Genomic DNA, 57,671 nt, shown 5'->3' on the forward strand with positions numbered 1-57,671 from the left:
GCCAAGATAAGCGGTGGAATCCACTAACCGGCTGCTGATGAGCTGTTCGCCCTGGAGCAGTTCAACGGAGGTGACTTTGGTGCCAATGTCGCTCAGGCTGGTCAGAGTCTCAGCTGCTACGGCGGACTTAGGGAGCGACTTGCTCTCTAGGTACTCAGAGAGTTTACTGGCGGGAGTTCCGGCCGGAATGTCGGTCTTGACCACCAGAACTTCTTCGGTCTCCGTGTTACCGAGGGCACGCTTGTCAGCGCCCTGGACGTAATTGAAGAGAATGATGGTTCCAATGATTGCCACAACAAGTGCGGCGATGCCTCCCAGTAGGCGTGTTTTCACGAGATTCCCCTTAGAAAATCCTTATATTTTGTTGATGAGGCGAAGGGCTAGTGCCGTCCGCTATTTGATGAGTTTCACTTCTGTGGTGCCAAAGTCCTGGCCGGGCGCCGGGTTACTTGAGGGGGCGTCATCGGTGGTGACGTATTTGATGAACTGTCCGATGATGCAGCGATCGCCACCACCCGAACACGAGAGGTTGGAATTGCCGGTGGCTGCGGTAGTGTTCCGGAATTCGTAAACATCGTTGTTACCGAATTTCCAGCCCAGAATCCTAAAGGTGGCGTAGCCGAGGACGTGAAAGACTGCGCCACTTCCGCTACCCGATGCAGTGTCGTAAACGGGAAACGTAACTTTGACGTCTTGACCTGCGTTAAGCGTGTTGATCCAGCCTTGGAGGATGGTTGCGCATTGGGCGGGTTTGTCGTTACCAGGATCGGTCCTGGCAATGTTGCCCGTAGTGGTGACCGCGTAGCAGTCCGCATCAGGGTCACTGAGCCAGCCCCAACCGCCGGGCACTACATGCCCCGAAGCATTGGTGCAGGTGGTCCCAGGTTTCCATGAGATTTTCTGTACTACTCCTGCGGCCACAGCGGAGCTGAGATCCCAGCACTTATTTGAGAAAGCGAGTGGGAAGGCGCCACCACCACTTGGTGGAAAAAGGCCTGCGCTGGCACTCGCACCTACTGAGACAGCTGGCACGTTGAGCGCGCTAGCAAAGAGTTTGGTGAGGGTTGAGCCGTTGTCGGCGCCGTTTTTGGTGGTTGTTTTCACGGTGACTTGGCCAGCGACGCTGGTGGTGTCCACTGAGCTGACGGTGCTCTTTCCGTCGAGTGAATTGGCATCTGCAAGCGGATCTGCGAGGGAAGTGTCGCACGCTGAGGCTGCACAACTTTGGGCAACGGCTAGCGCGCCGGAGTCTGCGGCGTTCTGGAGTTGGGCACGTTCCGAATAAATCTGGCCTACGTCAACGGCAATGGCTCCAACCCCGATCAGAACGAGCATCATCAATGCAACGAGGACACCTGAGACGCCTTGTTCGCCGCGCTCGCGTAATACCCAGGAGACTCGTTTGATTAGCCGCCGCATCGCATGGCTCCTACTCCGGTAGCTGTGAAGGTACTTGCGAAGGAGATGTTTCCGCCCTGGATGTTGAGCGAGAAGCCGGTGGGGGAGTTTGCTACATGTTGCACCGTGACCTTCACGGTTTTATTGCTGGCGGAACAGGCCCCAGAGGTGAGTGTAAAGTCGCCAGCTGTCAGTCCTGCCCCCGGTGCGCCGTTGATGCCAGCCGTGGTGGCTTTGCCCCAGTCCTTGGAGATGGAGTACTCGCGGGCTGCTTCCCGTGCGGCCTGTGTGGTGGAGATCTGTGCGTTGTATTGGTAAGCGAATTCCACAATGCCGGCGATCAAAGCAAGCAGTAGCGGCGCTACTAGCGCAAACTCGACTGCGACAGCACCAAGTTCTTTATGACTGTGGTGTTTGTGCCGGAGTTCTTTGTGCCGGGAAGGCTGGGTTTTGAGCTTCAACGAATCCCCCAGGGATAGTGATAGCCGGATAAAAAGAAGGTGTGCCGCTCCCGCACGTGGCGGGTGCGGCACACCGAGAAGGGTTTAGGGCGAAGAATCAGGGCGTGGTCGTGGGCGTCTTCCAACCTGTAACTATGCCGCCGAGGGCTTTGAACCAGTCGTTTAAGGCTCCGCCGAAGGCGCCAACGCCAATAACGAGAACGAGTGCAATCAATCCAACCAGCAGCGAGTATTCCGTGGCGGTCGCGCCCTTTTCGGAAGAAACCTTTTCCTTCACGCCGGCAACAAAAGCGAGCATGGAGACCATAAGAGTGTTCATTGGAGTGTCCTTAAAAGATGTGAATGAAAGAAGAACGAAACAAGGAGGATGACATTCACGAATTCCCCAGGGCCCCCATTCGAAGCCGCTGGAACTTCGTTGAGATAAGGAATACACGCCAATTTGGTTGGTTAACAACGCGTAGTTGTACTCGTTTTTTGCCCCTCAAAACTGGTTAACTACTTGTTTTGAGGATTTAAGTACTTAGTTTTGTGGCAGCTCAACCTAGACGGCAGCTGACCCGGGGAGAAAAAACACCAGCAAAAGGGTTGCTGCAAACATGGCCGGCCCAAACGGTAGCTCGCTCGTTTTTTCCACCTTTTTCGCTGCCACAAGGACCACAGATACCAGCGCGTGCAGCACAAAAGCTAAGGCTGCGCCAAGAAATAGCTGGCTCCAACCCACGTAGCCCAGTACCAAACCCAAAGGTGCCGCGAGCTTTACATCCCCCATACCCAGTCCGGCGGGAGTAATAAGCGCCAGTAGTAGGTAGACCCCAAAAAACACCAGACCACCGAGCATCATCCGAAGCATGGTGCCACCGCCTGGGCCGGCGATTGGCGCAAAAGCCAAGGTCAACGCCAGCGCCGGGATGAGTGGCAACACCAGAACGTTGGGCAGTAACTGGTATTGCAGGTCTATCCGGGAGAGTAGTACGGCGGCGAAAGCCAACAATAGAACTGGTGCCAGAAACCAGGTCCCACCCACGCGGAGGGTCAGGGCGCCGAAGAGCAGCGCGGTGAGTATCGCCGTCGTACTTTGAAGAATGCGCTGCGAGAAGCCTTGCCAAGCTACCAATCTCACGCGCGGCATAAAACGGGCCACGAGGATCTCGGCTGCCCAGTTCAAACCACCACCGAGTACCACTAGAAGTAAGAGGCGCATGGTGGCTCCGATGTCTCAGGCGGTGCTAAAAAAGTGCACAGAGCATTCGCCTCAGGCGGCTGCCAGCGGCGTGTATCTTCGCATACTACTTCCTGCTTTTGACCGATGGCCTCTTGGCGCGCTATTCTAGATAGTCGTTGTGCGTGTCCTAACTCGTTGATGCGCGCCCGCTCGGAGACCCGGTTGCAGGGTCATATATTCGAAGGGCGTTTTCGAGACTGGGGATTACTGGTTACATAGAGCCCTCACCTCTGTTCCGGTCGCGCATAGAAACATTGGTGCATGCTATTGCTTGCCGCCGAACACAAGAACGCCAGAACAAGAACGAGGCAAAAACCGTGCGTACGTACACCCCGAAGCCCGGCGACATCAATCGCCAGTGGCACGTCATTGACGCCACAGACGTTGTCCTTGGTCGTCTTGCCAGCCAGACCGCAACACTGCTGCGCGGAAAGCACAAGCCGACCTTTGCGTCCCACATGGACATGGGCGACTTCGTCATCATCATCAACGCTGAAAAGGTCGCTTTGACCGGCGCCAAGCTGGAGCAGAAGCGCGCATACCGCCACTCCGGTTTCCCGGGCGGTCTGACCAGCGTTAACTACGCAGAGCTGCTGGAACAGAACCCGGTACGCGCTGTTGAGAAGGCAATCAAAGGCATGCTGCCCAAGAACTCCTTGGCTGCACAGCAGTTGACCAAGCTGAAGGTATACCGGGGTGCAGAGCACCCCCACGCCGCTCAGCAGCCTAAGACTTTTGAAATCACCCAGGTCGCCCAGTAGTCCTGGCCACCAACAAACTTTTTATTACAAGGAGAATCGTGGCTCAGAACGAAGAACTGACCACCGAGGCCGTTGAGGCCGAGGAAAACCTGACCAGCTACACCTCTGAAAGCTCTGCCGTAGACGCAGCGCCGAAGAAGGAGCGTCCGGCTTTGACTGTTGCAGGCGCAGCAGTTGGCCGCCGCAAGCAGGCCATTGCACGTGTTCGCGTTGTACCGGGTTCCGGTAAGTGGATTGTCAACGGCCGCGAGCTGGACAACTACTTCCCGAACAAGCTGCACCAGCAGGAAGTCAACGAGCCTTTCCGCATCCTGGATCTCGAAGGCGCCTACGACGTCATCGCACGCATCCACGGTGGTGGCCCTTCCGGCCAGGCTGGCGCATTGCGCTTGGGTGTTGCTCGCTCCCTCAACGGGATCGACGAAGAGAACAACCGCGCAACGCTCAAGAAGGCTGGCTTCTTGACCCGCGACGCTCGTGTTATCGAGCGTAAGAAGGCTGGTCTCAAGAAGGCACGTAAGGCTCAGCAGTACTCCAAGCGTTAATTTCGCTTTAGAACGATCCATTCGTTCTTCAATAGGTTCCTCTTACCAACTGGTAGGGGGAGCCTATTGGCGTTTAAGGGCATGAGGTTTTCCGTCCAGCGCTGGCCAATGCGTCGTCTAGACTAGATCCGATGTCTAGATTATTTGGAACAGACGGGGTCCGGGGCCTGGCCAATGGACTATTAACCGCAGAGCTATCCATGCAGCTTGCCCAGGCCGCCGCCGTTGTACTGGGGCACGAACGGAGTAACGGAACGCGTCCGCGCGCCGTGGTTGCCCGTGACCCACGCGCGAGTGGTGAGTTCATCTCAGCTGCCGTCGAAGCAGGACTTGCAAGTTCTGGCATTGACGTGTTTGACGCTGGCGTTCTGCCTACGCCAGCCGCGGCCTACCTGATTGCAGATCTGGAAGCTGACTTTGGTGTGATGATTTCCGCTTCACACAACCCTGCACCGGATAACGGAATTAAGTTCTTTGCCCGTGGTGGTCAGAAACTCCCCGATGAGGTGGAAGACGCTATTGAGGCTCAAATGAAGCTGGGACCACAGCGTCCCATCGGCGGTGAAGTAGGCCGTATCCAGCGCTTTGCTGATGCCGAAGACCGTTACATTGTTCATTTGCTGAGCACCCTCCCGCACCGTTTGGACGGACTGAAAGTAGTTCTGGACTGCGCCCACGGTGCTGCCAGCGGTTGTTCACCGCAGCTTTTCACCAACGCTGGTGCTGAGGTTGTGGTGATTGGCGCTGAGCCCGACGGCCTGAACATAAACGACGGCGTGGGCTCCACTCACTTGGGCCCGCTGAAGGAAGCCGTGCTGGCGCATGGTGCAGATTTGGGCATTGCGCACGACGGCGATGCTGACCGCTGCCTGGCAGTGGACCACGAGGGCAATGAGATTGATGGCGACCAGATTATGGCCATCCTCGCTGTTGCGCTCAAGGATGCTGGCCTGTTGCGCGACAACGTCCTCGTAGCCACAGTGATGTCCAACTTGGGCCTTAAGCTTGCCCTGCGCGACGCCGGCATCAGCGTTCGTGAAACCGGGGTGGGGGACCGCTACGTTCTTGAAGGTATGCGCGAGGGCAACTACAGCTTGGGTGGTGAGCAGTCCGGCCACGTTATCTTCGCCGACTACGCCACCACCGGCGACGGCCTGTTGACCGGCCTGCAGTTGGCCGCACAGGTTGCCAAAACCGGACGCACCCTCAAGCAGCTTGGCACCGTGATGAACAAGCTCCCGCAGTTGATGATCAACGTCAAGGGCGTGGACAAGGCACGTGCTGGCAAGGATGAGGGCGTAGCTGAGGCTGTAAGGCTCGCAGAGCAAGAGCTTGGTGAGACTGGCCGCGTTCTGTTGCGTCCGTCCGGTACAGAGGCTCTGGTGCGCGTGATGGTTGAGGCCGCAGACATGGAAACTGCTGAGCGTGTGTGCAAGCGCCTAGCCGCAGTGGTTGAAGAGCGCTTGGCTTTTGAACCTGAGACTGCCGCTTAGATTGGTTTTCCCCGTGAGGGGGAAGCAGTAGAGAAAAAACTAGGGCCCCACCAGTTGGTGGGGCCCTAGTTGCTGTGCTGTGAAATCGATTAGCGCTTCAGGGAATCGCGGATTTCGGTCAGCAGTGCGATCTGAGGATCGACCTCTGCTTCTGCTTCCGTGATACCGAGCTTGCGGTTGCGACGCTCGATCATCTTGTTCATCGGCAAAACAACGGCGAAGTAGATCGCTGCAGCAACCAAGAGGAAGCTAACAATTGCGGTCAACAGAACACCGAACTTGATCTGGTTACCGTTGATGGTGACCAGTGCGAAGCTGTCGAAGTTGGGGGACCCAACCAAGGCAGCGATAAGCGGCATAAGTACGTTTTCAACCAAGGAAGTAATTACTTTTCCGAAGGCTGCACCCATGACGACGGCTACGGCAAGGTCTACGACGTTGCCCTTCAATATGAAATCTTTGAATCCACTCAACATGTTGACCAAATTACCCCAGCACAGTGAACAATCAAGGACATTGGGCCACTTCAACGTGAACGTGTCGGGAACAAGTTGTCACCGTCAACCGTTGAGGCACAGCACCATCATGGGATGAACCGCGTCCCCGATGCGGATTTAGAGGTACCCGGGGGCCGCAGGCAATCCCAGATATTGCTCGAAAGTTTCTATTTTGTGTGACGCCATATAGCTGGCAGCTTCCACACCGATAAACCGTAGGTGCCACGGTTCGTAGTAGTACCCGGTGATGGGGTGCAGCATCCAGGGATACCGGACAATAAAGCCGAATCGGTGGGCGTTGGCCTTGGCCCAGATGGCGGCTGGTTGGTATTGGAAGTCAGGAGTAAAGGACGCCGCACCGCTGCCGTCGGTGATGTCAAAGGACCAGCCCGACTGGTGCTCTGAATATCCAGGCCGCGCAGATGCAGTGTCCGCGTCCGCCTGGCCGCGAGAGGAAACGTAACCGCCGTAGAGGCTCTGTTGCGAAGCATAGGAACGGTAACCGCTGGCCAAAACCATGGTTACACCCTCGGCCGCAGCGGCGCCGAACATGGCTTCGGCAGCACTTGCCGTCGTCGAATTGATCATTCCCAGCTCGCCGCTGGCAACGGGCTGGACATTTGGACGTACTAGATCAGCCGGAGCGAAAGTGAGCGGTTTAAGCGGGCGCTGTTTATTGACCACTACCCATTGGCTCGTGGGATCGGTGAGCGAAAACTTTCGACGCGCGGACGCCGCTGGCGCGGCGGCCGGCAAGTCTGACGCTGAGGTGGGTGCCGCCGTCGTAGTTTCTGAAGCTTGAGTAGCTGCAGCATCCGGCGCGGTAGCTCTGGAAGCCGCGCTAGGTGAGGCGGGCACAGGTGAGCTTGGTGCAGGCGATTGGGCAGTAGGGGAACCCGGTGTGCACGCGGCCAATAGTCCGGCGCTCGTTGCCGCTAAGGAAGCGTGAATGAGCGCGCGTCGTGTGAGGCTGTCCACGATGAAAATTAGACCTTCCGCAACAACATACGCCGAATGGAGTGGTCAGAATCTTTGGTAAGCACCAATTGCGCGCGGCCACGAGTGGGCCGGACGTTTTCTTCGAGGTTGGGCTCGTTGATGGTTTTCCAAATATTTCGGGCCGTGGATTCGGCTTCTTCATCGTTCAATGACGCGTACTGATGGAAGTACGACTCCGGCTGAGCGAAAGCCGTGGACCGCAATTTACGGAAACGGTCCACATACCACTCTTCGATATACGACGTTTTTGCATCAACGTAAATGGAGAAATCGAAGAAGTCGCTCACCGCAAGACCCTGCCTACCGTCCGAACGCGGGCGTGCGGGCGCCAAAACATTAAGCCCCTCAACGATTAAAACGTCAGGACGGCGAACCACAACTTGGCGGTCCGGGACAATGTCATAGGTGACGTGTGAGTACCAGGGGGCCGTAACTTCCTCTGCGCCGCCTTTGATTTCGCTCACAAAGCGCAACAGCGCCCGGCGGTCATAGGACTCAGGAAAGCCCTTTCTGCTGAGTAAATTCCGGCGTCGCAACTCAGCAAGGGGGTAGAGGAAACCATCTGTGGTGACCAACTCAACGTTGGGTGTGCCGGGCCAACGCCGCAGCATTTCCCGCAGCACACGAGCGATGGTGGATTTACCTACGGCTACGGAACCGGCCACCCCAATCACAAAGGGGGTGCGCTCAGTCTGCTCACCCAAAAACGTTGTAGTTGCTGAGTGCAAACTGCCCGCAGCCTCTACATATAGGTGAAGTAGGCGTGAGAGAGGGAGGTAAACTTCGCGAACTTCTTTGAGATCCAGGGGGTCGCCAAGACCACGAAGCCGAACAATATCCTCTTGGTTAAGCGGTTGCTCCATTTGGGCCGCCAACCGGGACCAGGTTTGGCGATCTAGTTCGACGAAGGGGGAGGAACCCTCGCCATGGGCCTCGTTCCGGTGCAAAGTCACCTAAGAGATTCTGCCCTCCCGGGGCCTGAGAGCGAAATGTGATCCAGGCAATAGATCCCACGTCCCTTGACTAAGCATGCAGTTACTCTAGGTACATGTGCGGAATTGTGGGATACACCGGCCGAGTAGCCGGCATGGAAAACAAAAGTCATAAAGCCCTCGATGTAGTCCTCGAAGGACTGCGTAGGCTCGAATACCGCGGGTACGATTCCGCCGGTGTAGCAGTGATTGCCGATGGCACCATTGAGTCGCGTAAAAAGAGTGGCAAGCTCGCCAATCTTTTGGCAGAACTCGAAGCTGCTCCGATGCCCGAGGCTGTCACCGGCATTGGCCACACTCGCTGGGCGACTCACGGTGGACCCACAGATCAGAACGCCCACCCGCACCTGGCGGACGGCGGCAAGCTCGCTATGATCCACAACGGCATCATTGAAAACTTCGCCGAAATTAAGCTTGAGCTCACCCAAGCCGGAGCAACGTTCCTCTCCGAGACAGACACCGAAGTTGCAGCCGCGCTCCTTGGCAACATCTACCGTCAGATCGTTCAGCCCGGCAAAGAAGCAGAAGCCCTCACCGAGGCTATGCGCAAGGCCTGCCAGCGGCTTGAAGGAGCCTTTACACTCCTCGCCGTCCATGCCGACGCACCTGACCTGGTAGTCGCAGCACGTCGCAACTCACCTCTTGTGGTGGGACTTGGTGACGGCGAAAACTTCCTGGGCTCAGACGTCTCGGGCTTTATTGACTACACGCGCCGTGCAGTTGAACTGGGCCAGGACCAGATCGTCTCGATCACCCCTGACTCAGTAGAAATCACAGACTTCTTTGGCAACCCGGCTGAGGGCAAGGAATACACGGTCAACTGGGACCCGGCTTCCGCCGAGAAGGATGGCTTCCCGTCCTTTATGGAGAAGGAAATCCACGATCAGCCTGACGCCGTGGCTAAGACCCTTTTGGGCCGCTCGGACCTCGACGGCAACCTGATCTTGGACGAACTTCGTATTGACCCCGAAGAGCTCAAGAAGGTCAACAAGATCATCGTGTTGGCTTGTGGTACCTCCGCTTACGCCGGCCAGGTAGCCAAGTACGCCATCGAGCACTGGTGCCGGATCCCCACCGAAGTGGAGCTCTCCCACGAATTCCGGTACCGCGATCCGATCGTTGACGCGAACACTCTGATCGTTTCCATCAGCCAGTCCGGTGAGACCATGGATACCCTGATGGCAGTCCGTTACGCCCGCGAACAGGGCGCAAAAACGGTTTCCATCTGTAACACCAACGGCTCCACCATCCCGCGCGAATCTGACGCCGTGTTATACACACACGCCGGCCCGGAAATTGCTGTGGCTTCCACCAAGGCATTCTTGGCTCAAATCACGGCTGCTTACCTCTTGGGTCTGTACTTGGCTCAATTGCGTGGCAACAAGTTCAAGGGTGAAATCCGCGACATCCTCGCAGACCTGAACAAGATCCCGGCCAAGATTCAGAACATCTTGGACAACGAATCAGTGATCCAGGATCTGGGTCGCGAAATGGCCGAGGCCAAGTCGGTTCTGTTCTTGGGCCGCCACGTTGGGTTCCCGGTAGCTATGGAAGGCGCACTCAAGCTCAAGGAGCTCGCCTACATTCACGCTGAAGGCTTTGCTGCAGGCGAGCTCAAGCACGGTCCTATTGCCTTGATCGAAGAGGGCCAACCGGTCTTTGTGGTTGTTCCTTCACCGCGTGGACGTGACTCGCTGCACGCCAAGGTAGTTTCCAACATTCAGGAAGTCCGCGCTCGCGGTGCCAAGACCATCGTGATCGCTGAAGAAGGCGACGAAGCGGTCAAGGCCTACGCCGAGTACGTTTTCTACGTGCCGGAGACCCCCACCTTGTTGGCACCGTTGTTGACCACCGTTCCGTTGCAGATTTTCGCGGCAGCGTTGGCCACAGCGAAGGGCTACGACGTCGATCAGCCGCGTAACCTCGCCAAGAGCGTCACCGTAGAATAAGCCCATGATTGTTGGCGTTGGTGTAGACGTAGTAGACATTGAGCGGTTCGGCCGGCAGCTGGAGCGCACTCCAGGTCTGCGGGACAGACTTTTTGTTCCGGCAGAGCGAGAGCTCAACACACGATCTCTTGCGGCCCGGTTCGCTGCCAAAGAGGCAGTGGCCAAGGTCCTTGGCGCTCCAGCCGGTATGAACTGGCAGGACTGCTGGATTGGCCTCGACGAGCACGGTCCCACCGTTCAGGTCAAGGACACGGTGCTCGCAGTGGCTGACGCCAAGGGCATCAAACGCTGGCACTTATCCATGAGTCACGACGGCGGGATCGCCACAGCCATGGTGGTGGCCGAGTCCTAGGCTCGGCTTCCACAACAACGCCATGATTAGCGCCCATTCCGGAGCCCAGATTCGCGAGGCAGAACGCCCGCTACTGGACTCCGGGATGGGCGCTGTTCTTATGAGCCGGGCCTCCTATGGCCTAGCTTCCGCCATTGTGTCTGAGCTGCGTTCCCGCGGCGAACGGCTTTATGGCTGCTCGGTCACTGTTCTAGCTGGCAAGGGCAACAATGGCGGGGACGGGCTTTTCGCCGCCGCTCTGTTAGCGCGCCGGGGAATGCGTACGACGGCGGTACTCACCGCAGCTGTAGCTCACGCTGAGGCGCTGGGCGCCTTTGAACGGGCCGGCGGCAGAGTGCTCCGCCTAGCCGAGAACAACATGTCCGAAGCCGTCCACGCTGCCTGCTCCGCCGTCGTTCTAATCGACGCTGTGCTGGGCACCGGGGCTATTGGTGGGCTCCGCGGCTCTGCGGCGGAGCTGGTCCATCGCATCAGCGAGGGGCGCTGGACGGGGGAGCAGCGCCTAACTAGGGTGCGTCCCGGCTTAGTGGTGGCGTGCGACCTGCCCAGTGGTGTTGATGCGGACACCGGTCAGTTGCATTCGCCCGTGCTGGGTGCAGACCTCACTGTCACCTTTGGCGCCGCAAAAATCGGCCTATTGTGCGATCCCGGAGCCGGGGCCGCCGGGCATGTTGAAACAGTAAAAATTGGCATCGAACAAGGGTTACCCACTGCAGAACTGCGTCGGCTCGAAACTGCAGACCTCGCTGCGCTTTTGCCAGCTCCGTCCCGGCGGGCCCACAAATACAGCCGTGGCGTCCTTGGAATTGTGGCTGGCTCCGCCGAATACCCCGGTGCAGGAGTCTTAGCTTGCCAGGCTGCGCTCGCTGCGGGGGCGGGAATGATCCGATATCTCGGCCCGCCGGAGGTAGGTGCGTTAGTCCAACAATCCTGCCCTGAAGTGGTGCTTGGTCATCCGGACGTTGCGCAGAATCACGTACAGGCCTGGCTGGTAGGCCCCGGGGTCAGCGGGGACGAACAACTTGACCGTTGTGCCGCAGCCTTGGAGACTGACGTTCCAGTGGTGGTAGACGCTGCCGCCCTGCCCAAACTCCCCAAGGACCTGACACCAAATGTGGTTCTGACCCCACACGCCGGCGAACTAGCCGCCATTTTCACCCACCGTGGGCTGGAAATCAGCCGAGAACAAGTGGAAGCTGGAACCTTTGAAGCCGCACAGCACGCGGCTGGACTCTTTGGAGCAACGGTGTTGCTCAAAGGGGCAGCTACCGTTATTGCGACGCCCGCCGGAAGTAACTTCAGCCAGAGCGAAGGAACCTCCTGGCTGGGAACGGCGGGCAGCGGGGACGTGCTGGCCGGAATTCTGGGTGCCTTGTTGGCACAGTTGGGCCACAACAACGAACAGGTACTCGAAGACTTTGCAGGCCACGGGATCGAAGCTAGCGATACCTGGGCGGCGATTGCCTCCATGGCGGCCAGCCTTCATGGGCGCGCCGGACGTATTGCTGCAGGAGTCGGCGTCGGACGTTCTAGAAACTCTAGTGCGGGACCTGGACGCGTTGAACTCCACGGTGGTGCCCCGCTACACGCCACGGACATCGTCAAGGCCGTCCCAGAAGCATGGCGCGACATCCTCAACGAATCCACGCTGTAACGAACAAGAGCTAGTCACACAAATGTCACTTGCACTGGTTAGTGTGGAGGCAGAACCGCAGCCGCGCGGTGCTGCTGCGCACCGGGATGTGGTGGCGGGGTCATGATTTATCAACGCTGCGGTTAAACAACAAGGGAGCAAAAATGGAAATCTGGCCCGGAACGGCATATCCGCTGGGAGCCACCTTTGACGGAACCGGCACCAACTTTGCCTTGTTTAGTGAGCACGCCGAGAAAGTAGAGCTGTGCCTGATCGCGGCAGATGGGTCCGAAGAACGGATCGAATTGCGTGAAGTGGACGGCTACGTATGGCACTGCTACCTCCCGCAGGTCCAGCCCGGGCAACTGTACGGCTACCGCGTCCACGGCCCCTACGATCCCGCCTCGGGAAACCGGTTCAACGCCAACAAGCTGCTCCTGGACCCCTACGCGAAAGCCGTTCACGGTCAGATTGACTGGGACCCGGCACTGTTTTCTTACAACTTGGGAGACCCGAGTTCACGGAACGATGCCGACTCGGCACCGCACATGATGCTCGGTGTGGTGATCAACCCGTTCTTCGAATGGTCAGGGGACCAGCAGCTCCGCATTCCGTACCACAAGTCAGTAATTTACGAGGCTCATGTGAAGGGCCTCACCCAATTGCACCCTGAGGTTCCCGAGGATCAACGTGGAACCTACGCTGGTGTGGCTCACCCCTCGGTGATCGCGCACTTGCAGAAGCTGGGGATCACAGCAATTGAGCTGATGCCGGTTCACCAGTTCGTCAATGACGGCACCCTTCAGGACAAGGGGCTGAGTAACTACTGGGGGTACAACACCATCGGTTTCTTTGCCCCGCACAACAGCTACAGCTCCACGGGGGACACCGGCCAGCAGGTTCAGGACTTCAAAGCCATGGTGCGCTCCCTGCATAAGGCCGGCATCGAAGTCATCTTGGACGTGGTCTACAACCACACCGCCGAGGGAAACCACCTTGGCCCCACGCTGTCCTTCAAAGGCATCGATAACGCCGCGTACTACCGGCTGACCGATGAAGACAAGCAGTACTACATGGACTACACGGGCACCGGTAACTCCCTCAACGTCCGCCAGCCGCACTCCTTGCAACTCTTGATGGACTCGCTGCGCTACTGGGTCACCGAGATGCACGTGGACGGTTTCCGCTTTGACCTGGCCTCCACTTTGGCCCGCGAGTTCTACGATGTGGACAAACTCTCCACCTTCTTTGAACTCATCCAGCAGGACCCGGTAGTTTCTCAGGTCAAGCTCATTGCCGAACCGTGGGACGTTGGCCCCGGCGGTTACCAAGTGGGTAACTTCCCGCCGCAATGGACGGAATGGAACGGCAAATACCGCGACACTGTCCGCGACTTCTGGCGGGGAGAACCGTCCACACTGGGCGAATTTGCCTCCCGTATCACCGGTTCGGCTGACCTCTACGAGCACTCCGGCCGCCGTCCCGTCGCCTCGATCAACTTCGTCACCGCCCACGATGGGTTTACGCTTGCTGACCTAGTTTCCTATAACGAGAAACACAATGAAGCCAACGGCGAGGGAAATAACGACGGCGAATCCCACAACCGTTCGTGGAACTGCGGAGCGGAGGGGCCTACTGAGGACCCTGCCGTCCTTGCGCTGCGAGCTCGCCAACAACGCAACTTCTTAGCCACCACTTTGCTCTCGCAGGGTGTGCCCATGGTGTTGCACGGTGATGAGTTGGGCCGCACCCAACAGGGAAACAACAACGGTTACTGCCAAGACTCAGAACTGACCTGGATCAACTGGGAAACTCAGGACCAACCGCTCGTGGAATTTACCGCAGCAGTTACCACGCTCCGCGCTAAGCACCCCACATTCCGCCGTAGCCGCTTCTTTGATGGCCGGCCCGTGTCCCGTGGTGAAGGCGAACCTTTGCCGGACATTGTCTGGCTGGACGTTGATGCCAGTCCCATGAAACCCGAGGACTGGGATAGTGGCTTTGGCCGTTCCGTAGGCGTTTTCCTCAACGGGGACGGCATTCATGGCCGCGATTCACGGGGACGTCGAATTACGGACGTGAACTTCCTGCTCTTTTTCAACGCCCATGACGACACCGTTGAATTCACCATCCCTGCGGACGAATACGCATCAGAGTGGGACATGGTCATCGACACGGCGGGTGAGGGAGCTGACTCCGGGCCCGTTGCCGCCGGAGCTAAGGTCCCGGTTCATGCCAAAGCCATGGTGGTCCTTCGAGCTCACACCGAGCCCGTGTCCGAAGCCGGCCACACGGTGGCGGCATCACTAGCAGCACTGTCCAACGCCGCGGCGAACGACGAAGAAGGAGACACCGGGGCATGAGAGTTCCAGCCTCCACCTACCGGCTCCAGATCCGCCCAGGATTCACTCTGCAGAACGCTGCAGGAATTGTCCCGTATCTGGCTTCGTTGGGGGTGGACTGGCTGTACCTCTCGCCCCTGCTGACCGCTGAACGCGGATCGGACCACGGCTATGACGTCACTGATCCTTCCTCCGTGGACATCGCCCGCGGCGGCCCCGAAGGGTTGGCTGCAGTGGCGGCTGCCGCGCGCGACGCCGGCTTGGGGATCCTTGTGGACATTGTCCCTAACCACATGGGGGTGGCTTCTCCGGCGCAGAATCCGTGGTGGTATTCGCTCCTCAAGGAGGGCCAGCAGTCACGCTACGCCGAAGCGTTCGACGTCGACTGGGACTTTGCCGGCGGAAAAATTCGGATACCGGTCCTCGGTAGCGACGACGATCTGGACAAACTCGAGATCTATGCAGGGGAGCTCCACTACTACGGACACCGTTTCCCGCTTGCCGAGGGTAGCTGGCATGAAGGCGATGACCCGCAAAAGGTTCTCGGCCGCCAGCACTACGAGCTGGTGGACTGGCGCCGGGCGGACAATGAGCTGAATTACCGGCGCTTCTTCGCGGTGAACACCCTCGCCGGGATTCGGGTTGAAATTCCGTGGGTCTTTGACGAGTCCCACGCGGAGATTCTGCGTTGGGTTCGTGAAGGACTGGTTGACGGGTTGCGTATTGACCATCCGGATGGCCTGGCTGATCCGGTGGGGTACCTGCACCGTCTCAAAGAAGCCAGCGGAGGCGCGTACATTCTGGTGGAGAAAATCCTCGAACCCGGTGAGCACCTTCCCGCTGACTTTGAATGTGAGGGAACCACCGGATACGACGCCTTGGCGGACGTAGACAGGCTCTTTGTTGATCCAGCTGGGAAAACTCCGCTCTCACGGTTGGATACAAGGCTCCGCTCCGGCCGTGCAGCCGACTACGAAGACATGATCCACGGCACCAAACGAGACATGGAAGACGGGATCCTTCATTCGGAGATATTGCGTCTGGCGCGTTTGGTGCCCGAATCTGCTGGCCTAGCTAAGACACAAGCAAGCGAGGCGCTCGCCGAAATCATCGCTAACTTCCCTGTGTACCGTACGTACCTGCCCGAAGGCGCTGCCGTCCTCAAAGATGCAGTGGTTTCCGCAGCCGAAAACAAGCCAGAACTGGCAGACTCCATCACCTCGCTTCTGCCCCTCTTGGAGGATGTGGAATCGGAACTGGGGCGGCGTTTCCAGCAAACGTCCGGCATGGTGATGGCCAAGGGCGTCGAGGACACCGCGTTCTACCGTTACACCCGTCTAGGGACCCTTACGGAGGTTGGCGCAGACCCTACAGAGTTCGCCTTGGCCCCCGAGGAATTTCACTCGCGGATGGCAGCGCGCCAACAGCATATTCCCCTGTCCATGACCACGCTGACCACTCATGACACTAAACGCAGCGAAGACACTCGGGCACGTATTTCGGTGATTTCTGAGATGGTTCCTGAGTGGTCAGCCACGCTGACTCGTTTGCGCTCGCTGGCTCCGCTGCCTGACGGTCCACTCGCTGCACTGTTGTGGCAAGCCATTGCCGGTGCCTGGCCGGCAGGGCGCGAACGTCTGCGCGCGTACGCAGAAAAAGCTGCACGCGAAGCGGGCAGTTCCACCACGTGGACGGACCCAGATGAAGAGTTTGAAGCCAAGCTTCTCGCCGCCGTAGACGCTGTTTTTGACGATCCAGAAGTGCGGAGCGAACTGACTGGTTTTGTGGCGCGTATTCAGCCGCACGGGGCTTCGAACGCGCTCTCTGCCAAACTCGTGCAACTCACCATGCCGGGTGTTCCGGACGTGTACCAGGGCACCGAATTCTGGGACCGTTCACTCGCTGATCCGGACAACCGCCGCAGTGTGGACTTTGCACGCCGTGCTGCGCTATTGGCAGATCTCGACGACGGCGTGCTCCCGGCTTCGTTTGTGGAAGAGTCAGCAAAGCTCCTTGTCACTTCCCGTGCACTCCGCTTGCGCCGCGACCGGCCTGAGCTGTTCGCCGGGTACTGGCCGCTGACGGCTACTGGCCCGGCAGCGAAGCATCTGATCGCCTTCGGTCGGGGCAGTAGTGAGGAGAGTGTTGGCGCTATGACTCTCGCCACTCGCTTGCCGTACGGTTTGGAGGCCGACGGCGGTTGGCGAGACACCGCCGTCGAACTGCCGGTGGCGATGCGGGATGAACTGACCGGCGTGACGCACGGGCCAGGCAGCGTTGAAGTGGGGGGTATTTTGCGTATCTACCCGGTGGCACTGCTGATTCCTGCTGACGAATCATAGGAGGCACTATGACTGCAAGCACCGTGACTGGGAACACTACGACTGGAGCTGCTGTGACAGGCAACAAACGATTCGATCTTTGGGCACCGAAGCTTCAGGCACCGGTCCTGGTAGCCGACGGCGCCAAATACGCTATGACGGCGGCAGCGGGTGGATGGTGGACAGCGCCTGATGCACCTAAAGATGGCGAGGCTGATTACGGCTATCTGCCGGACGCAAACGCCCAGACGCCACTGCCAGACCCACGTTCTCGCCGCCAACCGGCAGGTGTACATAACCTGTCGCGCACCTTCGACTCGGGAGCGCACAACTGGCGAGACGCCGCTTGGCGTGGCAAGGCGCTCGCCGGCTCAGTGATTTACGAACTCCACGTGGGCACGTTTACCCCTGAAGGGACCCTCGAAGCAGCAGCCACGCGCCTCGATTACCTGGCCGGGCTCGGCATCGACTTCGTGGAACTCCTGCCCGTCAACGCGTTCAACGGAACCCACAATTGGGGTTATGACGGTGTGCTGTGGTTCGCCGTGCAGGAAGAATACGGCGGACCGGCTGCCTACCAACGCTTTGTGGACGCGGCCCATGCAGCCGGGGTGGGCGTCATTCAAGATGTGGTCTACAACCACCTCGGGCCCAGTGGCAACTATCTTCCCGTCTATGGCCCGTACCTGAAATCCGGCGAAGGCAACACCTGGGGCGACTCGGTTAATCTCGACGGGCCAGGTTCTGACGAGGTGCGCCGCTACATCCTGGACAACGCCGCAATGTGGCTGCGCGACTACCACGTGGACGGGCTCCGGCTCGATGCAGTCCACGCCTTCAAGGACGAACGTGCCATCACACTCCTCGAAGAATTCGGCGAACTTGGGGCCACCATTGCTGCCGAGACTGGGATCGAACGGACAATGATCGCCGAATCGGACCTCAACGACCCGCGCCTGCTCTACCCACGCGCCGCAAACGGCTTTGGACTCACGGGCCAATGGAGCGACGACTTCCACCACGCAGTCCACGTCACCGTCAGTGGAGAAACCACCGGCTACTACGCCGACTTCGACTCCGTCGAGGTGCTCGCCAAGGTTCTCAAGGGCGGCTTCTTTCATGACGGCAGCTACTCAAGCTTCCGCTTCCGGCACCATGGGCGGCCCATAAACCCAGCGCTGGCACACCCGGCAGCGCTGGTGGTCTGCAACCAGAACCATGACCAGATCGGCAACCGAGCTACGGGGGACAGGCTGGCGCAATCACTTGCCTACCCGCGGCTAGCCCTCGCCGCAGTGCTGACCCTCACCTCACCGTTTACACCCATGCTTTTTATGGGTGAAGAGTTCGGCGCCACCACCCCTTGGCAGTTCTTCACCTCCCACCCCGAACCGGAACTCGGCCGCGCAACGGCGGAAGGACGCATTCGCGAGTTTGAACGCATGGGCTGGGACCCCGCCGTCGTGCCCGATCCGCAAGACCCCCAAACCTTCCTCCGCTCCAAATTGGATTGGGCCCAAGCCATCGCCGACGGCGACCACGCGCGCCTCTCGGAGCTATATCGCGGACTCATTGCGCTCCGCCGTGAGAATCCTGAGCTGTGGCAACTAGGCTTCGAACACACCACAGTTGATTACGACGACGGCGCACGCTGGTTGTGGTTCGAACGCGGTCCGGTGCGGGTGGTGCTGAACTTTTCCGCGGAGACGCTGCGACTCCCCACAGACAACGAGTCAGACAAAGGGATCCTCTTGCTCGCGACCCAAGACGGTGTGGTGAGCGGAGAAAATGACGTTTCTGTGCCGCCGTTCACCGCGGCCGTGCTTCGACTGGCAGGATAGCTGTATGACTTATTCTGCAGCGGAAACCCGCTACGACTCCATGCCTTACCGTCGGCTAGGCCACAGCGGACTCAAATTGCCAGCAGTGTCGCTCGGCCTATGGCACAACTTCGGTGACGACAAACGCTTCGACGTCCAGCGCGACGTCTTGCGCCGTGCCTTCGACCTCGGCGTGACCCACTTTGACCTCGCCAACAACTACGGCCCGCCCGCTGGCTCAGCGGAAACAAACTTTGGGCGTCACCTTGCCGACGACTTCCGCCCGTACCGCGACGAGCTCATCATCTCCACCAAAGCCGGCTACCACATGTGGAACGGTCCGTACGGGGAGTGGGGATCCCGGAAGAACCTGCTCTCGAGCTTGGATCAGTCCTTGGGCCGTATGGGTTTGGACTACGTTGACGTCTTCTACAGCCATCGCTTTGACCCAGAGACCCCGCTCGAAGAAACCATGGGTGCCCTCGACTCGGCTGTCCGCTCCGGCAAGGCCCTCTACGTCGGAATCTCAAACTACTCGGCGGAACAGACAGTCCAGGCGGTCAAGATCCTTCGTGAATTGGGCACACCGTTGTTGATCAATCAGCCGAACTACAACATCTTCTCCCGTTGGGTAGAGGAGGGCGAGCCCAGCCTGCTGCAAGTTCTTGACCAAGAAGGCGTTGGCTCAATCGCCTACTCGCCGCTTGCCCAGGGCGTTCTCACCGACAGGTACCTCAAGGGTGTGCCGTCCGACTCACGGGCCGCGCTGGGGCACTTCCTCAAGGAAAGCCAACTCACCGAAGCCAAAATGGATGCCGTTCGGGGGCTCAACGAGCTGGCGCAAAAGCGTAGTCAGTCGCTGGCCCAAATGGCCCTTTCTTGGATCCTGCGCGAACAGCCCGAAGGTTCGGCATCCATCACCTCGGCACTCATTGGTGCTTCAAGCGTTGAGCAGCTTGAAAACAACCTCGCAGCAGTTAATAACTTGGAATTCTCAACTGCCGAGCTTGAAGCGATCAACACCCTGTCGAAGGCCGTATAGTAACTGTCTATAGGAATTGAGGAGCGCGTCCGGGAACAAAAGTAGCTCCCGGACGCGTTCAATACTTCGGTAGACTGCTACGGTGCCGTTTTGGCACGTGGGCCGCCAAGCCGTCGTACATTTCGACCGGTTCGCAGGCGGTGTGGTGAGTAAATAAGGAGTTCCGTGTCTTCAAATCCGATTCGTGTTGCACTCGTTGGTGTAGGAAACTGCGCCGCCTCTTTGGTCCAGGGTGTTGAGTACTACAAAGATGCTGATCCCCAAGGCACCATTCCGGGTTTGATGCACGTTGAGTTTGGTAAGTACCACGTTAACGATGTGCAGTTTGTTGCCGCATTTGATGTTGACAGCAAAAAGGTTGGCCTCGACTTGGCCGACGCCATTGGTGCGAGCGAAAACAACACCATCAAAATTGCTGATGTCCCTGCATCTGGTGTCACCGTTCAGCGTGGCCACACCCTCGATGGCCTTGGTAAGTACTACCGCGAAACCATCGTTGAAGCCCCGGACGAGCCAGTAGACATCGTCGCTGCCCTGCGCGAAGCCAAAGCTGACGTTTTGGTTTGCTACTTGCCCGTTGGATCTGAACAGGCCGCAAAGTTCTACGCACAGTGTGCTATTGACGCTGGTGTGGCCTTCGTTAACGCCCTTCCGGTATTTATTGCTGGCACCAAAGAATGGGCCGACAAGTTCACCGAAGCCGGTGTCCCGATTGTTGGTGACGACATCAAGAGCCAGATTGGTGCAACCATCACGCACCGCGTTATGGCCAAGTTGTTCGAAGACCGCGGTGTGACACTGGACCGTACGTACCAGTTGAACGTCGGTGGCAACATGGACTTCAAGAACATGCTTGAGCGTGATCGTCTGATGTCCAAAAAGATTTCCAAGACACAGGCTGTGACCTCCAACATTGAGGCCGAGCTTCACGCAGACGACGTGCACATTGGTCCGTCCGACTACGTTGCCTGGTTGGACGACCGCAAGTGGGCCTTTGTCCGCATCGAAGGCCGCAACTTCGGTGACGCACCGGTGTCCATTGAATACAAGCTCGAAGTATGGGACTCACCCAACTCTGCTGGTGTGATCATCGACGCCATTCGTGCAGCCAAAATCGGTTTGGACCGCGGCATCGGTGGACCGTTGACCTCGGCATCCAGCTACTTTATGAAGTCCCCGCCAGAGCAGTTCAACGATGACCTGGCCCGCGAAAAGGTTGAAGCATTTATTCGCGGAGATATCGAGCGCTAAACCCGCCTCTGACCCGTACTGTTTAGCGCAACGCGGGGTCACTTACGGCCCATAATCCCGTCTGGGAGAGGCCGTAAGTGACCCCGCGTTGGCGTTTAAAAGAGGCCGGTGATAGTGCCGTCGGCGGAGACATCCATCCGCATCGCGGCAGGGGCCTTGGGCAGACCGGGCATGGTCATCACTGCACCGGTGAGGACCACAATAAAGCCTGCCCCGGTTTTGGGGATGAGGTCACGCACGTGCACGGTAAATCCGGACGGAGACCCCAGCTTGGCAGGGTCGTCGCTGAAGGAATACTGCGTTTTGGCCATACAAACCGGCATGTTGCCCCAGCCGTTGCGCTCAATTTCCGCGAGCCGAAGTAGTGCGGGGACAGAGAATTCCACGTCTTTGGCGCCATATATTTCCTGAACGATCCTCCGGATTTTCTCCTCCACAGGAAGATCAAGCGGGTACAAGTGTTGAAAGTCAGATTCCCGGTCTAAAGCGGCCAGGACTTTGACAGCCAGCTCGTCACCGCCATCACGGCCGCCGCCCTCGCCCCAAACGTCGGCGACGGCAGCTTCGATCCCCTCCGCAGCGCACCAATCCAGCAGCCACTCGAGTTCCTCAGGGGAGTCGTTGCTGAACTTGTTGATCGCCACTACAGGGTGCACACCAAACTTCTCGACGTTTCGCACGTGCCGCTTGAGGTTTGCAACACCGAAACTCAGCGCCTCGACGTCGGGCACGGAAAGCTTTTCTGCGGGCACGCCGGCGTGCATTTTCAGGGCCCGGATGGTTGCCACAATAACGACGGCGGATGGCGCCACTTCAGCGAATCTTGACTTGATGTCCATGTACTTTTCAGCACCCAAGTCGGCGCCGAAACCCGCCTCAGTGACCACAACGTCCGCCAAAGCGCGGGCCGTGGTGGTGGCGATGACCGAGTTGCAACCATGGGCGATGTTAGCGAAAGGCCCGCCATGAACAAGTGCGGGTGTGCCAGCAATAGTCTGGACTAGATTCGGTTTGATGGCCTCGCGTAAAAGCATGGCAAGGGCGCCTTCCACACCAAGGTCAGCCACTGTCACTGGTGTCCGGTCATAGCGGTAACCAAAAGTGATCCGGCCTAAGCGTGCCTTCAAGTCTTCAAGACTTTCAGCCAAACAAAAGACCGCCATAATTTCTGAGGAAGCAGTGATATCAAAACCGTCTTGACGAGGCACACCCTGGGTGGGTCCGCCCAACCCAATCACTACCTCCCGAAGCGTGCGATCGTTGATGTCCAGCACCCGTTTGAAGGTCATCCTGCGCGGATCGATGCCCAGCTCATTGCCCTGGTAGATGTGGTTGTCCACGAGTGCCATCAGCGCATTATTGGCCGCAGTGATCGCATGAAAGTCGCCCGTGAAATGCAGGTTGATCTGGTCCATGGGCAGCACTTGGGAATATCCGCCACCGGTAGCGCCGCCTTTCATCCCCAAGATTGGCCCAAGCGATGGCTCGCGAAGAGCGATCATGGTTTTGTGCCCCGCTTTGGCGAGCGAATCAGCCAATCCCACCGTGATGGTCGATTTACCTTCACCAGCCGGTGTGGGAGACATGGCAGAGACCAGGACTACCTTGCCGCGTTTGCCTGCCCGGTCCGTTGAAGGGGTTAGCTGGGCGGGATTTATCTTGGCTTTATGCGGACCGTACAGTTCTAGCGCATCCAGGTTAATACCTGCCTCTTGGGCGATCTCTTGGATAGGCCTGATGGTGGCGGCCTGGGCGATTTGCAGATCGTTGAGCACTTCAGACGTCCTTGTCTTTGGTGTCGAGGTCCTCGGTGTTGGGGTCATCGAAGTTCGGTGCCGCGGCTAGGGGAACGATCTCCACTGGCTCAAAGCGGCACTATAACTGTGCTCCACGCTAGCCGCTGAATGCTGCCACCCAAAGGACTGTGCGTACAAGGAAGCAGCGCGCCCCAAATCCCCGCGCGTTTGCTCGTCGTCGTATAACGCCTCCATGGCTTGCGCCCACGCCGCCGGCTGGTGCCCGTCCACCAATAGTCCTGTCCGGCCGTCGCAGACAGCGTTGCTCAGCCCACCGACTCGGGTAGCAATCACCGGCGTGCCACACGCTTGCGCCTCCAAGGCCACCAAACCAAAGGACTCACTAAATGACGGCATCGCCACCAAGTCCGCCGCACGGAACCAATCGGCCAGCTCTTGGCGCGGAACCGGCGGGACAAAAGTGACGGCGTCGAGCACGTTGTGGCGCTTGGCAATGACGTCAAGATCGTAATGACGGGCGCCGCTGTGTGCACCAATCAGGGACAAGCGCAAAGGAATACCCGGCCGCGTTTCACGCAGTAATCCAGCCGCGGCAAGCAGCACATGTGGGCCTTTGAGGCGTTGCATTCGTCCAGCGAACACCACATGAAAATCATTGGAGGGGATTCCGACGGCGGCCCGCGACTGGGCGCGGAATGCTGGCTTAAACACATCCAAGTCAACGCCGGGGGAGACCACATCGATCCGTTCGGGCCGGGCGTTGTAGTGCGTTTGCAGCTCGCTGGCCTCAGCGGTGGTGTTGGCGATCAGGCGTGCAGCGGCGTCAACAATGCGCTGCTCACCTAGCTCGCGCAGTTTGGGTTCCGCCGCCTCGCCAGAATGTAAGTGTTGATTTTTGACCTTAGCCATGGTGTGCATTGTGTGAACCAAAGGCACGTCCCACCGGGTGGATAATTCAAGGCCAGCAATTCCAGAGAGCCAGTAGTGGGCGTGGATGAGGTCATAATGCCCGTGAGGTTGTGCGAGTTTGATCGCATCAATTTCATTGACCATGGCGTTGACCAATTCAGGCAGGTCTTCTTTGGGAATTTTTCGGCGCGGTCCGGCCTGGACATTGTGGACACAAACTCCGGGTGCAGGATGCTCCACCAACGGTTGGGTCGGGTAAGTGGCGCGGGTAAAAATTTCCACTTCGGTTCCGCGCGCAGCCAGCGCCCCGGCTAGGGAACGGACGTAGACGTTCATGCCACCGGCGTCCCCGGAACCAGGTTGTTCCAAGGGTGATGTGTGCAGCGAGAGGAAGGCGACGCGGCGCAGCGGTGGCATGGGCGTCCCTTCTGAAGAGGCTCGAATCTAGGCTGAACACTGCAGAAAACACTACTCCTTCACACGCGCTCGGCGGGCTCCTACTAGACTTGATAAGTGACTTCTCTTGCCTCAACCGGACCGCTATCATCGCTACCCGAGCGGGCGGCCGTTATTGACCTCGCAGCGATCCGTCACAACGTCACACGATTAGCTGCAATGGTGTCGCCAGCCAAGGTGATGGCAGTGGTGAAAGCTGACGGCTATGGGCATGGCGCAATTCAGGTGGCTAGGGCAGCCCTTGAAGCTGGTGCCCACTGGCTGGGAACAGCTCACATTTCCGAGGCGCTCGCCTTGCGCGCGGCGGGTATTGAAGCGCCCCTGCTTGCATGGTTACACACCCCGGATAGTGATTTTGATGCCGCCTTGGAGGCTGGCATTGACCTCGGCGCTTCGGGCTGGGAGTTGGCCCCCATTGTTGAAGCCGCACACAGGACGCAACGTCCTGCTCGGGTGCACCTGAAGATTGATACGGGTCTTGGCCGCAACGGTTCCACCGCAGCAGCGTGGGACGAATTTGTCGGTGAGGCGGTTGAGTACCAAGACGAAGGACTCCTGCGTGTGGTGGGAATCTTCACTCACCTTGCCGTAGCCGATGAGCCTGACCGTCCGGAAACTGATGAGCAACTCGCCCGTTTCCGTGAAGCCGTGGCCGTGGCCAAGGACGCCGGAATTGACCCCGAAGTCCGCCACGTGGCGAACACTCCAGCGGCACTTTCGCGCCCAGATGCGCACTTTGACATGGTTCGACTGGGCATTGGTATCTACGGGCTTTCCCCTTTTGCGCACCACAGCTCAGCAGATCTTGGCTTAATTCCGGCCATGACCTTGCGGACGCTGGTGGCTAATTGCAAAGACGTTCCGGCCGGTCAGGGCGTGTCCTACGGGCTGAATTACGCAACGCAAGCTGCAAGCACTCTCGCCTTGGTTCCACTGGGCTATGCGGACGGTGTGCCCCGCGTAGCAACAGGTGGGCCAGTGCGAATCAACGGCGTTACCCACTCTGTGGTGGGTCGAATCGCCATGGATCAAATGGTGGTTGACCTAGGCGAACGTCCCGCGGAGTCATTGGCCACGGAGTCTTTGGTAGGTGCCGAAGCAGTCCTCTTTGGTACAGGGCACGACGGCGGACCAACCGTTGACGACTGGGCGCTCGCCGCCGGGACCATCAACTATGAGGTGGTCACCAGGATTAGTCCGCGCGTTCCGCGCGTGTACCTCCACGAGGATGTGGCGGCGGTTCAGGCACTGACCCAGTCAGGTGGAGAAGTTCTTTGACAACTAAAGATCCTATGACTACCGACGGCAACTGGCAGCGGCACTACCACTCGTCGTCGTCCGCGCAGACTCAAGCGTTTGCCGCTCAACTTGGCACGATCCTCGAAGCCGGTGACTTGTTGGTTCTCAGCGGTGAACTCGGTGCAGGCAAAACAACATTCACTCAAGGACTTGGCGAAGGTCTAGGCGTTCGGCCCGGGATCATTTCACCCACTTTTGTGTTGGTCCGGGTGCATCCCAATCTTGCTGATGGGCCCCGGCCCGGCGGTCCAGATTTGGTCCACGTAGATGCGTACCGGCTGGCTTCGGCGGCTGAAATTGATGACATTGACCTTGAAAACACCATGGATTCTGCAGTCACCGTGGTGGAGTGGGGGCAAGATCGGGTGGAACACTTGGCCGCAAGTCGTTTGGAAATTCATCTTCAACGCGCTGGAGGTGGCGAGGCTGCGGATCCACGTGTGTGGGACTTTGATCCCGAAGACGACGACGAACCCCGGGAAATTTGGCTCACAGCCATCGGTCCGCGCTGGGAATCCGGCCGCGGCCGAGAACACCTCGAGGCACTGAACTTCAACGAAACTTTAGCCCCGCGCACCGTTGCGGAAGGACCTGAATAGAATGCTCATTTTGGCGATAGACACCTCCGCGGTGGCCAGTGCCGCCTTGATAGAGGACTCGGCGCTCGAAGCCGTGGTGGGCAGTTTTTCCACGGAGGACACTAGAAGCCATGCGGAAGTTTTAGCCCCCGGAATCCACACGATGATGGCTCAAGCCGGCGTCAGCGGAGAAGATCTGGACGCGATAGTTACCGGTGTGGGGCCGGGCCCATTCACCGGCTTGCGCTCCGGCATTGCTACAGCAAGGACTCTCGCTTATGCCTGGAACAAGCCGCTTCATGGTGTGATGAGCTTGGACGCGCTGGCCCTAGAAGTGGCGGAATCTGCGCACACACCAGTGGAGTTCTTGGTGGCAACGGATGCTCGGCGAAAAGAAGTTTACTGGGCAAGGTATGGCCTTAGCGACGGTCAACTGCCGGTGCTGCTGGACGGTCCGCACGTTTCAGCAGCCGCTGCGCTGCCAGTCCTTCCGGTGTTCGGCGCCGGAGCCGGGCTGTATTCAGAGGTCCTGAACGTTGGTGCCGTTTTTGATCACGCGCAACCTGACGCCTCGGCTCTGGGACGAGTAGCCATGGCCAGGCTGGTAGCAGGGCAAAAATTGCTCAGCACAGCTCCTTTGTACTTGCGAGAGTCCGATGCTCAGGTGCCCGGGCCTAGGAAGCGTGCGCTGTGAGCGCGGCACTATTGCGCACCATGACCGTGGAGGACATCCCGGCCGTTGATGCACTAGAGCAGTCGCTTTTTCCCGACGATGCGTGGCCGCTGCAAATGTTTTATGACGAACTGGCCCAAACGGCTACCCGCCACTATGTGGTTGCTGAAATTGATTCAGTGGTGGTGGGCTATGCGGGGCTGATGTGTATTGAACCCATTGCTGATGTTCAGACCATTGCCGTAGCCAGTGAATATGAAGGTCAGGGTATAGGTTCCAGCCTGTTGACGCTGCTGATCAACGAGGCTATTTCGCGCCGGGCCAAGGATCTTCTTTTGGAAGTTCGGGCTGATAACCCGAGGGCCCAAGCGCTATATACCCGCTTTGGCTTTGAGCAGATTGATATCCGCAAGAAGTATTACCGCGGAGGTATGGACGCCATCATTATGCGCCTTGAGCTGGACAAACCGGCGCAGTCAACGAATCACCAAGGAGCCCAGCAGTGAACCGCGAGCAACCGTTGATTCTGGGAATTGAATCCTCATGTGATGAAACCGGTGTGGGGATTGTTCGTGGCACCACCCTGCTGACCAACACTGTCTCTTCCTCGATGGAAGAGCACGTTCGTTTTGGCGGTGTTATCCCGGAGATAGCCTCACGCGCGCACTTGGACGCTTTTATTCCAACACTAGAGGCGGCCCTAGCTGACGCCGGTGTAACACTGGCCGAAATCGACGCCATCGCTGTAACGGCCGGCCCAGGTCTTGCTGGGGCTCTGATGGTGGGGGTGTGTGCAGCCAAAGCCCTCGCCTTGGCCACAAGCAAACCGCTCTACGCCATCAACCACCTAGTGGCTCACGTTGGTGTGGGGCTCTTGGACAACCAAGTCTTCGCTGGGGGACTGCCAGAAAACCTCGGTGCGCTTTTGGTTTCCGGCGGCCACACCGAAATCTTACGGGTGGGTAGCCTCACCGAAGACGTGCAACTTCTAGGCTCCACCATTGACGACGCCGCGGGCGAAGCCTATGACAAAGTGGCCCGTATCCTCGGCCTGAACTACCCGGGCGGCCCGGCCATTGACGCTTTGGCTAAACAGGGAAATCCCAAGGCCATCCGCTTCCCGCGCGGCCTGAGCCAGCCGAAGTACATGGGAACCGCGGAGGAACCCGGACCGCACCGTTACGACTGGTCATTTAGCGGACTCAAAACCGCTGTGGCACGTTGCGTTGAACAGTTTGAAGCGAACGGTGAGGAACCGCCTCTGGCTGACATCGCTGCCTCTTTCCAAGAAGCGGCAGTGGACATCATCACGTCCAAAGCCGTGCTGGCCTGCCGCGAAAACGGCATCACGTCGCTACTCCTGGGCGGTGGCGTGGCGGCTAATTCGCGGCTACGTGAACTCACAGCCCAGCGGTGCGCCTCAGCCGGGATCACACTTCACGTCCCGCCAATTTCCCTGTGCACGGACAATGGCGCCATGGTGGCAGCCCTCGGTGCACAGCTGGTGATGGCTGGGAAAGAACCCAGTGGCTTGGACTTCGCCCCAGATTCATCCATGCCAGTTACCACCGTCAGCGTCTGAGTCGATGGCTACAGTGAAGCGCAGCGGCGGATTTAATCTCCTGAGCAGTTTGTCCCTCGAAGGGGACGGACACGTTAACGAAGATGCTTGTGGAGTGCGTTGGCCAGCGGCATGGGTGGTGGACGGTGCCACCTCAATGCTGAAAGAACTCGGGTTACCTGGCGCCTCAGATCCGCAGTGGTACGCCCAACAATTGAGCATGCTCCTGGCCCGGCACCATTTGGCAGGTACAGCCCAGCAAATTCTGGCAGCTGCGCTCGCTGACATGGATGTCATTGCCCAAGAACTGGTAGGTGACGAGCACGTTCGGTTCCCCTCCGCCGCCGTGATGGTGGCAGCCGTCCACAACGGTGTTCTCACAGTGGCGAGTCTTGCTGACTGTCAGGGGGTTGTTGAACTTTCAGATGGTTCACGGCACAGCTTGGGTACACCGCTTGTGGATGAATCGCTGAGCCCGGAAGAGCACATTCTTGCCCGCCAGCGGCGCAACACTAGCGATGCTGGTGTGTGGGTTGCCCGGCGTGAGGCAAGCGCCGCGAGCCACGCCCGCATCCAGGAATTCGCTGACGTAAAGCGGCTCATGATGTGCTCTGACGGTGCTTGGCTTGCGGTACAGCGACGCATTGTCAGTGCCGAACAGCTGGCCGTTTTGGCCAGCGATCCCGTCACCGTTTTGGAGCTGACACATCGCTTGCGTTTGGTTCAGCGTAAAGCCGGAGAAAAGGCCGACGACGTCACTTTTCTTTCGCTCGAAATCTCACCGTCGAACGAGGCGAAGCCGGTCGAGGAAAACTAGAGTTCGGGGCCGCCGCGCATTTGCTTGACCAGGTCCAAGACCACGGCCTGAAGATTTCCGCCATTCGCCTCGGCAATTCGGCGCTGGCGTTGGTATCCAGCGCCTCGATCGATGATTTTTTCAACGTCTGAAAGCTCTTGAGCGCAACCCAAACGGGCAGCAATAGGCTCCAAACGGTTGAGTACGTGTTCGCGCAAGTGATCGGTCACAAGCTGTTCGTTGCCGTCGCCGTCGAGAATGATGATCGCGTCCAAACCGTAACGAGCGGCGCGCCATTTATTCTCTTTAACGAACCACCGGGGCATGGCCGGAATGCGCCACCCAGAATCCAAGACGTCGGAGAACTCTTGAACTAAACATTGTGTCAGTGCGGCGATGGCGCCGACTTCCTCGAGCGTAGACAGGCCATCGCAAATCCGCATTTCCACTGTGCCAAGGGCGGGTACGGGGCGGATGTCCCAGCGAATCTCGCTGCCTGCGTCGATCACACCGGTGGTGAACATGTCCTGGACGTAGCTCTCATATTCAGCCCAGGTGTTGAAACGGTACGGGAGTCCGGCAGTGGGTAATTGCTGGAACATCAAAGCGCGCTGGGAAGCGTAGCCGGTGTCCTCGCCGCCCCAAAATGGGCTCGAAGCGGACAATGCCTGGAAGTGCGGTAAGTAGTTGGTGAGCCCGTCCATCACGGGCAGGGCCTTGTCCCGATGGTCAAGACCAACGTGAACGTGCACACCATAGATCACCATTTGCCGGCCCCACCATTGGGTTCGGTCAATGAGTTTGGCGTAGCGCTCTTTGTCAGTGACCGGTTGCAGCTGCGGCGGGCTGAAGGGATGGCTTCCGGCGGAGAAAACTTCTACACCCATGGGATCGGTGACTTCACGCACTGCCGCGAGGGACGCCTCTAAGTCAGCCTTTGCTGTGCCCACGCGGCGGTGCACACCTGTCACCAGCTCCACCGTATTCAGTAACAGCTCTTGTTTGATGTGCGGGTGCTCGTCGTCCTCGTTCAGGGTCGGGTGCTTGGCTGAGACGCCACGCAAAACTTCATTGGCCACGGAAGCGAGTTCACCAGTGGTGGCATCAACCAGAGCAAGTTCCCATTCAATGCCAAGTGTCGATTGGTCCGACTGTGCGAATTCAATCGACATGTGACTCCTAGAGTGGTGCGAGGTGGCTGTGACGGGCGTTTTCATTCTAGTGCAGGCGTAGCCTTGAACTAATGGGCAAGCACCGAGCGTCACTGAGCATCCGCCGGGGTATTACTGTGCTCTCTGCAGCGCTGAGCCTCGGGTTACTCACGGCATGTTGGTCTGCAGCACCGCCAGGTTCAGTGAACTCTGCCGCTACCTCCGCATCTGAGCAGCCCGCCACTTCAAACACCACAGCCACTACCCGGAGCACCATGACGGAAACGCCTACGCCATCAGTGACCACCAATAAGCCCGCACCGGGCGATGCCCCACTGGGCTGGGGTCCAGCAAAAAAGGATTACGACGCCGCTGCTGCCGCCATCTCCCGGATGAGCCTTGAGGAAAAAGCGGGCCAAGTTCTTTTGCCCTACTACAAAGGTCTTGACCCTTCCACTGAACTTGGACTGATCAAGGAACTCCACCTTGCAGGAACCATCATCATGGGGGACAACGTACCGTTGCTATCCGACGGATCAGCAGACGTTGTTGCAGTGAAAAACCTTAATACTGCCTTTACCGAGGCCACGATGTCCGACGGCCGACGCTGGCCAGGGATGATCGGCGTAGACCAAGAAGGCGGGGCAGTAGCAAGACTGCGTGCGCCCCTCACCGAGTGGCCATCTGCTATGAGCTTGGGAGCCTCCGGAAACGTCCAGCTCGCTCGCAACATGGGGCAAGGCATTGCCACCGAACTACGATACTTGGGCTTTAACACAGACTTTGCCCCAGATTCTGACGTAACAATCGGCCCGGCGGACCCGGTGATCGGTGCCCGCTCCATGTCCCAAAACCCCACCCAGGCAGCTGAGCTCAGTACGGCGGTGGCAGAAGGGATTCTCAGCGGAAGTGTGCTTCCCTCAATCAAACACTTCCCGGGGCATGGTTCCGTGACAGTGGATTCACACATCGCACTACCCGTTCAGGACGGTACCCTGGCCCAGCTCCAAGCGCGGGACTTGGTGCCGTTCCAACACGGCATCGACGCAGGATTGCCCATGGTGATGACAGGACACTTGGACGTCAAAGCGGTGGAGTCAGGTGTCCCGGCGTCAGTGTCACCGAAGAACTATCAGCTCTTGCGTAGTCTGGGGTTCAACGGTGTGGCCATTACGGACGCCCTCAATATGGGTGCGCTTCAAAAGCAATATCCCGGTGGATCCGCAGCTGTTGCAGCACTTGCTGCCGGAGCTGACCTCTTGCTGATGCCCGCCGATGTGCGTCTAGCTCATGCGGCCATTGTGCAGAGTGTGGCGGACGGGACCATTCCCCTGTTCCGGCTGAATGAGGCTGCTACCCGGGTAGCCACCATGATGATTTGGCGGGTTCGGGTCGCCTCGCACGGCGCCACTCCCGCCACCGCAGGCAGCCACATGGTTCTCTCGCGGCAAATATCTGCTGCAGGTCTAACAGTGGTTCAGGGACAGTGCGTAGGCAATCAGATTGCCAACGGCATCCAGATCTCCGGGGGTACGCCCCAAGACCGCTCCCGGCTAGCAGATGCTGCTACAGCCGCCGGAATACGAGTAGGTACTGGCCCAATCGTGACGTTGGCCGGTGGAACGGTGCGTTATGCGGAAGGGGACTTTGTGATAGCTCTGGACTCGCCCTGGGTTCTTGCCCCATCCCAGGCAAAGCTCGGCAAAATTGCGCTCTACGGGCGTAGCCCAGGCGCCTTCGCAGCCCTCATTCAGTACCTCAGCGGTCAGGCGAGCGCACCCGGAAAGCTGCCTGCCGCCGTCGGGCCCTATCCGGTGGGCACCGCTTGCAAATAGGAGCAGACGGCACGTCTAGACTTTTGCTATGCCCATCCTGAACAAAGACATGTCCCTGTGCATCTCATTAGCTGCGCGTCCCAGCAACATCGGTACACGCTTTCACAACTATTTGTACGATCTGCTGGGCCTGAACTTTGTTTACAAGGCGTTTGCTCCGGCTGACCTTGCCGCGGCCGTTCAGGGTATTCGCGGGCTGCCGATTCGCGGGGCTGCCGTCTCTATGCCGTACAAGGAAGACGTTATTGCCCTCGTTGATGTGATGGACCCCTCGGCAAGCGCCATTGAATCGGTCAACACCATTGTGAACAACAATGGTGTGCTGACCGCCTACAACACCGACTACATTGCCATTGCGCGGCTTCTGAAAGACCATGCTGTGCCCACGGATTACACAGTGCTAGTTCAAGGTGCCGGAGGTATGGCTAAAGCTGTAGTGGCTGCTCTCAGGGACGCAGGATTCACTAAGGTCACCGTCGTAGCCCGGAACCAAGCCAAAGGAACCGCGCTCGCAGAGCTCTATGGTTTCCAGTGGCGTCAAGCTGTGGGGGATGCGCAAGCTCAGCTGATCATCAACGTCACTCCGCTGGGAATGAATGGCGACGACGCAGCTGTGCAGTCTTTCCCAGATGAAACTATTAGCGCCGCGTCAGTGGTGTTTGATGTGGTGGCCTTGCCCTCGGAAACCCCGCTGATCAAGGCAGCACGTGCTGCCGGGAAAGCGGTGATCACTGGCGCTGAAGTTATTGCGATCCAAGCCGAGGAACAGTTTGTGCTCTACACAGGTGTTCGTCCCACTCCGGAACAGGTCATCGAAGCCAGCGAGTTCTCGCGCCAGCCGGTCTAAGCCGGTTCCACCACAATCGCTAAGCGGTCCTCGCCCACTCGGGTGAGGACCAAGGTGGCAGAAGTTTTTGTGGAGGGCTTGCCAGCTTTTTTGCCCTTATTTTGGCCTGTCAGAAGCTGCCGTCGCAGTTCTTCCGGCGTGACAGCCGTGCCGCGTTTTTTGATGTCCAACACAGTGATGTTGTTTTGGCGCACCCACGCCCGGAGAGCTTTGACGTTGTACGGCATAACCTCTAACACCTTGTAGGCCCTGGCAAACGGAGTGTCCTTCAGCTCCGGTCCACAAATATAGGCAATATGCTCATCGATCAGGTGACCGCCCAGTTGCTCGGCGAGGTCGGTGACAAGACCCGCCCGGATCACAGCGCCGTCGGGTTCGTACAAATAGCCAGCCACAGGACCGAGGCCCACTTCCGGACCAGTACCAAATTCCTCACCACTGCTCATCTCTGCAGCAGGACCGTTTCCCAACAACAACGCTGAGCGGCGAATTCCGGGACGTGCCAAGGTGTTGAACCAGAGGGTTGCCTCCGTGACGTCGCCATTAACTGACACCCATTGCACCTCGCAATTGGCGGGCACCGAATCGTGGGGGAGGCCAGGGCCCATTTTGACGCCCACGGCTTTGCCTTGATCAGCGAGTTTCTCCACAAAAGAAAGTGGCGGAGAGAACTCTTCCGGATCCCACAATCGCTGTGTCCCTGAAGTGGAAGTGGTGCGCCGTGCTGGGTCTAGCCACACGCCGTCGTAATTCTCGAGGGGAACTGATTCGGCGTCCGCATGCAGAACCTCGGCCTGTGGGAACGGCATCAGGTTCATCGTGGTGCACGCGGCAGTAGTTTCATCAATTTCCACGGCAGTTACCGCAATGTCCATTGAGGCAATCGCCATGGAGTCAGCGCCCAAACCGCAGCCCAAGTCAGCAACACGCCGGACACCGGCCTGGGAAAAACGTTGCGCATGCCGGGCAGCCACACTCAACCGTGTGGCCTGCTCCAGGCCAGCCTGAGTGAACAACATACTCGCTGCGAATTCACCGAACTTGCTCTGAGCTTTAGTCCGCAACCGTGATTGGGTGAGCACGGCCGAAACCATCTCGGGGGAGTGCCCAGCTTTCCGTAGACTCGCATTCAGGGCAAACGCATCTGATTCAACGTATGGACCCAGAGAGCCCAACAATTCCCACCCTTCCTCGGTGAGTAAGGGGGCAATGGAATTGGCGGTGTCCTGAGCGGACGTTGCGTTGGGATGAGGAGCGGAAGCCATTCTTCCAGCCTAGTCGCCGTCCCTTCCAAGGCCACACGCGTCAGCACCGGGAGGGGATGGCCGATAGGCTGGGTACATGAGCTCACCCACCATGGATTCACAGCCTGAAACGCCCTCCACCGGACGCCGCCTTGCTGTGCGCTACGGCAGGCCGGTGCTGATCGCAGGTGCGGCAGTCGCCGTCGTATGTATCGCGGTGTTGGTGATTATTTTCTTTCTGGACTTGTTCAACTCAACCGTTTATTCGGTGGGCGGTAAGAGCGTTAACGATGCCACTGATGAGGCGCGTTCCATTCGTGGCGCTTATTCAGGCGTCCGGATCGGCAGCGTTGTGGTCCTGATCTTGTCCTTAATCGCCGTAGCAGCGGGTTCCTGGGGTGTTTACATCGCGCGCAATGAGGCTTCCGATGCCGATGACGACGGCGATGACGTGGACTTCGAGGACCTTGCAGGCTGAATTTTTTGTGAAGAAAATTGGCACTCACCTTGACCGAGTGCTAACCCTTACATAGAGTCGTAATTAGCACTCGGCATGTCTGGGTGCTAACTGCCAGAGCAGCTACCGGCACCGCGACGACGGTTGGCGGCTCAGGCTCCATACGCCAATGAATAACTCATGCAAAGGAGAGGTCCGAGTGTCGGTCTCTATTAAGCCTCTTGAGGATCGTATTGTCATTCGTCAGCTCGAAGCCGAGGTGACCACCGCTTCCGGTCTGGTTATCCCGGATTCCGCTCAGGAAAAGCCGCAGGAAGGCGAAGTTGTCGCCATCGGCCCCGGTCGCGTTGACGACAATGGCAACCGCATCCCCGTCGACGTTGCTGTAGGCGACGTTGTTATCTACTCCAAGTACGGTGGAACTGAAGTGAAGACCGGTGGCGAGGAATACCTCATCTTGTCTTCGCGCGACGTTCTCGCGATCGTCGTAAAGTAACCACCAAACAAGTCCCTGTCTTGCGGAGTGCACAGTGATTGCTTCAGTGCAGTCCTGCACCCGCTGGATGGGGATTTGTCCTTGAAAGGACAAACACCATGGCAAAGCAGCTCGCGTTTAACGACGCAGCACGCCGGGCTCTTGAAGCCGGCATTGATAAGCTCGCCGACACTGTCAAGGTCACCTTGGGCCCGCGCGGCCGCAATGTGGTTCTGGACAAGAAGTGGGGAGCACCCACCATCACCAACGACGGTGTAACGATTGCTCGCGAGATCGAGCTTGACGACCCGTACGAAAACCTTGGCGCACAGCTGGCCAAGGAAGTTGCTACCAAGACCAATGATGTTGCTGGCGACGGCACCACAACGGCCACGGTTCTGGCACAGGCATTCGTCAAGGAAGGTCTGCGCAACGTTGCTGCAGGCGCAGCCCCGGGCGAAATCAAGCGCGGCATCGAAGCTTCTGTTGAAGCTGTTGCTGCTCGCTTGTTGGAAAACGCACGCGAAGTTGAAGGCACCCAGGTGGCTTCGGTAGCTTCAATCTCTGCCCAGAGCGATGAGATCGGCGAATTGCTCGCCGAGGCATTCGGCAAGGTGGGCAAAGATGGCGTTATCACCATCGAAGAGTCCTCCACCACCCAGACCGAGCTGGTCCTCACCGAGGGTATGCAGTTCGACAAGGGCTACTTGTCCCCGTACTTCGTCACCGATGCGGAACGTCAGGAAGCAGTGCTCGAAGACGCACTTATCCTGATTAACCAGGGCAAGATCTCCTCGATTCAGGAATTCCTGCCGCTCTTGGAGAAGGCTCTCCAGGCCGCCAAGCCGCTGTTCATCATTGCCGAAGACATTGAGGGCGAAGCGCTCTCCACGTTGATCGTCAACAAGATCCGCGGCACTTTGAACGTTGTTGCCGTGAAGGCACCGGGCTTCGGCGACCGCCGTAAGGCCATGCTTCAGGACATTGCCACCTTGACCGGTGCGCAGGTTGTTTCCCCTGAGCTGGGCTTGAGCTTGGACCAGGTTGGCCTTGAGGTGTTGGGTACGGCTCGCCGTATCGCTGTCACCAAGGACAACACCACCATCGTTGATGGTGCTGGCACCTCTGAGGACGTTGCCGGGCGTGTAGCCCAGCTCCGTGCAGAGCTGACCCGCACCGATTCCGAATGGGACCGCGAGAAGCTCCAGGAGCGCTTGGCCAAGTTGGCTGGCGGTATTGGTGTCATCAAGGTTGGTGCAGCCACTGAGGTTGAGCTCAAGGAAAAGAAGCACCGCATTGAAGATGCAGTTTCTTCTACCCGCGCTGCCCTTGAAGAAGGCATCGTCTCCGGCGGTGGCTCTGCCCTGATCCATGCACTCAAGGCTCTGGACACGGACCCGTCCGTACTGGCTCTTGAGGGTGATGCGGCTGCTGCTGTAGGAATTGTGCGCCGCGCTCTGGCTCAGCCTTTGCGCTGGATTGCCCAGAACGCTGGCTTCGACGGTTACGTTGTTGTTGCAAAGGTTTCTGAGCAGGAAGCCAACCACGGCTTCAACGCCAAGACCGGCGAGTACGAAGATCTGATCGCTGCCGGCGTTATTGACCCGGTCAAGGTCACCCGTTCGGCTCTGCGCAACGCAGCTTCCATCGCCGCTTTGGTTCTCACTACTGAGACCTTGGTAGCTGAGAAGCCCGCTGACGAAGATCACGCAGGCCACCAGCACTAAGCTGGACTCTGCACCAAAACGCCCCGGTTACTTCGGTGACCGGGGCGTTTTGTGCGCCCGGACAAAACGGTGAAATAACAACACCACAATGCCGGAAATAACTATTCCGGCGAGGTTTAGGGCCAACTGTATGGCTGAGGCGCCAGCTTTTGGTGCGTCACCGAGGACAAGTGCGACGGCGGCAAAGCCTGCGGCGGGCACGGTTGTTACCGAAATAAAAACCCCAACGAGCGCTGACGATTTGCGGCCAATGAGCGACATCATGCCGGCCGCGCCAGCAAGCACGGCAACAATAAACGAGTAAGGCCCAGGATGGTAGATAAATTCGACGGCGCTGCCCTGACTTAATGCGTCGGGCGAATAAATACCCCATGGCCGTGAGATCCATGTGGCCGCTGCTGTCACTAACATCGCGAGCGGGAAGCCTAGTGCTAGGGCCACAACGGCGTTGCGCACCAGAGTCATACGCCGTTCGATCAGCCCCATGGCTAGGGCCGCAAGTGGTCCAAATTCGGGTCCCACCACCATGGCGCCAACTACGGCAATGGTTGAGTTGGTAACAATGCCAATTCCGGCAAGCTGTAGGGCAATGATAAGAAAAACCAAATAACTCCAGCTCAAGCGAGAATCCTCGCCGAGGGATCCCTCCACCTCGTCCCAAATCACGGCGTCCACACCCTCGCCGGGAACTCGTTTTTCCACCTTGTCCGCACGTTTGGACAACACCAACTCGGGCTCGGTGATGGTGACGGCTCCTAGCTCCGGAACGCCCATCGCATGCAAGCGCTGCAAGAGGCGATCGGCCGCTTCGCGCGGGATCAGCACGGTTATAACGTCTCCGGCGGGTATCAACGACGCGCCGGAACTTACGGACAGCCCTGCCGTCCCGGCGAAGGAGCGGCACTCGCGAACTATCGAATCACTGAGCGATTCGGGGGCTGCGATGCGTAATTGGATGGTCACAAAGAACACCATACGGCCGGGCGGATGCGGAACCGCAAGTGGTGTTGGCGCGCCTCGAGCCAGATGCTCAAATTCGCCGGAAATATCACAAAACGGTAACATGGATGTTTTGAACGGCTACTCAAGGGGTTATAACGTGACCGCCACAAGCATCCGGACAAACCCGAGTGCCGCATCACTTGCTAGCTCTTTGGGGGCTAACCGGACGTACCGGCCAGAAATTCAGGGCCTGCGTGCCTTAGCAGTGCTCCTCGTGGTGACTTACCACGTGTGGTTGGGCCGCGTCTCCGGCGGTGTTGATGTTTTCCTTTTGATTTCCTCGTTCTTGCTGACCTCATCATTTGTTCGCAAACTGGATAAGTCCGAGGCCGAAGGTTCGGGTTTGTTGAGTCCGCGCAGCTTGATCAAGCACTGGCTGCACGTTTATAAACGACTTTTGCCCGCCGCTGTGGTGGTGATTTTGGCCGCGCTAGCTGGAACTTGGCTGGTGCTGCCGCAAAGCCGCTGGCCGGCCCTGATCGATCAAGCCTGGGCATCCCTGCTGTACAAACAGAACTGGCTTTTGGCGGACACTGCCGTGGACTACTACGCGCAAGACCACTCGGCCGCGAGCCCGCTTCAGCACTTCTGGTCCTTGTCTATCCAGGGTCAAGTATTTATTTTGTGGCCGGTTATATTTGCCCTCGCCGCCGTGCTGCGCAAAGTGCTGAGTCGCTGGAAAGTCCTCAACTACCGCGGACTTATGGCCATCATCTTTGGCGCCATTTTTGTGGCCTCACTGATTTACTCGATTGACCAGACGGCGCACAACCAGGCCTACGCCTACTTCGATACCCGTACCCGACTATGGGAATTTGCGCTCGGTTCCTTGCTGGCCCTTGCCGTCCCGTACTTGAAGCCCAGCCGGCTTGTGGCATTATTCCTCGGCTGGGGCGGTCTTGTAGCGATGTTCGCGTGTGGGCTGGTGCTTACCGTGGACCGGTCCTTCCCAGGATTTTTGGCACTGTGGCCCACCCTGTCCGCAGCTGCTGTGATCGTAGCCGGTGCAAGCGGTCACCGTCTTGGTGCTGACCGGATCCTGTCCAGCCGCCCGCTGGTTCGCCTGGGTGACAACTCCTACGCCTTATACCTTTGGCACTGGCCCATTTTGGTGCTCTTTCTAGCCGCCATGAACTTGGAAAAGCCCAGCCTTTGGCAGGGTCTTCTGGTTGTTGCTAGCTCACTGATTCTCGCCGCTGCCACCACGGCGCTGGTGGAAAAACCCCTGCGGACCTGGCAGTGGCCACAAGCGCGTAGCTGGCGTTCCGCCGTCGTGATTGCCGTGTGTGCGGCAGTGATGGCTGGACCGGTATCACTGTGGCAGAGCCACATGCTGGCTGAGGACCGTGCCATTGCCGCGCAGCCCAAGGAAATGACTCCGGGCGCTGCGGCACTGGCTCCGGAGAACGCAGGCAAGGTGACACCCCAGGCCAAGGTGATCCCCGCCCCGGGTGCTATGAAAGACGAATGGGCTGACATTGACGGGCTTTGTACCGGTGAGAACGTGCCCAGTGACCCGCTGCTTTCCGGTTGCCTGCAAAACGACAAACCCATCAAAACCACTAAAACCATTGTGGTTTTGGGTGATTCGCATGCCCAGCAGTACATGGCAGCGTTGGGCCCGGTAGCGAAATCTCACGGTTGGGAAGTAGTGACCCTCTTGCGCGGTAATTGTCGTTACGGTGCTGATTCTGACCAGCGTGACGCTGACTGCAACGCCTTTAATGAAGCCAGCCGGAAATACGTTCTTGAACACAAACCTGACGCCGTGTTCACCGTGGCCTCGCTGACCCACAAAGAGGCCCCGTATGAAACGGAAGTTCCTGGCTACTTGGACGGCATTAAGCCGTTCACCGATGCTGGAATCGACGTAGTGGGGATCCGCGACAACCCACGCTTTACGTACAACATGCCTGAGTGCGTGCAGAAAAAGGGGGCTAATGCTGCCGACTGCAACGTGCCGTTGGAGCACTCCCTTGCCGCCTCGTCACCCCTGGATGACTACAAAGGCAAGGTTCAAGGTCTTTCCCTGATGGACATGAGTGACTTCATCTGTACCGACGGTGTGTGCCCGGCAGTTGTGGGCAACGTGTACGTCTATAAGGACGACAATCACCTGACCAAAACCTACGTTCAGACAATGGTTCCGATGTTTGAAAAGCGGCTCCTCAAGGCAACCGGCTGGAAGTAAGCCGCGTGGTTACAGAATGCGAGCCTCGCCACAGGAATATGTCAGTACCGCTTTGCCGTTCTAGTATTTATTAACCGCACGGACCAGACCCGTAATGACTGGCTGGTCATCTGTTGCACACCCGTCCGGTAACCCCGAAAGAGGCGCACTCATGACCACACCCGAACATAATCCTTTTGGATTTGTTGGACTCACTTACGACGACGTTCTGTTGCTCCCGGGCCACACCAACGTTATTCCTTCTGAAGCGGAGACTTCCTCCCGCATCTCCAAGCGCATCTCGGTGCAGACGCCGTTGCTTTCAGCAGCGATGGACACTGTCACGGAGTCCCGGATGGCTATTGCCATGGCGCGTCAGGGTGGCCTCGGTGTTATCCACCGCAACCTCTCTATTGCAGACCAGGCTGATCACGTTGACCGTGTGAAGCGCTCCGAGTCCGGAATGATCACCAACCCCTTGGTTATTGGCCCGGACGCCACTTTGGAAGAACTCGACGAGCTTTGTGCCCGTTACCGTGTCTCTGGTCTACCTGTTGTTGACGAGGGCGGCCGATTGCTGGGCATCATCACCAACCGAGACACTCGCTTTGTTCCGGAGTCTGAATTCCCGTCCCGCATTGTGCGTGACGTGATGACCAAAATGCCGTTGATCACCGGCCGCGTTGGCATCAGTCGCGAAGAGGCTTCGGGTCTTCTGGCTAAGAACAAGATCGAAAAACTTCCGCTGGTTGACGCCGAGGGCCGCCTGCAGGGTCTGATCACCACCAAGGACTTCACTAAGGCCGAGCAGTACCCGCTCGCCACCAAGGACGACGAAGGTCGCTTGCGTGTTGGTGCGGCCATTGGATTCTTTGGTGACGGCTGGGAGCGCGCCATGACGCTCGTTGAAGCCGGCGTGGACGCGTTGTTTGTGGACACCGCTAACGGCCACAGCCAAGGTGTGTTGGACATGATTGCCCGCTTGAAGGCTGAGAAGTCCGCTGCGCACGTGGACATTATTGGTGGTCAGGCTGCCACTCGCGAAGGCGCCCAAGCCCTGATTGATGCAGGCGCTGACGGCATCAAGGTGGGTGTTGGGCCGGGTTCCATCTGCACGACTCGTGTGGTGGCAGGTGTGGGTGTTCCTCAGATTACCGCCATCTATGAATCCGCTAAGGCAGCCATCCCGGCAGGTGTGCCGCTGATCGCCGACGGCGGTTTGCAGTACTCAGGTGACATCGGAAAGGCACTTGTTGCTGGCGCCGACACCGTGATGCTCGGTTCCCTGTTGGCCGGTTGTGACGAGTCCCCGGGCGAGCTGATCTTTGTCAACGGCAAGCAGTACAAGAGTTACCGCGGTATGGGTTCCCTCGGGGCCATGCAGTCCCGTGGCAAGAACACTTCTTACTCGAAGGACCGTTACTTCCAGGCAGACGTTTCAGGCGATGACAAGCTCATCCCGGAAGGCATCGAAGGCCGTGTGGCTTACCGTGGCCCGTTGGCTTCTGTGGCATACCAGTTGGTGGGTGGATTGCGTCAGACCATGTTCTACACCGGCGCCCCCACCATCCCTGAGCTCAAGGCACGCGGCAAATTCGTCCGCATCACCGCGGCTGGTTTGAAAGAGTCTCACCCGCACGACATCCAGATGACTGTCGAGGCGCCAAACTACGGTTCACGCTAAATTGCAGTGAGCACGTCTGGGGGCACGGCCGATCCTAAGAAACTGAAGTTCCGGCCTTACTGGTTGGCGATTAGCGCCATGGTGAAGGTCAGTTTCAAGGCCTCACCTACCGCCGTCGTTATGAAGGTGATTGGTTCCTTCATTGGCGCCGTGGTGCCGCTGCTGACCAGCTGGTTTGCGGCCCAAACCACCACGGCACTAGTCGATGGTTTTGGCGGGGACGCCGCCGCGGGACGGCAGGCGGTGTTCTACGTGGTGGCGACGGCGGTCACTGGCCTTTTGTGGGCTACGTGGAGTTCCGTTGATGGTTACGTGCAGCGGGTGATGGCGTACCGGGTGTCCGCGTTCGTCTCGGATTCGATGTTCGAACGGTTCTTGTCGCTGGAGTTTTGGCGTTATGACGACAAAGACACGATTGACCTTTACGACAGGGCCAAACGTTTCGCGGATAGCTATCCGCGCGTCCTGACTCGAATTTCCAGCATCCTCACTGCTGCGATGGGGCTCATCTTGGCGATAGCCGCACTAGTTTCGGTGAGCTGGTGGATTGCGCTGATTCTGCTGGCTGCCATCATTCCCAGCGTGTACATCGAATTCCGGCTTTCCCGTGCTCAAGTGGCGCACTGGAACAGTAGGGTTGATGCGCGCCGTCGTAGTCGCATGATCGATGAAAACCTGACCCGGCCGCAGCATATGGCTGAGATGCGGCTGTACGGTGTTGTGGGTCACCTGATTGGTATGCGACGCCGTTTGCGCGAAGAGGATGAGCAAGAACGCCTCAAGTACGACAAAAACCACATCCCCAAAAAAATTGTTGCTGACGCCATCCAATACGTGGCCGAGGTGATCGCGCTCATCTGGATTATCGGCCAGATTGTGGCCCGCGCGCAGCCAGTGGGCCAGTTCCTCTTTGTCCAGCAGATTGTGAGCCGGTCCCTCAGCCAAGGCCAACAGCTGGTGTCCTACCTGAACAACATGGATGAGGACCTCGCTAACATCAAGGACTACGAGACCTTTATGGAACTCCCCGTCCAACGCGATGAAGGGATTGAACTCGAGCACGCCCCGTCCGTAGTGGAAATGCGAGATATTCGCTTTAGCTATTCGGGGAGCGATGTTCAAGTACTCAAAGGCATTAACATCACCATCCGGGCGGGCCAGCATGTGGCAATTGTGGGGGAGAATGGCGCCGGCAAATCCACTCTGATCAAGATTCTGGCTGGCCTCTACGCCCCAAAATCCGGGCAGGTGCTCCTAGACGGAGTGGACCGGACTACGATCAATCTCAACTCTTGGCACAAGTACCTGGCCGTGCTGAGTCAAGACTTCCTCAAGTACGAGTTCGCTACCGCGGGGGAGAACATCTCTTTTGGCCAGTTGAACCGGCCACGCGACGCGGTGCTGGTGCACCAAGCAGCGGACGACGCCGAGGCCCGCGAGTTTATCGACAAACTCCCCTTGGGATTCGAGAACTTTGTGAGCCCCTGGATGGAAACTGATCTGTCTAAGGGCAGGCGCCGTGGTACTGGCCTTTCAGGCGGGCAATGGCAGCGCTTGGCCATGGCGCGGAACTTTTACCGCAATGCACCCTTTATGGTGATGGACGAGCCCACTTCGGCCATTGATGCACTGGCCGAACACCGGATTTTCAGCAGGCTCTTCGCCGATCGCTCCAGCACCATCATTGCCATCAGCCACCGCCTGGCCACGATCGAAAAAGCAGATGTGGTGTACATGATGGAAAACGGCGAGGTAGTGGAGCAAGGCACGCACCAGGAGCTGGTGGACCTGCGTGGGCGCTACTTCAGGATGTTCGAATCCCAGCTCTAGGGCAGCTACGGCGATATGGGCAGAAAGCTCACAGTGCGCCGCGGGGAGCGCTGTCAAGTAAAGTAGTGACGTGACTTACGAGATTGAGATTGGCCGTGGCAAGCGTGGGCGCCGAGCCTACTCCCTCGATGACATTGCGATCATCCCTAACCGCCGTACGCGTGACCCTCGGGATGTGTCGGTAGCGTGGCAGATCGACGCCTATAAGTTCGACATTCCAGTCATTGCCGCGCCCATGGACTCGGTGATGTCCCCAGCCACTGCCATTGCGCTCGGGCGCTTGGGTGGCCTCGGTGTACTTGACTTAGAAGGTCTCTGGACCCGCTATGAGGATCCCGATGCAGTGTTGGAGCAGATCGCCGCGCTCCAGGATGAGGCACCGAGCGCCAGTACCACACGCAAACTTCAAGAGCTTTACCAAGCACCCATCCAGCCAGAGCTGATTACCTCACGCCTGGCCGAGATTCGTGCCGCCGGTGTCACAGTTGCTGGTTCTTTGACCCCGCAACGCACGCAAGAGCACTATAAAACCGTATTGGCAGCCGGTGTGGATATTTTTGTTATCCGTGGCACCACGGTTTCAGCTGAACACGTTTCCAAAGATCACGAACCTTTGAACCTTAAACAGTTCATCTATGAACTCGACGTCCCAGTGATTGTGGGCGGCGCGGCGGGTTACACACCGGCATTGCACTTGATGCGCACTGGCGCCGCCGGAGTTCTGGTGGGCTTCGGTGGTGGCGCAACCACTACTACCCGCCGTGCTTTGGGTATTCACTCGCCTCTCGCCTCGGCTATTTCCGATGTTGCGGCTGCCCGCCGCGACTACATGGATGAGTCCGGCGGACGCTATGTTCACGTGATTGCCGACGGCGGTATGGGGGCCTCGGGCGACATCGTTAAGGCAATCGCTATGGGCGCCGACGCCGTGATGTTGGGCTCCGCTCTGGCACGCGCCGAAGAAGCCCCGGGCAAGGGCTGGCATTGGGGTGCCGAAGCGCATCACACACAGTTGCCCCGTGGCGACCGGGTCAATGTTGGCACCGTGGGTCCCATGGAAGAGGTGCTTTTTGGCCCAGGACATCACACCAATGGAACCTCGAACTTGATTGGCGCTTTGCGCAGGTCTATGGCCACCACAGGGTATTCAGATCTGAAGGAATTCCAGCGCGTGGATGTTGTTGTGTCCCCGTACTCGGAACGCTAACGCAGGAAAGTGGGGCGTTCAGCCCCTGCCTTTCTGGCGCCCAAAACAGTAGGGTTGGTCTCACAACGCAGTTGAGCGAATGGAGACTTCCCATGGGCAACGACGCCACTTTTGGATCCCCGATTTCCGGTGGAATCCTGAGTCCTGAAAACCGCGAGAATTCCTTGGCTGCCCTGAGAGCCACAGCGGAACCCGGCAAAGAGCTGGACGTGCTTATAGTTGGTGGCGGTGTTGTGGGTGCAGGATCGGCCCTCGACGCAGTCACGCGTGGGCTGTCCGTTGGCATTGTGGAGGCTCGCGACTGGGCCTCTGGAACGTCCTCGCGGTCTTCAAAGCTAATCCACGGTGGTCTGCGTTATCTGGAAATGCTGGACTTTGCGCTGGTTCAAGAAGCGCTGCAGGAGCGCGGCCTGTTGATTCAGAAAATTGCCCCGCACTTGGTCCGGCCTGTGCCGTTTTTGTATCCCTTGACCAAGCGTTTTGTGGAGCGTCCCTACGTGGGTGCGGGCATCATGCTCTATGACACTTTGGGGTTGACCTCGGGCCATAGCCGCGGGGTACCCATGCACAAACACTTGAGCCGGAAAGGCACCTTGCGGTCAGCGCCGAGCCTGAAAGACGACGCTTTTGTAGGTTCCATTCGTTACTATGACGCTCAAGTAGATGACGCCCGCCTGGTAGTTAATGTGGTTCGTACTGCGGCTCGCTATGGCGCACACGCGGTGAACCGTATGCGTGTTATCAGCTTCTTGCGTGAGGGCGAGCGTGTGGTGGGCGCCAAAGTTGAGAATCAAGAGGATGGCTCCACCTTCGACATTCGTGCCAAGCAAGTAGTTAATGCCACAGGCGTGTGGACCGACGAAACTCAAGCCATGGTGACTGACCGCGGGCAGCTGAAGGTTCGCGCTTCAAAGGGCATCCATTTGGTGGTTCCCCGTGACCGCTTCCAATCAACGGTGGGTCTGATCCTCCGTACGGAGAAGTCCGTTTTGTTTGTTATTCCCTGGGGTCGGCATTGGATCATCGGTACCACTGACACCGACTGGAAGCTTGATAAGGCCCACCCTGCGGCTTCGAGCAAAGATATTGACTATGTTTTGGAACACGTTAATAAGGTGCTCAAACGGCCCCTCACTCGTGAAGACGTAGAGGGTGTCTACGCTGGTCTGCGTCCGCTGCTGGCCGGAGAAAATGATTCCACAGCAAAGCTCTCGCGAGAACACGTGGTGGCTCATCCTGTCCCCGGGTTGGTAGTGGTCGCCGGCGGAAAGTTCACCACCTACCGGGTGATGGCCAAGGACGCAGTAGACGAGGCAACGCGGGCCCTGGACGAACGCGTTCCGGCCAGCTGCACCGAGTCCATTCCCTTGTTGGGCGCCGAAGGATACAAAGCTGCCTACAACCGCAGGGCGCGCACGGCAGAAGAGTCCGGGGTCCATGTGGCTCGTGTGGAGCACTTACTTTCGAGGTACGGAACCTTGGCTCAAGAAGTCCTGGACTTGGTCAAGGAACGTCCCGAGCTGGGGGAGCCACTGCCCGGCGCTGACGATTATTTGGCAGCCGAAGTTGTATACGCCACCACCCATGAAGGCGCCAGGCACGTCCACGATGTACTCACACGCAGGACCCGAATTTCCATCGAGTCATGGGACCGCGGCGTTTCCGCAGTGCCGGTGGTGGCTAAACTAATGGCTGAAGTATTGGGCTGGAGTGAGGTTCAGCAAGAGAGTGAAGTCAAGCACTACCTAGCTCGTGTGGAAGCCGAGCGGTTGAGCCAGGAACAACCCGATGATGAGTCGGCAGATGCCGCCAGAATCGGTGTGGATGACATTGTTCCGCTTCGCTAACTACGCGGCGGCTACGAATTGAACGTTGGAAGGAGTGCCGTTGGCGGACGAATTTGATCGCTACGACGCAGAATTAACCACCCCTGCCATGGTGGTTTTAGAAATGGTTGCAGCTGATAAGACGGAGGCTGCAACACAATTGGCTACCGCCATGTTTAATGCTGGCCGGGTCAGTGACCTCGGCGGATTCCTCAAGCAGGTGAACTCGCGCGAGCACCAGCTTGCTACAGGTCTTCCTGGCGGGATTGGTTTGCCGCATGCACGCAGCGAATTCGTTTCCCAGACCTCCATTGCTGTGGGTGTTACTAAGTTCGGGCATGCCCTGGATTTTGGTGCAGTGGATGGCCCGGCCAACTTGGTATTGCTGATTGCCACACCGGCGCAGTCCTTCTCTGAGCATTTGGAAGTTTTGGCTACCTTGGCGCGCTCGCTCTCCAAAGAGTCCTACCGTGAGTCTTTGCGCCGAGCTCACGATCCAGAAGTCATCGCCGAGCTCATCAACAGTTCGCTGGTTTTCTTCGATCACTAAGCAAGTTTTAGAGTACGACGCCGCCCGGTACCCTCAGGTGCCGGGCGGCGCTTTTGTTGATGGTTTATTCAGTCCGCCAAGACTTCCAGAGTGAAGCGTAGGAACCGTCTAGGGCCAAGAGCTCCTCATGGCTACCGAGCTCGGTGATCCTGCCGTCCTCAACAACCGCCACCCGATCGGCGTCGTGCGCAGTGTGTAAACGGTGAGCGATCGCCACCACGGTGCGGCCGGAAAGAACAGCGCTGAGCGAGTGCTCAACGTTTCGGGCCACCTGTGGGTCAATGAGCGAGGTGGCTTCGTCGAGGACAAGTGTGTGTGGGTCAGCGAGAACAAGGCGCGCCAAGGCCAGTTCTTGGGCTTGCGAGGGCGTGAGGACGTGCGCGCCTGAACCCACTTCAGTCTCGAGGCCCAGTGGTAAATTCTGCGCCCAGGTCAAGGCACCGACGTCTCGCAGGGCTTCTTGAAGTTCTGCGGGTGTTGCGTCTTCTTTGCCAAGGCGGAGGTTGTCCGCCAAAGTGCCCACAAACACGTGATGTTCCTGGGTTACTAAGGCAACTTCGCGGCGCAATTGCTCCACCGGCAAATCCACCAGTGGCACACCACCCACGGTTGCGGTGCCACTGCCAGCCGGATGAATTCCGGCAATAAGACGCCCCAGAGTGGACTTCCCGGCACCGGAAGGCCCCACAATTGCCAGCCGTTCACCCGGAACCAAGGACAGGTCCACACCATGCAACACAGGGTGGCCCGGACGGTAGGAGAAGCTTGCGCCCTCTAGCTTCACGGCACTACCTTCGGGCACAGCCCCAGTGGGAGTGCGGTCTGCTTCAACGTACTTCACACCAACAATTCGGGCCAGCGAGGCTGCGCCAAACTGCAACTCATCCAGCCACTGAATGAGGCTGTTGACCGGCTCCACCAAGGCCATCGCGTAAAGTGCAACGGCTGCCACGGCGCCGGGTGTTACAGATCCTTGGGAGGCAAGCCAGCCACCCCACAGAATCACCACCAAAACAGGAATCCACAAGGCGAGCTCGGTAACAGGGAAAAGGATTGACCGCAGCCACAGGGTGTACCGCTCGGCCTTAAACGCAACGTTCAGGCCCTCGGCAGTGCGCTCTAGCCGTTGCTCGCTCAAACCCAAAGCGGAGACCGTCACGGCGCCGTCGGCGGCCTCGCTCAACGTGCCGTTGACCTGTGCGTAGGCGGCGTGCTCACGCTGGTAGCCGGGCCCAGAGCGTTTCAGATACCAGTAAGCGATAGGCGCCACCACGGGAAGTCCGGCGAGCAAAGCGAAGGCCAAAAGTGGCGAAGCGAAAAAGGCTGCGACAATCGTCAAGATGACTGAGACGGCGGCAACCAACAAACGTGGGACACCAAAACGGACGGCGAAGGACAGCGCTTCAACGTCATTGGTGGTGCGTGAGAGGAGATCGCCGGTGCCAGCCTTTTCTACCGTAGACAGCGGAAGCGCCGTTACGTCGGTCATAAAGGTCTCACGCAGTTCGGCGAAGACTTTTTCGCCCAGCATCATTCCGCGCAGCGAGGCCCAACGGGTCAGCCCGGCTTGGATCAGCACAGCGCCCAAGAGCACAGCGCTGAGCACCGTCACGGTGTTTAGGCTGGTTCCAGCTTGGACTGCATCCACGAGCCTGCCCAAAACGTTTGGCCCCACCAGGCCCGCCAAGGCGGCACCCATGTAGAGCGCCACCACCAGCGCGAGGCCAGCCCGATGGTTGCGCATAAGGTTCCCGGTTTCGCGGCGAACCTGGGGGCCGTCCGCAATCGGGAGTTTTGTGTTGAGGCTATTACTCACTACGTACCACCACCGTGTGATATTCGGCTTGTGTTGCCATCAGTTCGCTGTGGCTGCCCATCACTGGGGCTCCGGTGCGTGGCATAAAAATGACGTGGTCCATGACGCCGAGCATCAGTGGGCTCGCCGTGACCACAAGGGTGCTGTGCTGAGGCTGTGCCGCTCCGCCACGGGCCTCGGCGAGCCCTTTGGCAATACGTTGCTCAGTGTGTGCGTCCACGGCGCTACTGGGTTCCACCAGCAAAAGAACTTCGGCCTCGGTAAGGACCGCGCGGGCCAACGCCAGGCGCTGGCGTTGGCCGCCGGAGAAACTGCGGCCCCGCTCGTCGACTTCGTGGTCCAGTCCGCCGTCGATCGCGTCCAAAATATCAGCCCCGGAGGCCAGCTCGATGGCTTCCCAAATGGCTTGATCCTGGTGTTTTCCGTGCGGGTCCAAACCATGGCGCAAGGGACCAGTGAACAATTGTGGTTCGGCGGGACTGAAGGCGATTCTGGACCGCACTGCTGCCAGCGGCAGCTCAGTAATGGGTACAGCACCCCAGCGCACCTCGGCGGATTCGGCGTCATCAAAGCGCCCCATGCGTTTGGCCACTGCGGCGGAGAGCCCGGGGTCGGCGCATACCAGCGCTGTCAGTGCGCCTGGGTGAAGTTCGACGCCGCTGGCACCGTCGCGTAGGACGCTGCCAGCAATGGGGGCGGCAGCATCGCCGTCGGACACTAGATCTTTGGTGCCGAGAATGCCGATCACCTTCCGGGAACCAACCATTCCGCGGATCACAGCGTTGATGGCCTCGGAGCCAACGCGGATGGGGGAGACCAAAAAGGCTGCGAAACCGTAGAGGGAGATTAGCTCACCAGCGGTGATCTGCTGTTCCACGGCCAGGCCAGCACCGATCCAGGTGAAAAATACGCTGAAGACGCCAGCAATCAGCAATTGAGCTGCATCCAGTGTGGCTACAGAACTGGCAACGCGATTGCCTTCCAACCGGGACAACTGTGAGCGTTGGCGGTACCTATCCACAAAAATTCTTTCGCCACCGATTCCGCGCAGGACGCGGAGGCCGGCAACGGTGTCAGCACCAACGGCTGACATTTTTCCCGTAGCTTCACGTTGCGCCGCTTGGCGTTTTTGCAGAGGTTTCACCACAAACGTCAGCAACGCACCCAAGAGCGGAACGCCAATGAGCACCGTTAAACCCAAGGGGCCGTGAATAGCTGCCACCATGGCAGAGACGGCCAGATAGGCCACGATCGAGCCGGTCAAACGCGCAGTGATATCAAAGAGCTGCCCAATTCGCGCCGCATCGTAGGACGCGGCCGTGACGATTTCGCCGGTGGCCAGCGTGCGCGTGAGTGCTTCACCGCTGTGCGCCACTTTTTTGCCGATGAGTTGATTGGTACGCAGCATCGCCTGCAGAAAGTTGCTCACGGCCATCCGGTGGCGCAGGGTGGCTGTGACTGCCTGTAGTAGGGCTAGGCCCAAGAGAACGGCGCCCCAAAACCACAAGGCATCCATGTTGTGGCCAACAATTCCTGCGTCGATCGCTTTGCCAATAACAAGGGGCGAAAGGGCTTGGGCCATCATCCACAGAATGCCGTAAAGGAGCCCGCCGACTAGGGTGGAGAGCTGCAGGGTCCCCAGCCAAGTGAGGTAGTGACGTGGTGAGCGGAGGTCTGCCGGGGTTTTGGTGGTGTAGGGGTACGCTCGCACAACATTTGAGCCTAGGCAATGGGAGGGCCGTTCGGGAAGAGTCTGAAAGATTGTTTTCAGATCGTGACATGGGTCACTGCCTATAACTATGTGGGCCGTTTAGTTCTTCTACAAGCGCACGAAGTACGGTTAAGGGGTGCTCAAAACTGCCTTGAAACCCCGTTGGATTGCTGGATTGATCCTGGCCCTTGTCCTTTCGGCGGCTTTCGTTCTGCTCAGCCAGTGGCAGTTTGGGCGCTCATCGCAGGCAGAAACCCCTACAGATCCGGCCATTGAACGGGTAAAACCGCTCACACAGACGCTTAAGCCGGGGGACTTCTTCCACGGCTCCGTTGCGGACCAGATGGTCTCAGCATCCGGGGACTACGACGCCGCCAAACAGGTCTTGGTGAAAGATCGTCTCCTTAACGGGCAAAAAGGTTATTGGGTGGTCACCCCGCTCAAGGTTGATGGCGCTCCTGTTTTGAAGGGCGCCGGGGCAAGCACCGTCACCTACATTCCAGTAGCCCGGGGTTGGATCAGTGATCCCGGCCAAGCCACGGCGCCCCCCAGCGGAAAAATTCAGTTGGAAGGCCGGCTAGTTCCGTCCGAGGCGCCGATAGTCGATAAAACCCCTGAGGCGAATGTTGTTTCAACCCTTTCAGTGGCTGAACTTATCAATCGTTGGGGAGTCTCTAGCTACCCCGGTTTTGTGGGTGCGAGCTCTGAGATTTCCGACGGGGCCCAAGTTGGCGCGAACGACTCAACGGCGCTGAAGCCGCTGCACCTTAAGGCCCAGCCGGCTGGCGATAGCGTTAACTGGCTCAACTTGTTCTACGCCCTCGAATGGATCGTTTTCGCTGGATTCGCACTGTTTATTTGGTGGCGACTGGTCAAGGATGACTACCAGCGCGAGCTTGAAGAACGTGAAGATGAAACTTTGGACAGTCAAGGCACCGCAGCAGCGGCCTTGACTATGGATGAGAAAAATTAAGGTGAAGTCGTGATTGACCCCAAACCGGCCAGCGGATCAACCGCAGCACCTAAGCGACGCTTTGGCGGCACCGAACCGCAAATTCGCTCGGCCCTAAAGTTCTACAAAGTGATGGCCTACCTCACCGGTGCCATGCTCTTGCTCTTGTGCGCTGAACTTGTGTCCCGCTACCTATTTGGTACGTTGCTGGTTGCCGGTGGCACTGACGCTCTGACCGGAGCTGCACACGGCTTCGGCTTTGTTCAGGCGGAGCCTAAAGGCGTTCTGGGTGGCTTCAACATCTCAGTGACAGTTCTGATTGTTCACGGTTGGATGTATGTGATTTACCTTATGTCTAACTTCCGCTTGTGGACTCTTATGCGCTGGCCCTTTGGCAAGCTCATTCTTATGGCTGCCGGCGGTGTGATCCCCTTGCTGTCCTTCTTTGTGGAGAAGAAGATCCACGCAGAGGTTGAAGCTGAATTGGCCGCAAACCCGCAAGCCAGCAAACGCTACTAATTGGTAGCCCTCGCTCTCAAGTAGGCTTATACAGTGACTACCCCCACCTCAGCCCAGACTTCCCAGAAGCCGGTGCTGGTTGTTGACTACGGTGCCCAGTATGCGCAGCTGATTGCACGCCGCGTACGGGAAGCAAATGTGTACTCGGAAATTGTTCCGCATACCTTTACCACCGAGCAGCTTCTGGCCAAGGACCCCGCCGCGATCATCCTTTCCGGAGGCCCTTCGAGCGTTTACGCCGATGGTGCACCCAAGGTTGAAGCAGACCTGTTTGAAGCGGGAGTTCCCGTCTTCGGAATTTGCTATGGCTTCCAGGCCATGGCAAATGCACTGGGCGGAACTGTTGCTAAGACTGGTCTGCGTGAGTACGGCTCAACAGACGCAACATCAGTTGGGGAACCTCGTTCGATCCTGGCCGGCGTGCCAGAGCACCAGAATACGTGGATGAGCCACGGCGACTCCGTCCAGGAAGCACCTGCCGGTTTTGACGTTTTGGCTACCACCGCTGGCGCCCCCGTTGCTGCTTTTGCTAACGAAGAACGCCGCTTGTACGGGGTTCAGTGGCACCCGGAGGTCAAGCACTCTGCACAGGGACAGCAAGTTCTTGAGAACTTCTTGTTCAAAGGCGCGGGCCTGACCCCTAACTGGACCACCGGCAACATTTTGGAAGAACAAGTTGACCGGATTCGTGCCCAGGTGGGCGATGCGAAGGTTATTTGTGGTCTCTCCGGTGGTGTTGACTCTGCCGTTGCTGCAGCGCTGGTTCAGCGTGCAGTGGGCGATCAGCTCACGTGTGTGTTTGTTGATCACGGACTCCTGCGTGAGGGCGAAGCCGAACAGGTCGAGCGCGACTTCGTAGCGGCCACTGGCGTTAAGCTCTACGTTGCGAATGAACAAGAGCGCTTCCTGAATGCACTTGCTGGGGTCTCCGATCCGGAAACCAAGCGCAAGATTATTGGCCGCGAATTTATCCGTGCCTTCGAAGAAGCTGAGCGGGCCATTATGCTCGAGGCCGCAGCCGAGGGCGAGAGCATCAAGTTCTTGGTTCAAGGCACCCTGTACCCGGATGTTGTTGAATCCGGTGGAGGGGAAGGCGCCGCAAACATCAAGAGCCACCACAACGTTGGTGGTCTTCCTGAAGATTTGCAGTTTGAGCTGGTTGAGCCGCTGCGTGCTTTGTTCAAGGACGAGGTCCGTGCGGTGGGTGCACAGCTTGGTTTGCCGCAGGAAATTGTTGGCCGCCAGCCCTTCCCTGGCCCAGGTTTGGGAATCCGAATTGTGGGCGAAGTTAACCACGAGCGCCTTGAACTGTTGCGTAAGGCCGACGCGATTGCTCGCGCTGAGCTCACCGCCGCTGGTCTGGACAACGAGGTGTGGCAGATGCCTGTTGTTTTGCTGGCAGATGTTCGCAGTGTTGGTGTTCAGGGCGATGGTCGCACTTACGGGCACCCGATCGTTTTGCGCCCCGTTTCCTCCGAGGATGCCATGACGGCAGACTGGTCACGGTTGCCGTACGATCTTTTGGCTCGAATTTCCAACCGCATCACCAATGAGGTGGACGGGGTGAACCGAGTGGTGCTGGACGTGACCAGCAAGCCGCCGGGAACCATCGAGTGGGAATAAGCGTGTAGTTACAGCCGGACCGTGCAAACGGCCCGGCTGTAACCGTTTTATGGCCGTTTTCATAGCCAATTTTCAGCTTCCTCAGTGTTGCGAAGCTGCGTCCGCGCACTAACACCGATACGCTCGAAGGTATGCCGATATGGTCCAAGGCGTCACGTTCAAGCGCAGAAAAGAAGGCAGAAGTGTCAGAATCCCAGAGCCACATCGAGGGCTCAGAAGAGCTCGCCAAGTGGCTTCAGGGTCTCAAGGGCGTTACCGGTCCGGACACTCTCCTTCGATTCACTAAAACGCCCGAGGGATCCATTGACCTCACCGCAGCGCACCCATCCGGTCTAGCGCAGCTGATGGCTGGGCGCCGGACGCGTCTTTCTACCTTGATCCGGGAGCGCCAGGAGTACGGCGTTGCAGCCCGCGCAGCGCGGAATCTTCGCGCCAAAATATTCGAAATCGCCAACGAGCGTGGTGTGGAGGTTGGCTTTTTGTCCGCCGGTACCGCCGTATGGACCTCCGCAGTCGGTGGTAAACCCCAGCGCGTTTCGGCACCAGTAATGCTCGCTGCACTCGCTCTAACAGTGCGCCCAGGTCAAGACGACTATGAGATCCAGTTGCTTGAGCAAGCCCGGATCAACCCGGCACTGGTTCGCCACCTGAAATCCGTTCACGGAATTGTTTTTGACGTCAACGCAGTGACCCGGATGGCCTACAGCACGGCCCGTTTTGACCCGCAGCCAGTGCTGGACCGGATGAGGACTCTGATTCATCAGATCCCGGGCGCCGAGGTAGAACAGAACCTTTTGGTCTCCACCTTCGCTGACCTGACACAGACCTTGGATGATCCGTGGATCAACCCGCAAAATCCGGTGATCCAGGCGCTCGCTGACAAAGCGAATGGTCGGGGGAACACGCCGTCGGACCTGGATCCTGACCGTTTTGCTCCGTTAGACGACCGCGATCCGGCTGACGAAGTTTTGTTGTTAGATGCTGACTCAGAACAGCAGTACGTTGTTGACGCTGTTGCTGCTGGCGAGTCGTTGGTGGTTTCCGCTGCGCCCGGTACTGGCCAAACGCAGACGGCCATCAACTCCATTAGTGCGCTCATCCATAACGGCAAGAGCGTGTTGGTGGTGGGGGATCGTCGTGCTTCTTTGGACGAGGTGGCCCAGCAATTCGAGCGCCTTGGCTTGGACTCACTGTTGTTCCAGCTCAACGGTCAGACCAGCCCGCAACAGCTCAAGACGCAACTCATCAAAGCAATTGTGCGCAATGAGAAGTCCCTCAAACCGCAACTGGACAACTTGCACTCCACACTCGTGGAGCAGCGCCACGCACTGGTGGACCACGTGGCGTCCTTGCACAATGTGCGTGATCGCTGGGGTTGCTCGCCGTACCAAGCCATGCAGTCACTGGCCCAGCTGACAGCCATTGAACCGGCACCGGCCACCACGGTGCGGTTAAAGCGAAGCGTTTTGGACAGCATCCGCGACCGCGAAGAACTGGCTACCCGCTTGGTCCGTGCCGCAGAGCTGGGTTCCTTCAGCAAGGAAGCCACCTCCTCGCCATGGCACGGCGCGCGTTTGCTGACGCGTAAGGAAACTGAAGAGGCCCGCAAACTGGCCGAGTCTTTGGCAACAAAGCTTCCAGCACTTCATGATCAGATGCAGGCAGTCGCCGAGCATTCTGAGATTCGTCTTGGCGCAACGGTTCAGGAGTGGGGCGAACAGCTGAAAATGCTGGTTGCCGTGCGAGAGAGCCTGGATAAGTTCACACCAGACATTTTTGACCGTCCGGTGGATGACCTGATCTCCGCCACGGCACCGTCATCCTGGCGGCGCGAGCACAACGTTGAGATGCCGTCGATGCAACGTTCGCGTTTGCGTCGTGTGGCCAAAGAATACATCCGCCCGGGTGTCCACATTGCTGACCTGCACAATTCCTTGCTTCAGGTGCAGCAACAACGAGCCGTGTGGGCCGAGTTTGCTGTCTCTCAGCGGCATCCGGCTGTGCCTTCTGGACTGGCCGAGCTGAATTCAAACTATCGCGCTTTGGACCAGGGCCTAGCCAAATTGGGCTTGCAGTTGCGAGGAACAGCTGGTGGAGGTCGCCTGGCCACTAGCCCGTACCCGGAGCTGTTGCAGAGGCTTGCGGATCTGGCAGCAGACGGCGCAGCCCTCGAGACCTTGCCGGAACGCACACTCTTGACCGAGAACATGCGCGAACACGGTTTGGGCGAGCTGCTTGACGACTTGGCGGCTCGCGAAGTTCCCGCGAGTTCGGTAGCTTCCGAGCTGGAATTGGCGTGGTGGCAGTCTGCCCTTGAAGCCATGATCAGTGGCGATGACTACCTGGCTATGGCAGATGGCGATAGCTTGCGCCAGCTCGAAGCCGAGTTCCGGCTTGCGGACAAGGCACACATTTCAAGCGGCGCAGCACGATTGCGCTGGGAGCTGGCCGAACGTTGGCGTAACGCCGTGGCCGCTGAACCGCGTCAGGCCGAATTACTGCGGACCTTGTTGAAGGACGGCCGGGTCACCCTGCAGTCACTTACCGCACAGTCACCACAGTTGTTGCCGGCATTGAGCCCGGTCTGGACCATCAGCCCGTACTTGCTATCTGGCACCTTGCCTGTCAGCCACAGTTTTGATGCTGTGGTGATTTTGGATGCTGACTCTACTTCTTTGCAGGCCGTCCTTTCTGCGATTGGCCGGGGCAAGCAGGTTATTGCCTTTGGTGATGCGCGTACAGCGTCACCGCGCACCTTCAGCGTCGCCGTAGAGCGCCCGGCCACCGGCGAAATTGCCAGCCAGAAGGTCCAGAGTGCCTTTGCTGCGCTGAGTGCAGTGTTGCCGGTGTGGACTCTCAAAACCGCCTACCGCTCGGTGGATGAGGATCTCACCCTACAGTTGAGCCAGAACTTTTACGACGGCGCGCTAAAGCGACTTCCGGACGGCCACGCCGTGACCGGTTTGGACCGTGCCTTGCTGGTGGAGTACTTGCCGGATGGCACTGGTCTGCCTAGCGCCGGCCAGGATGGTGTTGAATCGGTGATTGCCGAGGTCAACCGGGTTGTTGATTTGGTCTTTGAACACGCACGGCTCCGTCCCCGTACCTCGTTGGCAGTGGTTACCGTGAGCTTGCGGCATGCAGCGCGGATTGGTGAAGCAATTCGTTTGCAATTGCCTAATCACCCCTTGCTGGCTGACTTCTTTGCCTCGAGCGGGGAATCCTTCCGAGTGGTTGATTTGAACCGCGCGCAGGGTATGGTCCGTGATCACGTGATTTTCTCGCTGGGTTATGGCCGCACACCTCACGGGCGTGCACTGCATAACTTTGGCCCGCTCTCCGCCGAGGATGGCCGGAACAAGTTTGCGCTTGCTATGACCCGCGCCCGGCAGTCTTTGCATGTTTTGACGTGCTTCCGGCCTGAGGACTTGGACGTGCAACGCTTGAGTCACGGTGCAGTCGATTTTTATGAACTGTTGGACCGTGAACTTGGCGGCAACTACTCCATGGGTACACAGTCCTCGAGGGCAGCTGCTAGCGAGCAGGCTCTTGGCGAAGATCCTTTGGTAGCCGATCTAGGGGAGCGCTTGCGGGTTCGCGGAGCACGGGTGTGGCATCACTATGACGGTGCCATTGACGTTGTGGCTGCTGCCGATCCGGTGCACACCATTGGCCGCGATGATGCTGAGATTCCTACGCCTGTGGCCATTGAATCTGACGGAACACAGCGCTACCGCAGTATGAGTGTGCGTGAACGTAGCCGCTTGCGTCCCGAGCACCTCGAACGCTTGGGCTGGCGCTACTTGCCGCTGTGGACCATCGAAGTCTTCACGGATCCATCCGCCTGCGCTGACCGGATTGCAGGCTTCTTGCGCTTGGAACACCACGATGAGTTGGCCAACTCTGCGGACCGTCCGGGGTTCTTGGACGAAGCG

Annotated in this window: 47 protein-coding genes (2 of these 47 cut by a window edge); 32 read left to right on the forward strand and 15 right to left on the reverse strand. The window is 58.5% G+C overall.

Features of this window, described 5'->3' with window-relative positions:
- From cpaB to ACQQCD_RS00335, 5 genes are all read right to left on the reverse strand, one after another.
- Window positions 1-333: the start of a Flp pilus assembly protein CpaB gene (gene cpaB, locus ACQQCD_RS00315; protein ID WP_430266397.1), read on the reverse strand. It extends 438 nt beyond the left edge of the window; 333 of the gene's 771 nt are visible here — the first part of the coding sequence; the start codon lies at window positions 331-333; its stop codon lies off the left edge, out of view.
- A gap of 60 nt (window positions 334-393) precedes the next feature.
- Window positions 394-1,419, reverse strand: a complete 1,026-nt coding sequence (locus tag ACQQCD_RS00320) for a TadE/TadG family type IV pilus assembly protein (protein ID WP_430266398.1) — start codon at window positions 1,417-1,419, stop codon at window positions 394-396.
- On the reverse strand, window positions 1,407-1,931 hold the full coding sequence (locus tag ACQQCD_RS00325; RefSeq protein ID WP_430266399.1) for a TadE family protein: 525 nt from the start codon (window positions 1,929-1,931) through the stop codon (window positions 1,407-1,409). The genes ACQQCD_RS00320 and ACQQCD_RS00325 overlap by 13 nt, the downstream gene beginning before the upstream one ends.
- 25 nt (window positions 1,932-1,956) lie before the next feature.
- Window positions 1,957-2,178 carry a Flp family type IVb pilin gene (locus ACQQCD_RS00330; protein WP_430266400.1) on the reverse strand — a complete coding sequence of 74 codons (222 nt, stop codon included), beginning with the start codon at window positions 2,176-2,178 and terminating at the stop codon, window positions 1,957-1,959.
- Between the two features lie 225 nt (window positions 2,179-2,403).
- A complete protein-coding gene (locus ACQQCD_RS00335) occupies window positions 2,404-3,063 on the reverse strand; it encodes a prepilin peptidase (protein WP_430266401.1) in 660 nt (219 codons plus the stop codon).
- Between the two features lie 338 nt (window positions 3,064-3,401).
- Here ACQQCD_RS00335 and rplM point away from each other — a divergent pair, with 338 nt between their 5' ends.
- From rplM to glmM, 3 genes are all read left to right on the forward strand, one after another.
- Window positions 3,402-3,845 (forward strand): 50S ribosomal protein L13, encoded by a 444-nt coding sequence (rplM, locus tag ACQQCD_RS00340; protein ID WP_430266720.1) that lies wholly within the window; start codon window positions 3,402-3,404, stop codon window positions 3,843-3,845.
- A gap of 38 nt (window positions 3,846-3,883) precedes the next feature.
- The gene (gene rpsI, locus ACQQCD_RS00345) at window positions 3,884-4,390 is read left to right on the forward strand and encodes a 30S ribosomal protein S9 (protein WP_430266402.1); all 507 of its coding nucleotides are present in this window, start codon (window positions 3,884-3,886) and stop codon (window positions 4,388-4,390) included.
- 131 nt (window positions 4,391-4,521) lie between these two features.
- Window positions 4,522-5,883 carry a phosphoglucosamine mutase gene (gene glmM, locus ACQQCD_RS00350; protein ID WP_430266403.1) on the forward strand — a complete coding sequence of 454 codons (1,362 nt, stop codon included), beginning with the start codon at window positions 4,522-4,524 and terminating at the stop codon, window positions 5,881-5,883.
- 89 nt (window positions 5,884-5,972) lie between these two features.
- Here the strand turns inward: glmM and mscL are convergent, their stop codons facing one another.
- The 3 genes from mscL to coaA all read right to left on the reverse strand — a co-directional run bounded on the left by mscL (window position 5,973) and on the right by coaA (window position 8,332).
- A complete protein-coding gene (mscL, locus tag ACQQCD_RS00355; protein ID WP_430266404.1) occupies window positions 5,973-6,359 on the reverse strand; it encodes a large conductance mechanosensitive channel protein MscL in 387 nt (128 codons plus the stop codon).
- A 138-nt stretch (window positions 6,360-6,497) separates the two neighbouring features.
- The gene (locus ACQQCD_RS00360; protein WP_430266405.1) at window positions 6,498-7,358 is read right to left on the reverse strand and encodes a M15 family metallopeptidase; all 861 of its coding nucleotides are present in this window, start codon (window positions 7,356-7,358) and stop codon (window positions 6,498-6,500) included.
- An 8-nt stretch (window positions 7,359-7,366) separates the two neighbouring features.
- Entirely contained in the window at window positions 7,367-8,332 is a 966-nt protein-coding gene (coaA, locus tag ACQQCD_RS00365; RefSeq protein ID WP_430266406.1) for a type I pantothenate kinase, read from the reverse strand.
- Window positions 8,333-8,427: 95 nt separating this feature from the next.
- Between coaA and glmS the strand changes: the two genes are divergently transcribed.
- The 8 genes from glmS (at window position 8,428) to ACQQCD_RS00405 (ending at window position 21,081) form a co-directional block, all read left to right on the forward strand.
- Complete coding sequence (gene glmS / locus ACQQCD_RS00370; RefSeq protein ID WP_430266407.1) at window positions 8,428-10,320, forward strand: glutamine--fructose-6-phosphate transaminase (isomerizing); 1,893 nt, start codon at window positions 8,428-8,430, stop codon at window positions 10,318-10,320.
- Window positions 10,321-10,324: 4 nt separating this feature from the next.
- Window positions 10,325-10,672, forward strand: coding sequence for a holo-ACP synthase (locus tag ACQQCD_RS00375; RefSeq protein WP_430266408.1), 348 nt, complete (start codon window positions 10,325-10,327; stop codon window positions 10,670-10,672).
- 22 nt (window positions 10,673-10,694) lie between these two features.
- Window positions 10,695-12,326, forward strand: a complete 1,632-nt coding sequence (locus ACQQCD_RS00380; protein WP_430266409.1) for an NAD(P)H-hydrate dehydratase — start codon at window positions 10,695-10,697, stop codon at window positions 12,324-12,326.
- A gap of 143 nt (window positions 12,327-12,469) precedes the next feature.
- The gene (gene glgX / locus ACQQCD_RS00385) at window positions 12,470-14,668 is read left to right on the forward strand and encodes a glycogen debranching protein GlgX (RefSeq protein ID WP_430266410.1); all 2,199 of its coding nucleotides are present in this window, start codon (window positions 12,470-12,472) and stop codon (window positions 14,666-14,668) included.
- A complete protein-coding gene (treY, locus tag ACQQCD_RS00390; RefSeq protein WP_430266411.1) occupies window positions 14,665-16,989 on the forward strand; it encodes a malto-oligosyltrehalose synthase in 2,325 nt (774 codons plus the stop codon). The genes glgX and treY overlap by 4 nt, the downstream gene beginning before the upstream one ends.
- An 8-nt stretch (window positions 16,990-16,997) precedes the next feature.
- Window positions 16,998-18,809, forward strand: coding sequence for a malto-oligosyltrehalose trehalohydrolase (treZ, locus tag ACQQCD_RS00395; RefSeq protein ID WP_430266412.1), 1,812 nt, complete (start codon window positions 16,998-17,000; stop codon window positions 18,807-18,809).
- Window positions 18,810-18,813: 4 nt separating this feature from the next.
- Window positions 18,814-19,830, forward strand: a complete 1,017-nt coding sequence (gene mgrA / locus ACQQCD_RS00400; protein WP_430266413.1) for an L-glyceraldehyde 3-phosphate reductase — start codon at window positions 18,814-18,816, stop codon at window positions 19,828-19,830.
- Between the two features lie 165 nt (window positions 19,831-19,995).
- The gene (locus ACQQCD_RS00405; protein ID WP_430266414.1) at window positions 19,996-21,081 is read left to right on the forward strand and encodes an inositol-3-phosphate synthase; all 1,086 of its coding nucleotides are present in this window, start codon (window positions 19,996-19,998) and stop codon (window positions 21,079-21,081) included.
- A gap of 95 nt (window positions 21,082-21,176) precedes the next feature.
- Here the strand turns inward: ACQQCD_RS00405 and ACQQCD_RS00410 are convergent, their stop codons facing one another.
- The gene (locus ACQQCD_RS00410; RefSeq protein ID WP_430266415.1) at window positions 21,177-22,904 is read right to left on the reverse strand and encodes a formate--tetrahydrofolate ligase; all 1,728 of its coding nucleotides are present in this window, start codon (window positions 22,902-22,904) and stop codon (window positions 21,177-21,179) included.
- An 18-nt stretch (window positions 22,905-22,922) separates the two neighbouring features.
- A complete protein-coding gene (gene mshA, locus ACQQCD_RS00415) occupies window positions 22,923-24,164 on the reverse strand; it encodes a D-inositol-3-phosphate glycosyltransferase (RefSeq protein ID WP_430266416.1) in 1,242 nt (413 codons plus the stop codon).
- A 96-nt stretch (window positions 24,165-24,260) separates the two neighbouring features.
- Between mshA and alr the strand changes: the two genes are divergently transcribed.
- From alr to ACQQCD_RS00445, 6 genes are read left to right on the forward strand one after another with little or no spacing between them, the layout of a single operon-like run.
- The gene (gene alr / locus ACQQCD_RS00420) at window positions 24,261-25,481 is read left to right on the forward strand and encodes an alanine racemase (RefSeq protein WP_430266417.1); all 1,221 of its coding nucleotides are present in this window, start codon (window positions 24,261-24,263) and stop codon (window positions 25,479-25,481) included.
- Window positions 25,482-25,495: 14 nt separating this feature from the next.
- Window positions 25,496-26,101: a tRNA (adenosine(37)-N6)-threonylcarbamoyltransferase complex ATPase subunit type 1 TsaE gene (gene tsaE / locus ACQQCD_RS00425; protein ID WP_430266721.1), complete on the forward strand. Its 606-nt coding sequence runs from the start codon at window positions 25,496-25,498 to the stop codon at window positions 26,099-26,101.
- Between the two features lies 1 nt (window position 26,102).
- Complete coding sequence (tsaB, locus tag ACQQCD_RS00430; RefSeq protein WP_430266418.1) at window positions 26,103-26,774, forward strand: tRNA (adenosine(37)-N6)-threonylcarbamoyltransferase complex dimerization subunit type 1 TsaB; 672 nt, start codon at window positions 26,103-26,105, stop codon at window positions 26,772-26,774.
- Between the two features lie 20 nt (window positions 26,775-26,794).
- Complete coding sequence (gene rimI, locus ACQQCD_RS00435) at window positions 26,795-27,259, forward strand: ribosomal protein S18-alanine N-acetyltransferase (protein ID WP_430266722.1); 465 nt, start codon at window positions 26,795-26,797, stop codon at window positions 27,257-27,259.
- Complete coding sequence (gene tsaD, locus ACQQCD_RS00440; protein ID WP_430266419.1) at window positions 27,256-28,335, forward strand: tRNA (adenosine(37)-N6)-threonylcarbamoyltransferase complex transferase subunit TsaD; 1,080 nt, start codon at window positions 27,256-27,258, stop codon at window positions 28,333-28,335. The genes rimI and tsaD overlap by 4 nt, the downstream gene beginning before the upstream one ends.
- Before the next feature lie 4 nt (window positions 28,336-28,339).
- Complete coding sequence (locus ACQQCD_RS00445; RefSeq protein WP_430266420.1) at window positions 28,340-29,131, forward strand: hypothetical protein; 792 nt, start codon at window positions 28,340-28,342, stop codon at window positions 29,129-29,131.
- Here ACQQCD_RS00445 and ACQQCD_RS00450 read toward each other — a convergent pair.
- A complete protein-coding gene (locus ACQQCD_RS00450; RefSeq protein ID WP_430266421.1) occupies window positions 29,128-30,282 on the reverse strand; it encodes a glutamate--cysteine ligase in 1,155 nt (384 codons plus the stop codon). The two genes, ACQQCD_RS00445 and ACQQCD_RS00450, sit on opposite strands and share 4 nt — an antisense overlap.
- A gap of 71 nt (window positions 30,283-30,353) precedes the next feature.
- On the opposite strand from ACQQCD_RS00450, the gene ACQQCD_RS00455 reads away from it, so the two are divergent.
- Together ACQQCD_RS00455 and ACQQCD_RS00460 are read left to right on the forward strand one after the other, a co-directional pair.
- Window positions 30,354-32,096 carry a glycoside hydrolase family 3 protein gene (locus ACQQCD_RS00455; RefSeq protein WP_430266422.1) on the forward strand — a complete coding sequence of 581 codons (1,743 nt, stop codon included), beginning with the start codon at window positions 30,354-30,356 and terminating at the stop codon, window positions 32,094-32,096.
- A 28-nt stretch (window positions 32,097-32,124) separates the two neighbouring features.
- Complete coding sequence (locus tag ACQQCD_RS00460) at window positions 32,125-32,943, forward strand: shikimate 5-dehydrogenase (protein WP_430266423.1); 819 nt, start codon at window positions 32,125-32,127, stop codon at window positions 32,941-32,943.
- Here the strand turns inward: ACQQCD_RS00460 and ACQQCD_RS00465 are convergent.
- A complete protein-coding gene (locus ACQQCD_RS00465; protein ID WP_430266424.1) occupies window positions 32,940-34,208 on the reverse strand; it encodes a THUMP-like domain-containing protein in 1,269 nt (422 codons plus the stop codon). The genes ACQQCD_RS00460 and ACQQCD_RS00465 overlap by 4 nt on opposite strands.
- A 76-nt stretch (window positions 34,209-34,284) precedes the next feature.
- On the opposite strand from ACQQCD_RS00465, the gene ACQQCD_RS00470 reads away from it, so the two are divergent.
- The 3 genes from ACQQCD_RS00470 (at window position 34,285) to groL (ending at window position 36,846) form a co-directional block, all read left to right on the forward strand.
- Window positions 34,285-34,665, forward strand: coding sequence for a hypothetical protein (locus tag ACQQCD_RS00470; RefSeq protein ID WP_430266425.1), 381 nt, complete (start codon window positions 34,285-34,287; stop codon window positions 34,663-34,665).
- 178 nt (window positions 34,666-34,843) lie between these two features.
- Window positions 34,844-35,140, forward strand: coding sequence for a co-chaperone GroES (gene groES, locus ACQQCD_RS00475; protein WP_430266426.1), 297 nt, complete (start codon window positions 34,844-34,846; stop codon window positions 35,138-35,140).
- A gap of 98 nt (window positions 35,141-35,238) precedes the next feature.
- Complete coding sequence (gene groL / locus ACQQCD_RS00480) at window positions 35,239-36,846, forward strand: chaperonin GroEL (protein WP_430266427.1); 1,608 nt, start codon at window positions 35,239-35,241, stop codon at window positions 36,844-36,846.
- Window positions 36,847-36,873: 27 nt separating this feature from the next.
- Here the strand turns inward: groL and ACQQCD_RS00485 are convergent, their stop codons facing one another.
- Window positions 36,874-37,809, reverse strand: coding sequence for a DUF389 domain-containing protein (locus ACQQCD_RS00485; protein ID WP_430266428.1), 936 nt, complete (start codon window positions 37,807-37,809; stop codon window positions 36,874-36,876).
- 100 nt (window positions 37,810-37,909) lie between these two features.
- On the opposite strand from ACQQCD_RS00485, the gene ACQQCD_RS00490 reads away from it, so the two are divergent.
- From ACQQCD_RS00490 to ACQQCD_RS00515, 6 genes are all read left to right on the forward strand, one after another.
- Window positions 37,910-40,039, forward strand: a complete 2,130-nt coding sequence (locus ACQQCD_RS00490) for an acyltransferase family protein (protein ID WP_430266429.1) — start codon at window positions 37,910-37,912, stop codon at window positions 40,037-40,039.
- 151 nt (window positions 40,040-40,190) lie between these two features.
- Entirely contained in the window at window positions 40,191-41,702 is a 1,512-nt protein-coding gene (gene guaB, locus ACQQCD_RS00495) for an IMP dehydrogenase (protein ID WP_430266430.1), read from the forward strand.
- A 6-nt stretch (window positions 41,703-41,708) separates the two neighbouring features.
- Window positions 41,709-43,532 carry an ABC transporter ATP-binding protein gene (locus ACQQCD_RS00500; protein WP_430266431.1) on the forward strand — a complete coding sequence of 608 codons (1,824 nt, stop codon included), beginning with the start codon at window positions 41,709-41,711 and terminating at the stop codon, window positions 43,530-43,532.
- A gap of 70 nt (window positions 43,533-43,602) precedes the next feature.
- Window positions 43,603-44,739: a GuaB3 family IMP dehydrogenase-related protein gene (locus ACQQCD_RS00505; RefSeq protein ID WP_430266432.1), complete on the forward strand. Its 1,137-nt coding sequence runs from the start codon at window positions 43,603-43,605 to the stop codon at window positions 44,737-44,739.
- 92 nt (window positions 44,740-44,831) lie between these two features.
- Window positions 44,832-46,586, forward strand: coding sequence for a glycerol-3-phosphate dehydrogenase/oxidase (locus ACQQCD_RS00510; protein WP_430266433.1), 1,755 nt, complete (start codon window positions 44,832-44,834; stop codon window positions 46,584-46,586).
- Window positions 46,587-46,626: 40 nt separating this feature from the next.
- Window positions 46,627-47,115: a PTS sugar transporter subunit IIA gene (locus tag ACQQCD_RS00515; protein ID WP_430266434.1), complete on the forward strand. Its 489-nt coding sequence runs from the start codon at window positions 46,627-46,629 to the stop codon at window positions 47,113-47,115.
- Between the two features lie 64 nt (window positions 47,116-47,179).
- Here ACQQCD_RS00515 and ACQQCD_RS00520 read toward each other — a convergent pair whose 3' ends face one another.
- Together ACQQCD_RS00520 and ACQQCD_RS00525 are read right to left on the reverse strand one after the other, a co-directional pair.
- Window positions 47,180-48,859 carry an ABC transporter ATP-binding protein gene (locus ACQQCD_RS00520; RefSeq protein WP_430266723.1) on the reverse strand — a complete coding sequence of 560 codons (1,680 nt, stop codon included), beginning with the start codon at window positions 48,857-48,859 and terminating at the stop codon, window positions 47,180-47,182.
- A 64-nt stretch (window positions 48,860-48,923) separates the two neighbouring features.
- Window positions 48,924-50,642 (reverse strand): ABC transporter transmembrane domain-containing protein, encoded by a 1,719-nt coding sequence (locus ACQQCD_RS00525; protein WP_430266435.1) that lies wholly within the window; start codon window positions 50,640-50,642, stop codon window positions 48,924-48,926.
- Window positions 50,643-50,778: 136 nt separating this feature from the next.
- On the opposite strand from ACQQCD_RS00525, the gene ACQQCD_RS00530 reads away from it, so the two are divergent.
- The 4 genes from ACQQCD_RS00530 to ACQQCD_RS00545 all read left to right on the forward strand — a co-directional run.
- Window positions 50,779-51,615 (forward strand): SURF1 family protein, encoded by an 837-nt coding sequence (locus tag ACQQCD_RS00530; protein ID WP_430266436.1) that lies wholly within the window; start codon window positions 50,779-50,781, stop codon window positions 51,613-51,615.
- A gap of 9 nt (window positions 51,616-51,624) precedes the next feature.
- Complete coding sequence (locus tag ACQQCD_RS00535) at window positions 51,625-52,113, forward strand: DUF3817 domain-containing protein (protein ID WP_430266437.1); 489 nt, start codon at window positions 51,625-51,627, stop codon at window positions 52,111-52,113.
- A gap of 33 nt (window positions 52,114-52,146) precedes the next feature.
- Complete coding sequence (gene guaA, locus ACQQCD_RS00540) at window positions 52,147-53,736, forward strand: glutamine-hydrolyzing GMP synthase (protein ID WP_430266438.1); 1,590 nt, start codon at window positions 52,147-52,149, stop codon at window positions 53,734-53,736.
- A gap of 131 nt (window positions 53,737-53,867) precedes the next feature.
- A protein-coding gene (locus tag ACQQCD_RS00545) for an AAA family ATPase (protein WP_430266439.1) crosses the window boundary here: on the forward strand, window positions 53,868-57,671 show its 5' portion. Its footprint extends 357 nt past the window's final position; only the first 3,804 of its 4,161 coding nucleotides appear in the window; the start codon lies at window positions 53,868-53,870; the stop codon falls past the right edge of the window.

The organism is Pseudarthrobacter sp. J1763 (assembly GCF_050490295.1).
Lineage (GTDB): Bacteria > Actinomycetota > Actinomycetes > Actinomycetales > Micrococcaceae > JBNPEO01.

Excerpts from the sequence above, each read along its gene's own strand:
- ACQQCD_RS00490 (WP_430266429.1), top strand. The coding sequence starts at position 37,910 with ATGGATGTTTTGAACGGCTACTCAAGGGGTTATAACGTGACCGCCACA.
- ACQQCD_RS00445 (WP_430266420.1), top strand. The coding sequence starts at position 28,340 with ATGGCTACAGTGAAGCGCAGCGGCGGATTTAATCTCCTGAGCAGTTTG.
- mgrA (WP_430266413.1), top strand. The coding sequence starts at position 18,814 with ATGACTTATTCTGCAGCGGAAACCCGCTACGACTCCATGCCTTACCGT.
- ACQQCD_RS00330 (WP_430266400.1), bottom strand. The coding sequence starts at position 2,178 with ATGAACACTCTTATGGTCTCCATGCTCGCTTTTGTTGCCGGCGTGAAG.
- groL (WP_430266427.1), top strand. The coding sequence starts at position 35,239 with ATGGCAAAGCAGCTCGCGTTTAACGACGCAGCACGCCGGGCTCTTGAA.
- ACQQCD_RS00410 (WP_430266415.1), bottom strand. The coding sequence starts at position 22,904 with ATGACCCCAACACCGAGGACCTCGACACCAAAGACAAGGACGTCTGAA.
- ACQQCD_RS00375 (WP_430266408.1), top strand. The coding sequence starts at position 10,325 with ATGATTGTTGGCGTTGGTGTAGACGTAGTAGACATTGAGCGGTTCGGC.
- ACQQCD_RS00380 (WP_430266409.1), top strand. The coding sequence starts at position 10,695 with ATGATTAGCGCCCATTCCGGAGCCCAGATTCGCGAGGCAGAACGCCCG.
- mscL (WP_430266404.1), bottom strand. The coding sequence starts at position 6,359 with ATGTTGAGTGGATTCAAAGATTTCATATTGAAGGGCAACGTCGTAGAC.
- guaB (WP_430266430.1), top strand. The coding sequence starts at position 40,191 with ATGACCACACCCGAACATAATCCTTTTGGATTTGTTGGACTCACTTAC.
- ACQQCD_RS00320 (WP_430266398.1), bottom strand. The coding sequence starts at position 1,419 with ATGCGGCGGCTAATCAAACGAGTCTCCTGGGTATTACGCGAGCGCGGC.
- ACQQCD_RS00470 (WP_430266425.1), top strand. The coding sequence starts at position 34,285 with ATGAGCTCACCCACCATGGATTCACAGCCTGAAACGCCCTCCACCGGA.
- mshA (WP_430266416.1), bottom strand. The coding sequence starts at position 24,164 with ATGCCACCGCTGCGCCGCGTCGCCTTCCTCTCGCTGCACACATCACCC.
- treY (WP_430266411.1), top strand. The coding sequence starts at position 14,665 with ATGAGAGTTCCAGCCTCCACCTACCGGCTCCAGATCCGCCCAGGATTC.
- ACQQCD_RS00510 (WP_430266433.1), top strand. The coding sequence starts at position 44,832 with ATGGGCAACGACGCCACTTTTGGATCCCCGATTTCCGGTGGAATCCTG.
- treZ (WP_430266412.1), top strand. The coding sequence starts at position 16,998 with ATGACTGCAAGCACCGTGACTGGGAACACTACGACTGGAGCTGCTGTG.
- ACQQCD_RS00450 (WP_430266421.1), bottom strand. The coding sequence starts at position 30,282 with ATGTCGATTGAATTCGCACAGTCGGACCAATCGACACTTGGCATTGAA.
- glmM (WP_430266403.1), top strand. The coding sequence starts at position 4,522 with ATGTCTAGATTATTTGGAACAGACGGGGTCCGGGGCCTGGCCAATGGA.
- ACQQCD_RS00460 (WP_430266423.1), top strand. The coding sequence starts at position 32,125 with ATGCCCATCCTGAACAAAGACATGTCCCTGTGCATCTCATTAGCTGCG.
- ACQQCD_RS00455 (WP_430266422.1), top strand. The coding sequence starts at position 30,354 with ATGGGCAAGCACCGAGCGTCACTGAGCATCCGCCGGGGTATTACTGTG.
- ACQQCD_RS00465 (WP_430266424.1), bottom strand. The coding sequence starts at position 34,208 with ATGGCTTCCGCTCCTCATCCCAACGCAACGTCCGCTCAGGACACCGCC.
- glgX (WP_430266410.1), top strand. The coding sequence starts at position 12,470 with ATGGAAATCTGGCCCGGAACGGCATATCCGCTGGGAGCCACCTTTGAC.
- rimI (WP_430266722.1), top strand. The coding sequence starts at position 26,795 with ATGACCGTGGAGGACATCCCGGCCGTTGATGCACTAGAGCAGTCGCTT.
- ACQQCD_RS00335 (WP_430266401.1), bottom strand. The coding sequence starts at position 3,063 with ATGCGCCTCTTACTTCTAGTGGTACTCGGTGGTGGTTTGAACTGGGCA.
- ACQQCD_RS00520 (WP_430266723.1), bottom strand. The coding sequence starts at position 48,859 with ATGCGCAACCATCGGGCTGGCCTCGCGCTGGTGGTGGCGCTCTACATG.
- tsaE (WP_430266721.1), top strand. The coding sequence starts at position 25,496 with ATGACTACCGACGGCAACTGGCAGCGGCACTACCACTCGTCGTCGTCC.
- glmS (WP_430266407.1), top strand. The coding sequence starts at position 8,428 with ATGTGCGGAATTGTGGGATACACCGGCCGAGTAGCCGGCATGGAAAAC.
- tsaB (WP_430266418.1), top strand. The coding sequence starts at position 26,103 with ATGCTCATTTTGGCGATAGACACCTCCGCGGTGGCCAGTGCCGCCTTG.